Annotated in this window: 65 protein-coding genes, 1 tRNA gene and 2 pseudogenes (2 of these 68 only partly in view); 25 read left to right on the top strand and 43 right to left on the bottom strand. The window is 53.3% G+C overall.

Going from position 1 to position 52266, the window contains the following annotated elements; genetic code table 11:
• A pseudogene (gene cobB, locus E3E29_RS03065) lies at positions 1–104 on the top strand (NAD-dependent protein deacetylase) (its annotated part extends 639 nt beyond the left edge of the window); the annotation flags it as partial.
• 967 nt (positions 105–1071) lie between these two features.
• Here cobB and E3E29_RS03060 read toward each other — a convergent pair.
• Together E3E29_RS03060 and E3E29_RS03055 are read right to left on the bottom strand one after the other, a co-directional pair.
• Positions 1072–1179, bottom strand: a tRNA-Met gene (locus tag E3E29_RS03060).
• A 91-nt stretch (positions 1180–1270) separates the two neighbouring features.
• The gene (locus E3E29_RS03055) at positions 1271–2014 is read right to left on the bottom strand and encodes a cytochrome c biogenesis CcdA family protein (RefSeq protein WP_167909433.1); all 744 of its coding nucleotides are present in this window, start codon (positions 2012–2014) and stop codon (positions 1271–1273) included.
• 121 nt (positions 2015–2135) lie between these two features.
• Here E3E29_RS03055 and E3E29_RS03050 point away from each other — a divergent pair, with 121 nt between their 5' ends.
• The 4 genes from E3E29_RS03050 to E3E29_RS03035 all read left to right on the top strand — a co-directional run bounded on the left by E3E29_RS03050 (position 2136) and on the right by E3E29_RS03035 (position 5029).
• A complete protein-coding gene (locus E3E29_RS03050; protein WP_167909432.1) occupies positions 2136–2798 on the top strand; it encodes an MBL fold metallo-hydrolase in 663 nt (220 codons plus the stop codon).
• A 73-nt stretch (positions 2799–2871) separates the two neighbouring features.
• On the top strand, positions 2872–3579 hold the full coding sequence (locus E3E29_RS03045; protein ID WP_167909431.1) for a DUF257 family protein: 708 nt from the start codon (positions 2872–2874) through the stop codon (positions 3577–3579).
• Positions 3580–3635: 56 nt separating this feature from the next.
• The gene (locus tag E3E29_RS03040; protein ID WP_167909430.1) at positions 3636–4265 is read left to right on the top strand and encodes a DUF257 family protein; all 630 of its coding nucleotides are present in this window, start codon (positions 3636–3638) and stop codon (positions 4263–4265) included.
• A gap of 5 nt (positions 4266–4270) precedes the next feature.
• Positions 4271–5029, top strand: coding sequence for a DUF835 domain-containing protein (locus E3E29_RS03035; RefSeq protein WP_240922767.1), 759 nt, complete (start codon positions 4271–4273; stop codon positions 5027–5029).
• A gap of 123 nt (positions 5030–5152) precedes the next feature.
• On the opposite strand, the gene E3E29_RS11965 is transcribed toward E3E29_RS03035, so the two are convergent.
• Positions 5153–5275, bottom strand: coding sequence for a hypothetical protein (locus tag E3E29_RS11965; protein WP_277346682.1), 123 nt, complete (start codon positions 5273–5275; stop codon positions 5153–5155).
• A gap of 15 nt (positions 5276–5290) precedes the next feature.
• Here E3E29_RS11965 and E3E29_RS03030 point away from each other — a divergent pair, with 15 nt between their 5' ends.
• Positions 5291–5524 carry a hypothetical protein gene (locus E3E29_RS03030; protein ID WP_167909428.1) on the top strand — a complete coding sequence of 78 codons (234 nt, stop codon included), beginning with the start codon at positions 5291–5293 and terminating at the stop codon, positions 5522–5524.
• A gap of 104 nt (positions 5525–5628) precedes the next feature.
• Here E3E29_RS03030 and E3E29_RS03025 read toward each other — a convergent pair whose 3' ends face one another.
• The 7 genes from E3E29_RS03025 to E3E29_RS02995 all read right to left on the bottom strand — a co-directional run bounded on the left by E3E29_RS03025 (position 5629) and on the right by E3E29_RS02995 (position 10190).
• Positions 5629–6075, bottom strand: coding sequence for a hypothetical protein (locus E3E29_RS03025; RefSeq protein ID WP_167909427.1), 447 nt, complete (start codon positions 6073–6075; stop codon positions 5629–5631).
• Positions 6075–8090: a ferrous iron transport protein B gene (gene feoB, locus E3E29_RS03020; protein ID WP_167909426.1), complete on the bottom strand. Its 2016-nt coding sequence runs from the start codon at positions 8088–8090 to the stop codon at positions 6075–6077. The genes E3E29_RS03025 and feoB (E3E29_RS03020) overlap by 1 nt, the downstream gene beginning before the upstream one ends.
• The gene (locus E3E29_RS03015; protein ID WP_167909425.1) at positions 8087–8314 is read right to left on the bottom strand and encodes a FeoA family protein; all 228 of its coding nucleotides are present in this window, start codon (positions 8312–8314) and stop codon (positions 8087–8089) included. Before E3E29_RS03015 ends, feoB (E3E29_RS03020) begins: the two co-directional genes overlap by 4 nt.
• Positions 8315–8527 (bottom strand): FeoA family protein, encoded by a 213-nt coding sequence (locus E3E29_RS03010; RefSeq protein WP_167909424.1) that lies wholly within the window; start codon positions 8525–8527, stop codon positions 8315–8317. It lies immediately after the preceding gene.
• Positions 8528–8858: 331 nt separating this feature from the next.
• Complete coding sequence (locus E3E29_RS03005) at positions 8859–9398, bottom strand: DUF2250 domain-containing protein (protein WP_167909423.1); 540 nt, start codon at positions 9396–9398, stop codon at positions 8859–8861.
• Positions 9346–9777, bottom strand: a complete 432-nt coding sequence (locus E3E29_RS03000; RefSeq protein ID WP_167909422.1) for an isoprenylcysteine carboxylmethyltransferase family protein — start codon at positions 9775–9777, stop codon at positions 9346–9348. The genes E3E29_RS03005 and E3E29_RS03000 overlap by 53 nt, the downstream gene beginning before the upstream one ends.
• Positions 9778–9779: 2 nt before the next feature.
• Positions 9780–10190, bottom strand: a complete 411-nt coding sequence (locus E3E29_RS02995) for a NifB/NifX family molybdenum-iron cluster-binding protein (protein ID WP_167909843.1) — start codon at positions 10188–10190, stop codon at positions 9780–9782.
• A 249-nt stretch (positions 10191–10439) separates the two neighbouring features.
• Between E3E29_RS02995 and E3E29_RS02990 the strand changes: the two are divergent.
• Positions 10440–11267, top strand: a pseudogene (locus tag E3E29_RS02990) (Mrp/NBP35 family ATP-binding protein); the annotation flags it as partial.
• 58 nt (positions 11268–11325) lie between these two features.
• The gene (locus tag E3E29_RS02985) at positions 11326–11772 is read left to right on the top strand and encodes a CGGC domain-containing protein (RefSeq protein WP_167909420.1); all 447 of its coding nucleotides are present in this window, start codon (positions 11326–11328) and stop codon (positions 11770–11772) included.
• Between the two features lie 10 nt (positions 11773–11782).
• Here the strand turns inward: E3E29_RS02985 and hisC are convergent, their stop codons facing one another.
• From hisC to E3E29_RS02965, 4 genes are read right to left on the bottom strand one after another with little or no spacing between them, the layout of a single operon-like run.
• On the bottom strand, positions 11783–12811 hold the full coding sequence (gene hisC, locus E3E29_RS02980) for a histidinol-phosphate transaminase (protein ID WP_167909419.1): 1029 nt from the start codon (positions 12809–12811) through the stop codon (positions 11783–11785).
• Positions 12801–13388, bottom strand: coding sequence for a regulator of amino acid metabolism, contains ACT domain protein (locus E3E29_RS02975; RefSeq protein ID WP_167909418.1), 588 nt, complete (start codon positions 13386–13388; stop codon positions 12801–12803). Before E3E29_RS02975 ends, hisC begins: the two co-directional genes overlap by 11 nt.
• 2 nt (positions 13389–13390) lie before the next feature.
• Positions 13391–14098, bottom strand: coding sequence for a hypothetical protein (locus E3E29_RS02970; RefSeq protein WP_167909417.1), 708 nt, complete (start codon positions 14096–14098; stop codon positions 13391–13393).
• A gap of 4 nt (positions 14099–14102) precedes the next feature.
• Positions 14103–14852, bottom strand: coding sequence for an ATPase domain-containing protein (locus tag E3E29_RS02965; protein WP_167909416.1), 750 nt, complete (start codon positions 14850–14852; stop codon positions 14103–14105).
• Positions 14853–15006: 154 nt separating this feature from the next.
• Here E3E29_RS02965 and E3E29_RS02960 point away from each other — a divergent pair, with 154 nt between their 5' ends.
• Positions 15007–15576 (top strand): FeoA domain-containing protein, encoded by a 570-nt coding sequence (locus E3E29_RS02960; RefSeq protein WP_167909415.1) that lies wholly within the window; start codon positions 15007–15009, stop codon positions 15574–15576.
• On the top strand, positions 15548–17440 hold the full coding sequence (gene feoB, locus E3E29_RS02955) for a ferrous iron transport protein B (RefSeq protein WP_167909414.1): 1893 nt from the start codon (positions 15548–15550) through the stop codon (positions 17438–17440). Before E3E29_RS02960 ends, feoB (E3E29_RS02955) begins: the two co-directional genes overlap by 29 nt.
• Positions 17441–17445: 5 nt before the next feature.
• On the opposite strand, the gene E3E29_RS02950 is transcribed toward feoB (E3E29_RS02955), so the two are convergent.
• The 7 genes from E3E29_RS02950 to modA form a co-directional block, all read right to left on the bottom strand.
• Positions 17446–17976, bottom strand: coding sequence for a class I SAM-dependent methyltransferase (locus E3E29_RS02950; protein ID WP_167909413.1), 531 nt, complete (start codon positions 17974–17976; stop codon positions 17446–17448).
• Positions 17969–18196, bottom strand: coding sequence for an AbrB/MazE/SpoVT family DNA-binding domain-containing protein (locus E3E29_RS02945; RefSeq protein ID WP_167909412.1), 228 nt, complete (start codon positions 18194–18196; stop codon positions 17969–17971). Before E3E29_RS02945 ends, E3E29_RS02950 begins: the two co-directional genes overlap by 8 nt.
• A 43-nt stretch (positions 18197–18239) precedes the next feature.
• Complete coding sequence (locus tag E3E29_RS02940; protein WP_167909411.1) at positions 18240–18830, bottom strand: class I SAM-dependent methyltransferase; 591 nt, start codon at positions 18828–18830, stop codon at positions 18240–18242.
• Between the two features lie 99 nt (positions 18831–18929).
• Entirely contained in the window at positions 18930–19760 is an 831-nt protein-coding gene (locus E3E29_RS02935; RefSeq protein ID WP_167909410.1) for a nicotinate-nucleotide pyrophosphorylase, read from the bottom strand.
• Positions 19757–20812 carry an ATP-binding cassette domain-containing protein gene (locus tag E3E29_RS02930; protein WP_167909409.1) on the bottom strand — a complete coding sequence of 352 codons (1056 nt, stop codon included), beginning with the start codon at positions 20810–20812 and terminating at the stop codon, positions 19757–19759. The genes E3E29_RS02935 and E3E29_RS02930 overlap by 4 nt, the downstream gene beginning before the upstream one ends.
• Positions 20793–21590 carry an ABC transporter permease gene (locus tag E3E29_RS02925; protein WP_167909408.1) on the bottom strand — a complete coding sequence of 266 codons (798 nt, stop codon included), beginning with the start codon at positions 21588–21590 and terminating at the stop codon, positions 20793–20795. Before E3E29_RS02925 ends, E3E29_RS02930 begins: the two co-directional genes overlap by 20 nt.
• Positions 21578–22402 (bottom strand): molybdate ABC transporter substrate-binding protein, encoded by an 825-nt coding sequence (gene modA, locus E3E29_RS02920; RefSeq protein ID WP_167909407.1) that lies wholly within the window; start codon positions 22400–22402, stop codon positions 21578–21580. Before modA ends, E3E29_RS02925 begins: the two co-directional genes overlap by 13 nt.
• A 196-nt stretch (positions 22403–22598) precedes the next feature.
• Between modA and E3E29_RS02915 the strand changes: the two genes are divergently transcribed.
• Together E3E29_RS02915 and E3E29_RS02910 are read left to right on the top strand one after the other, a co-directional pair.
• Entirely contained in the window at positions 22599–23216 is a 618-nt protein-coding gene (locus E3E29_RS02915; protein WP_167909842.1) for a NifB/NifX family molybdenum-iron cluster-binding protein, read from the top strand.
• Positions 23217–23251: 35 nt separating this feature from the next.
• A complete protein-coding gene (locus tag E3E29_RS02910; RefSeq protein ID WP_167909406.1) occupies positions 23252–23497 on the top strand; it encodes a hypothetical protein in 246 nt (81 codons plus the stop codon).
• Here E3E29_RS02910 and E3E29_RS02905 read toward each other — a convergent pair.
• The 3 genes from E3E29_RS02905 to sufC are packed head-to-tail and all read right to left on the bottom strand — an operon-like array spanning position 23492 to position 25880.
• Positions 23492–23782 (bottom strand): hypothetical protein, encoded by a 291-nt coding sequence (locus E3E29_RS02905; protein WP_240922734.1) that lies wholly within the window; start codon positions 23780–23782, stop codon positions 23492–23494. The genes E3E29_RS02910 and E3E29_RS02905 overlap by 6 nt on opposite strands.
• Before the next feature lie 20 nt (positions 23783–23802).
• Positions 23803–25143, bottom strand: a complete 1341-nt coding sequence (sufB, locus tag E3E29_RS02900) for a Fe-S cluster assembly protein SufB (RefSeq protein ID WP_167909405.1) — start codon at positions 25141–25143, stop codon at positions 23803–23805.
• The gene (sufC, locus tag E3E29_RS02895) at positions 25140–25880 is read right to left on the bottom strand and encodes a Fe-S cluster assembly ATPase SufC (protein WP_167909404.1); all 741 of its coding nucleotides are present in this window, start codon (positions 25878–25880) and stop codon (positions 25140–25142) included. The genes sufB and sufC overlap by 4 nt, the downstream gene beginning before the upstream one ends.
• Before the next feature lie 124 nt (positions 25881–26004).
• On the opposite strand from sufC, the gene E3E29_RS02890 reads away from it, so the two are divergent.
• Both E3E29_RS02890 and E3E29_RS02885 read left to right on the top strand, forming a co-directional pair.
• On the top strand, positions 26005–26502 hold the full coding sequence (locus E3E29_RS02890; protein ID WP_167909403.1) for a NifB/NifX family molybdenum-iron cluster-binding protein: 498 nt from the start codon (positions 26005–26007) through the stop codon (positions 26500–26502).
• A complete protein-coding gene (locus tag E3E29_RS02885; RefSeq protein WP_167909402.1) occupies positions 26502–27317 on the top strand; it encodes an MBL fold metallo-hydrolase in 816 nt (271 codons plus the stop codon). The genes E3E29_RS02890 and E3E29_RS02885 overlap by 1 nt, the downstream gene beginning before the upstream one ends.
• A gap of 4 nt (positions 27318–27321) precedes the next feature.
• On the opposite strand, the gene E3E29_RS02880 is transcribed toward E3E29_RS02885, so the two are convergent.
• From E3E29_RS02880 to E3E29_RS02860, 5 genes are read right to left on the bottom strand one after another with little or no spacing between them, the layout of a single operon-like run.
• Positions 27322–27933, bottom strand: a complete 612-nt coding sequence (locus E3E29_RS02880) for a hypothetical protein (protein ID WP_167909401.1) — start codon at positions 27931–27933, stop codon at positions 27322–27324.
• A gap of 31 nt (positions 27934–27964) precedes the next feature.
• Positions 27965–28888, bottom strand: a complete 924-nt coding sequence (locus E3E29_RS02875) for a hypothetical protein (protein WP_167909841.1) — start codon at positions 28886–28888, stop codon at positions 27965–27967.
• Positions 28889–28934: 46 nt separating this feature from the next.
• Complete coding sequence (locus E3E29_RS02870; RefSeq protein WP_167909400.1) at positions 28935–30080, bottom strand: ATP-NAD kinase family protein; 1146 nt, start codon at positions 30078–30080, stop codon at positions 28935–28937.
• A 46-nt stretch (positions 30081–30126) separates the two neighbouring features.
• Positions 30127–31572 (bottom strand): potassium channel family protein, encoded by a 1446-nt coding sequence (locus tag E3E29_RS02865; RefSeq protein WP_342764673.1) that lies wholly within the window; start codon positions 31570–31572, stop codon positions 30127–30129.
• A complete protein-coding gene (locus E3E29_RS02860) occupies positions 31562–32107 on the bottom strand; it encodes a GNAT family N-acetyltransferase (RefSeq protein WP_167909398.1) in 546 nt (181 codons plus the stop codon). Before E3E29_RS02860 ends, E3E29_RS02865 begins: the two co-directional genes overlap by 11 nt.
• Before the next feature lie 45 nt (positions 32108–32152).
• Here E3E29_RS02860 and E3E29_RS02855 point away from each other — a divergent pair, with 45 nt between their 5' ends.
• Complete coding sequence (locus E3E29_RS02855) at positions 32153–33130, top strand: transcriptional regulator (RefSeq protein WP_167909397.1); 978 nt, start codon at positions 32153–32155, stop codon at positions 33128–33130.
• On the opposite strand, the gene E3E29_RS02850 is transcribed toward E3E29_RS02855, so the two are convergent.
• The 4 genes from E3E29_RS02850 to E3E29_RS02835 form a co-directional block, all read right to left on the bottom strand.
• Positions 33119–34363 (bottom strand): HD domain-containing protein, encoded by a 1245-nt coding sequence (locus E3E29_RS02850; protein WP_167909840.1) that lies wholly within the window; start codon positions 34361–34363, stop codon positions 33119–33121. The genes E3E29_RS02855 and E3E29_RS02850 overlap by 12 nt on opposite strands.
• Positions 34364–34488: 125 nt before the next feature.
• A complete protein-coding gene (locus E3E29_RS02845) occupies positions 34489–35250 on the bottom strand; it encodes a hypothetical protein (protein WP_167909396.1) in 762 nt (253 codons plus the stop codon).
• 78 nt (positions 35251–35328) lie between these two features.
• Entirely contained in the window at positions 35329–35769 is a 441-nt protein-coding gene (locus tag E3E29_RS02840) for a hypothetical protein (RefSeq protein ID WP_167909395.1), read from the bottom strand.
• 22 nt (positions 35770–35791) lie between these two features.
• The gene (locus E3E29_RS02835) at positions 35792–36196 is read right to left on the bottom strand and encodes a hypothetical protein (RefSeq protein ID WP_167909394.1); all 405 of its coding nucleotides are present in this window, start codon (positions 36194–36196) and stop codon (positions 35792–35794) included.
• A 144-nt stretch (positions 36197–36340) separates the two neighbouring features.
• Between E3E29_RS02835 and E3E29_RS02830 the strand changes: the two genes are divergently transcribed.
• Complete coding sequence (locus E3E29_RS02830) at positions 36341–37609, top strand: phosphoglycerate kinase (RefSeq protein WP_167909839.1); 1269 nt, start codon at positions 36341–36343, stop codon at positions 37607–37609.
• A 22-nt stretch (positions 37610–37631) separates the two neighbouring features.
• Here the strand turns inward: E3E29_RS02830 and E3E29_RS02825 are convergent, their stop codons facing one another.
• Together E3E29_RS02825 and E3E29_RS02820 are read right to left on the bottom strand one after the other, a co-directional pair.
• A complete protein-coding gene (locus E3E29_RS02825; protein WP_167909393.1) occupies positions 37632–38054 on the bottom strand; it encodes a ferredoxin family protein in 423 nt (140 codons plus the stop codon).
• On the bottom strand, positions 38051–38521 hold the full coding sequence (locus E3E29_RS02820) for a PadR family transcriptional regulator (RefSeq protein ID WP_167909838.1): 471 nt from the start codon (positions 38519–38521) through the stop codon (positions 38051–38053). The genes E3E29_RS02825 and E3E29_RS02820 overlap by 4 nt, the downstream gene beginning before the upstream one ends.
• A 95-nt stretch (positions 38522–38616) precedes the next feature.
• Here E3E29_RS02820 and E3E29_RS02815 point away from each other — a divergent pair, with 95 nt between their 5' ends.
• From E3E29_RS02815 to E3E29_RS02805, 3 genes are all read left to right on the top strand, one after another.
• Positions 38617–39045 carry an ATPase gene (locus E3E29_RS02815; RefSeq protein ID WP_167909837.1) on the top strand — a complete coding sequence of 143 codons (429 nt, stop codon included), beginning with the start codon at positions 38617–38619 and terminating at the stop codon, positions 39043–39045.
• Positions 39014–39760, top strand: coding sequence for an endonuclease III (gene nth / locus E3E29_RS02810; protein ID WP_167909392.1), 747 nt, complete (start codon positions 39014–39016; stop codon positions 39758–39760). Before E3E29_RS02815 ends, nth begins: the two co-directional genes overlap by 32 nt.
• 730 nt (positions 39761–40490) lie before the next feature.
• Entirely contained in the window at positions 40491–40658 is a 168-nt protein-coding gene (locus E3E29_RS02805; RefSeq protein WP_167909391.1) for a hypothetical protein, read from the top strand.
• Between the two features lie 129 nt (positions 40659–40787).
• Here E3E29_RS02805 and E3E29_RS02800 read toward each other — a convergent pair whose 3' ends face one another.
• The 5 genes from E3E29_RS02800 to panB all read right to left on the bottom strand — a co-directional run bounded on the left by E3E29_RS02800 (position 40788) and on the right by panB (position 44087).
• Positions 40788–41432, bottom strand: coding sequence for a DUF434 domain-containing protein (locus tag E3E29_RS02800; protein ID WP_167909390.1), 645 nt, complete (start codon positions 41430–41432; stop codon positions 40788–40790).
• A 51-nt stretch (positions 41433–41483) separates the two neighbouring features.
• Positions 41484–41741 carry a KEOPS complex subunit Pcc1 gene (locus tag E3E29_RS02795; protein WP_167909389.1) on the bottom strand — a complete coding sequence of 86 codons (258 nt, stop codon included), beginning with the start codon at positions 41739–41741 and terminating at the stop codon, positions 41484–41486.
• A 119-nt stretch (positions 41742–41860) separates the two neighbouring features.
• Positions 41861–42496 carry a ribosomal biogenesis protein gene (locus E3E29_RS02790; protein WP_167909388.1) on the bottom strand — a complete coding sequence of 212 codons (636 nt, stop codon included), beginning with the start codon at positions 42494–42496 and terminating at the stop codon, positions 41861–41863.
• A 71-nt stretch (positions 42497–42567) separates the two neighbouring features.
• On the bottom strand, positions 42568–43233 hold the full coding sequence (locus E3E29_RS02785; RefSeq protein ID WP_167909387.1) for a glycosyltransferase family 2 protein: 666 nt from the start codon (positions 43231–43233) through the stop codon (positions 42568–42570).
• Complete coding sequence (panB, locus tag E3E29_RS02780) at positions 43233–44087, bottom strand: 3-methyl-2-oxobutanoate hydroxymethyltransferase (RefSeq protein WP_167909836.1); 855 nt, start codon at positions 44085–44087, stop codon at positions 43233–43235. The genes E3E29_RS02785 and panB overlap by 1 nt, the downstream gene beginning before the upstream one ends.
• 215 nt (positions 44088–44302) lie before the next feature.
• On the opposite strand from panB, the gene E3E29_RS02775 reads away from it, so the two are divergent.
• From E3E29_RS02775 to E3E29_RS02765, 3 genes are read left to right on the top strand one after another with little or no spacing between them, the layout of a single operon-like run.
• Positions 44303–44731, top strand: a complete 429-nt coding sequence (locus E3E29_RS02775) for an archease (RefSeq protein WP_167909835.1) — start codon at positions 44303–44305, stop codon at positions 44729–44731.
• Between the two features lie 9 nt (positions 44732–44740).
• Positions 44741–45679, top strand: coding sequence for a tRNA (cytosine(49)-C(5))-methyltransferase (locus E3E29_RS02770; RefSeq protein ID WP_167909386.1), 939 nt, complete (start codon positions 44741–44743; stop codon positions 45677–45679).
• Positions 45672–46130, top strand: a complete 459-nt coding sequence (locus E3E29_RS02765) for a hypothetical protein (protein ID WP_167909385.1) — start codon at positions 45672–45674, stop codon at positions 46128–46130. Before E3E29_RS02770 ends, E3E29_RS02765 begins: the two co-directional genes overlap by 8 nt.
• Here E3E29_RS02765 and E3E29_RS02760 read toward each other — a convergent pair.
• The gene (locus E3E29_RS02760) at positions 46105–47529 is read right to left on the bottom strand and encodes a polysaccharide biosynthesis C-terminal domain-containing protein (protein WP_167909384.1); all 1425 of its coding nucleotides are present in this window, start codon (positions 47527–47529) and stop codon (positions 46105–46107) included. The genes E3E29_RS02765 and E3E29_RS02760 overlap by 26 nt on opposite strands.
• Positions 47530–47593: 64 nt before the next feature.
• Here E3E29_RS02760 and E3E29_RS02755 point away from each other — a divergent pair, with 64 nt between their 5' ends.
• Positions 47594–49033, top strand: a complete 1440-nt coding sequence (locus tag E3E29_RS02755) for an RtcB family protein (RefSeq protein ID WP_167909383.1) — start codon at positions 47594–47596, stop codon at positions 49031–49033.
• A 96-nt stretch (positions 49034–49129) separates the two neighbouring features.
• Here the strand turns inward: E3E29_RS02755 and metG are convergent, their stop codons facing one another.
• Both metG and E3E29_RS11755 read right to left on the bottom strand, forming a co-directional pair.
• A complete protein-coding gene (gene metG / locus E3E29_RS02750; RefSeq protein ID WP_167909834.1) occupies positions 49130–51358 on the bottom strand; it encodes a methionine--tRNA ligase in 2229 nt (742 codons plus the stop codon).
• A 242-nt stretch (positions 51359–51600) separates the two neighbouring features.
• Complete coding sequence (locus tag E3E29_RS11755; protein WP_240922733.1) at positions 51601–51738, bottom strand: hypothetical protein; 138 nt, start codon at positions 51736–51738, stop codon at positions 51601–51603.
• Between the two features lie 75 nt (positions 51739–51813).
• Between E3E29_RS11755 and E3E29_RS02740 the strand changes: the two genes are divergently transcribed.
• On the top strand, positions 51814–52005 hold the full coding sequence (locus E3E29_RS02740) for a hypothetical protein (RefSeq protein ID WP_167909382.1): 192 nt from the start codon (positions 51814–51816) through the stop codon (positions 52003–52005).
• A protein-coding gene (locus E3E29_RS02735) for a type II toxin-antitoxin system VapC family toxin (RefSeq protein WP_342764650.1) crosses the window boundary here: on the top strand, positions 51995–52266 show its 5' portion. Its footprint extends 175 nt past the window's final position; the window shows 272 of its 447 coding nt (coding positions 1–272); it begins with the start codon at positions 51995–51997; its stop codon lies beyond the right edge, outside the window. Before E3E29_RS02740 ends, E3E29_RS02735 begins: the two co-directional genes overlap by 11 nt.

The following is a 52266-nucleotide window of genomic DNA, read 5'->3' as shown; positions in this document are numbered from 1 at the left end:
TCGAAGTAAACGTTGAGAGGAGCGGCATCACTCCAATAGCCGATGTCTTCCTCCGCGGAAAGGCTGGAGAGATTATGGAGAGGCTTCTCAGCGAAGTCAAAAGAACTAGGGATGAGCCTCTCTCGCTTTTGACTTTTTACCTGATTTTGCGAGGATTGCAGTTTAGAAAGGTTATTCTTTTGGGATTGAAACAGAATGGGTAGTCTAAAATGTTTCAGACGCTAGTGCTGAAGCTTTTTTTTCAAAAGCTTCATCAAAGAAACTTTGCCCAGCAAGCAAACTTTGCAGAGCAAAGTTTGATTAAAATATCTTATATTAGAGGAAGGGTTTAACTTTAAAATCAGCCTTTCAAGAGGTTTGCTTTTTGTTCTGGCGTCCGAAGGCGCTTTGTATGGAGCAAACACTTTAAACTGGCTAATAATGAGTAAACCCGTCCAAAAACTCACATTTTCAGAAAAACACACTATTTTCCGCCATCCGTTAAGGACGCTTGAACGATAGTGAAAGCGGCGCTGAAGCTTTTGGAAAAAGCTTCACCAAAAGTTTGAATGTCTTCGGGAATTAGCTGAGAATGGAGGATTCTCCTAATAAAGGGGCAAGAGAATGCGGGTTTTCTTCTTTTTAACGCCCTCTGGGCGTTATACTATGAGTAAACCCCCTGAAAATTGCTGATTAAAAATGTGAGAATCCACCAAAATGAGGTGAGTATGTACGACATTAACCTTTAAACAGGCGAGTTAAAACAGTCAGAAACATTCCGCCAGCGCTGAAACTTTGCTTGCAAAGTTTCATCAAAGCTTGTGGTTCTTGTCAAAAGTGCCGTTTTCAGGAGATTTTCTCTGGAAACTTGTCTTCTCATCGTTAATTCCAAATTTTTGAAGAGTTGATATCTGTGAGTTTGCTTTTAATCGACGCCCGAAGGGCGTCAAGGAGAGAAACTACTCTTCATGAGCAATTTTTGAGAGAATTCCTAGTTTTTTGGCCCAGGTATGTAAAATCCCTGGTAAAACTGCAATTTAAGAGGAACCACGAACTTTGATCAAACTTTTGCCAGGCAAAAGTTTGTTGTAATGGTGCCGGGGCGGGGCTTTGAACCCCGGACCTCTCGGTTTCTCAGGCTCCCCCAAAGGGAAGCGGCCCTATGAGCCGAGCGCTCTGACCAGGCTAAGCTACCCCGGCACGACCCGAGCGCTCGACCTATACCTCCAGGAGGGCATTTTTAAATCTTTCGATTCTTTGGACTGCGGTTCCAGATGCCCTTAGAGGGCACTCATGTCAAACACATCAGCCATGCTCCCATTCCTATTAGGAGTACCCCTGCCACAACCGAGAGTTCTGGAGAGTGACGCACCATAGCCTGCGAGAACTCCTTGCTCTCCCTCAAGCCCCCCATGGTTAGGAGGATAACGGTAAGAGGGAGGACGAATATCAGGTTGTAGAGGGTCAGCATGAGAAACACCATCGGTGTTGAGCCCCTCGAAATCACCGCCGCGTACACCAGATACGGGCCAGCAGAACACGGCAGGAGGGTTGTCGAGACAGTGAGACCAAGGATGAGACCCCCAACTACAGTGGCCTCTTCGGAGAACGCCCTTTTTCGCACCAATCCTTTTCCCACCACCCTCGAACGCTCCATGATCCCTGTGACGATGGTGTACGCCCCAAAGACCAAGGCAAAGTACGCAGCCCAATGGAGGGGTATCCTGCCCGCGATGAGGCTCAAACCCAGCCCCAGGGTGTAGTATGAGGCATAGACCGCGACTATGAACGACGAGCCGACGATGTAGAGCTGCCTCCGGCTGAGCCCCTTAACGGAGAGCGCTATGAGAAAGAGGGTGTACACAACAAAGGTGCAGGGGTTTATGGAATCCCCAAGCGCGAGGGCCAGGAACTGCGGGATAAACCAGCTCATCCCAAGCAGATACAGAGCTGTGGAGCTTATTCCAAAGGATAGTACCAAGATAAGGAGGAGGTATTTGACCTCGGCTTTGCTGATTATTTCCCTGAGCCTCATGTTCACAGTTTCTCAGGAGAGGATTTAGCCGTTTCTAAAACCAGGGGTTTAGAACCAGGGGTTGAAAGGGTGCCGTTCGTAGGGTTTTAAAGGAGAAAGGTATAGGATACTGGGGGAGAGCATGAGGCTGGTAATCCTAAACGACAACGTTCCGGCCAAGGGATTGTTAAACGACTGGGGCTGGAGCGTCCTGGTTGAAGGCAAAGACCGCTTTACCTTCGATGCTGACACGAACCCGCTGGTTCTGGCGCACAACTCAAAGGCCCTTGGAGTCCCCCTCAAGGATCTCAACTTCGCCTTCCTGAGCCACTGGCACTACGACCACTACGGTGGTCTTCCGTATATAGCCGAGCTGAACCCGGGGCTGAGGCTCTACGCGCCACCAGGAAACCGGGCTATGGCCCTCAGGTGGGGCTTCGATGTGGTTGAGGTCGTTAAGGCGGGAGAAATCGCCAAAGGAGTCTGGACTTCTGGACCAGTAGACAACTTCGAACAGGCCCTTGGAATCGAGACCCCTTCCGGTCTGGTCGTCATCGTCGGCTGCTCTCATCCCGGAGTTGACAGGCTTACGAGAGCCATCCTGGATGTTTCAGGCTACGAGAAGGCTCATCTCGTAATCGGGGGTTTCCACGGGCCGTCGAGGAGAACCCTTGACAGATTAGCGGAGATGACGGAGTTCATAGCCCCGGCCCACTGCTCCGGCGATGAGGCGAAGGCCTACGTAAGGAAAATCTATCCTGGGAAGTTCGTGGGAGTGAGAACGGGAAGCGTGCTGGAGGTCTGAGGCAGGTTTTGTTTTCTGAATCGTTTGGAGGATATACCACAAAACTTTTTAGGTTGTGGGAGATATCTGCAACATGGAGATGGCAATGACAGAAAAAATGGAAAAATTTGAGGCATCGCTGTTTGATTACGCGGAAACCCTCAAGAGGGGAGAGGATGTTCTCATAGAATACACCTCGAACGAACCGATTCACCTGTTCTTCCAGATTCTGATGAAGTACCTGAAGGAGAAGGGGCGTTCTTTTGTGATAGTAGATGCACTGGATCAGCTCCATGTCTTCAAAACCCACCTAGCTCTTGTGGGAATCGACACGGGCATGATAGACAACGCCCGGGTGATAAAGCTCGGCGGGGCATTAGAAACAGGAGATGTGCTCGGCAGAGTTGACCTTGAGGATGATATCCCTGTCTGGAAAAGCCATTACGATGAGTTTTTGAAGGAGGTACAGGAAGGATACCACGTCAGGCTGACAGTTGGACTTGGAAAGGTATTGGTTATGTATGAGAAAACACCTGAGGAGCTGGAGAAATTCTTTGGACTTGTGATTCGCCCCTATCTGGGGGATAAAAAAAGATCCTCTGTATATTTCATAAACACTGATCTCATAAATGAGAAAACGCTCAAAGAGCTCAGAGAGCAGGTAAGCAGGGTCTTTGATGTTGAGCTTGCGGAGGGTGAGATAACCCTCAAAATCCTCAAGTCCATTGACTTCTCTGAATATGGGAGGGAACTGAAAATCAGAGCTCAGGAGCTCCAGGAATATCTAGCAGGCCAGCCGTAAATTATTAATATCCAGAGGGGATAACATATCCTAGAAGGGGGTGTTTGGTATGGGGGATGTTGATAGGATCTGGGGGGGGTTTGAAGCTTGGGGAGACTGTGTTAATTGAGCATGATTCGCTGACCTCCCCAGCTAGAGGGGTTTATCATGCGGTGAAATGGGCTGGGAAGAGAGGTTATAAAGTTGTGGTGGATGATGTCTTGGATACTCTGTATCTTTACGTGACTCATTTAAAGCTGGCGGGTTTTGATGTGAGTGTTTTTAACAATTTATCGGTTATCAAAGAGGGTGGCCTTCAGGACGTTGGAGAGGTTGTGCAACGCCTCCGGTTTAAGGAGTATGCGATAAGGAAGGCGGAATACGAGCGCGTTTTTGAGCCCATCCTCTCGGGGGGGGGGCGAGTACTCAACCTCGTCCTGGGCATTGAGAAACTGTTCTTGATCTCAGACCTGAGGGAGAATATAAACACTGTAAACGCGATTCTGGGTTACACAGGGGACGAGCGCAGGATTGCACTTTACTTCATCAACAAGGATCTGCTGGAAGTCAGTGGGGCTCACCTTCTGCCGTTACTTGAAGAAATTGCGACCACCGTGGTCAGAGTGAACAAGGAAGGAAAAAGCGTCAGATTCTCAGTTGTGAAGTCCGTAAACCCTGAGATTGAGGGAATAGATATAAACGTGTGAGAAACATGCTTCATCTGCTTGGCAATATCGGGGAGGTGCTGCTGGCCCTTGCCCTTTTTGCAACCTCCTATGTTTTTTATTTCTCTATGGAAAACGAGCGCATTAAAGAGAGATACCTGGTTTTGATGGCATTATTCTTCATTCTTCTGGATATCGGGAGCGACATCCTTAGAAACATCGGCTTTTCCAGTCCTGTTCTGGACGTGGCTGGCTCCTCCGGAGAGGTTGTGGGCTCTATCTTAATATTCCTGATGCTCTTCATGGTAAGGAGGGGGAGGGTGAGGATTAAGCTGGATTTCTCAAAACCTCCTGCGGGGGAAGCCGAGCTTGACATCGCCCCGGGCCTGTTTTTACTGGAAACCGGAAGAGAGGAGCTCATCTGCAAGCTTTCCAAGGGAAGAAAGAGTTTAATCATCAGCCGGAAGAGAGAGGATTACTGGTGTTCTCTTGGATGTGATGCCCTGGTTCTGTGGCTGAGCAAGGTTGATGAGGATAACACCATTCATCCCAGAAGGCTTGAGTACTTGAACCATGTGATTGTGCAGTTCATGCACGAGAAAGGGGAGAAGCTCGTTTTTCTGGATGGTGTTGAGTACCTGATCATTGAGAACGGTTTTGATAGCGTCTTCAAATTTCTGACATCGCTGAAGGATTACTCCCTCATGAACAATACCATGGTTATAGTGGAGGTCGACGAAAAGGTTCTGGGAGAGAAGGAGGAGGCACTCTTAAAAAGGGAGTTCAAAGACATGGCGATTTCATAGCCTTCATGGACTTCTTAACCTTCAGCTCAAGTCCCCGAGTGCCTTCACAATCTTGGGGGCCGGCTGGGGTATTCTGGGGTCGTCAGGGCTATCTCCATAACTTCTCCGCGACTCCCCTACCGCCTATCTGAACCTGAATGTCTTCTCCGCGTCGTGTCCCTTCACAATGACCTCCTTCCCCCCTGTTATTCCGAGTCCTCTCAGTTCCTCCAGCACGTCCTCGTTCAGCTCCAGCCTCTCTATCACGACACTTCCCCTTCCATGTCGAGCAGTCTCCCCCCACCCGCAGTGATCCTCTCGGCTATGCCCCTCGGTACCAGGAACCTCCCGACCCTCAACTTCCACGATAAACGGTCCAGAGTGTTCGTGGAGTGCCCTCGTGCCAACGACCTCCAGTGTTGTCCCGACTTCGATGGAGTATCCCTTCAGCTCGCCCAGTACTTCGTCTCCCCCGTCTATCCTGACGACCCTGATTTTTCCCTAGGCCTCCGTTAAAGGTACGAGTTTCTCTTCACCCATCTTCAACACCTCCATGAGGTTAAGAAAACGCGTTGAAAAAAGAAAAGGGCGGTGATGCCCCATGGTTTTAAATTTCAATTTCATGCCTTCACCTTAACTGGATTCTTCGAAACGTCCTTGACCGGTAGGTAGGCTATTATCGAAAGCACTCCAAGGACGAGGTAAGTAGTCACGTCGTCCAGCGGAGTCCATTTAGCAAAGTCCTCGTTGTGAAGCAGGTACGCTTCTATCGCATCAGCCCCCATGACGAGCACCGCAAGGGCCCCAAGGCCAATGCTCAGTACTGCGCCGACGTAGAGGTGGGAGACACTCCTCAGGTCGCCCTCTATGGCTCTCTTGAGGCCTGTTAGGTATACTGCACTTATTGTGAAGAGGGCAAAGGCCGCGAAGAGGTCTCCAGTTGGAACTCCGAGGACTTTTATCTCCTTTCCGAAGTAAGCGAGCACCTCGATTGCTCCCCCGATGAGGTAGAGGAGGCCGAAGATTCCGGTCAGCCATTTCACCTGCCCGAGGTTTATTCTTCTCATCAGAGTACACCTCCCACCGCCACTATGATGAGGGCCACTATGTAGGCAAGAGCCAGCTCATAGGCCACCGCGAAGAGTGCCCACTTCCAGCCCGCTTCCTGCTTTATGACGGCTATCGTGGCAAGACACGGCACGTATATCAGCGAGAATGCCATGAATGCATAGGCCGTCACTGAGTTAAACGCTCCGCTCGCCGCTATTGCGTGCGAAACCGCTTGCTCATTGTCTCCAACACCGTAGAGCACGCCAAGTGTTCCGACCACGATCTCCTTGGCTATGAAGCCAAAGAACAGCGCCACCGCTGCCTTCCAGTCCCAGCCCATTGGGCTGAAGAGTGGCTGTAGGGCGTGCCCGAGTGCAGCCACCCAAGACTTTGCGAGCAGTTCTCCGTTCTCAAGGGCCTCCGAGCCAAGGTATCCACTAGGTCCCGTCACTGAGAGCAACCAGACCACGACGACGCCGGCGAAAATAACGGTTCCAGCCTTCCTGAGGAACTTCTCCGTTCTCGTCCAGGTATTTCCAAGAATAGCCCCCCAATTGGGCCTGTTGTAGGGTGGGAGCTCCATTACGAAGTAGGAAGGTTCGCCCTTGAATATGAGCTTCCTGAAGAGCCAGGCCAGGATGAGTGCGAGCGCTATGCCGAGCAGGTACATGCTGGTGATTACGGCTCCTTCCTTCCCGGCGAAGAAGGCCCCGGCGAAGACGGCGTATATCGGCAGTCTCGCGGGGCAGGACATCAGAGGGTTCACGAGTATCGTTAGAATTCTGTCCTTCTCGTCCTCAAGGGTTCTCGTTGCCATTATTGCCGGGACGTTGCATCCAAAGCCCATTATCATAGGAATCACGGACTTCCCGTGGAGGCCAACGTGGTGCATGACCCTGTCCATGACAAAGGCGGCCCTCGCCATGTAGCCGCTGTCCTCCAGCCATGAGAAGGCCAGGAACAGGAACGCTATCGGCGGTAGGAACACCAGAACGCTCCCGAGGCCGCCTATGATGCCGTCCCTGAGGAGTGAAGCCAAAGCGTCGTTCGCAACGTGTGCCCCGACCTCATTCCCGAGCCAGCCAAAGAACCAGTCTATTATATCGCTGAAGGGCGCCGAAACATCGAAGGTGAACTTAAAGACGGCCCACATGAGGCTGATAAATATCGGGATTCCGAGGTACTTGTGGGTGAAGACCTCGTCCAGCATGTCGCTGAAGGTTATCCTCTCCTCCGTCTTCACGATTGCTTTTTTGGCTATCCCCCCTATCAAACTGTAGCGCTCGTCGGCCAGCGCGAGCTCAACGTCCCCATATTTCTTGTGGAGTTCCCCGGAAACCTCTATAAGCTCCCTCAGGATGTCGTCCCTTAACCTGCTCTTCTCGACTATTCCCTTGGCCTCGTCGTCGCCTTCAAGAAGTTTTATGGCGAGCCACCTCGGGTTGTATCTCCTCACCAGCTCGTCGTCCCGCTCGATAACCCTCGTGAGGCGCTCGATATGGGCTTCAAAGTTCGGGTACTCGACCGGGCGCGACTTTCTCTTGAGGGCTTCGACTATTTTTGCCTTAAGCTCCTCGATTCCCTTTCCTTCGGAGGCAACCATTGGGACGACTGGAACTCCAAGGGCCCCTTTAAGCCTCTTGGGGTCTATTTTGTAACCCTTCTCCTCGGCGAGATCCATCTTGTTCAGCGCAACGACGACGTTTGCCCCTATCTCAAGGAGCTGGAGTGTGAGGTAGAGGTTGCGCTCGAGATTGGATGCATCAACGATGTCAACGACCACTCTGGGCTTCTCCTTTACTATGAAGTCCCTCGCTATCTTTTCGTCTATTGAATACGCGGTCAGTCCGTAGACGCCAGGCAGATCGACGACCCTAAACTTTGTCCCTTTGTATTCAAACTCCCCCTCCTTCTTCTCAACGGTAACTCCCGGCCAGTTGCCGACGTGCTGTCTGAGGCCGGTTAGGGCGTTGAAAAGGGTGGTCTTACCCGCGTTTGGGTTCCCTATCAGGGCGATAACTACTTCACTCATCCTTCCACCTCCACCTGGATCTTCATCGCCAGCCCCCTTCCGAGGGCAAGCTGCGTCCCCCTGACTGCTACCATCATAGGGCCGGCCATCTGGTTCCTGACCACGACCACCTCACTGCCGGGAGAGAGCCCGAGTTCAGTCAGCCTTAAAAGCACTCCCCTTCCCCCGGCGATTCCCCTGATGACGGCCCTTCTGCCCTCTTCCACGAAGGCCAGAGGCATCATTCACTCCACCTCTATGTAGTCCGCCTCTTCCTTCCTGAGTGAGAGCTTGTAGCCGCGAACCTCGACCTCTATCGGATCGCCGAGCGGTGCCCTCTTCACGACCTTCACGGTCGCGCCTGGGGTTACGCCCATAGTCAGAAGACGGGCCTTTGGGCCGCCGGTAATACCAACGACCTTCACGGTTCTTCCGGGTTCCACTCCGCTGAGCCTCATACCATCACCTCCATGCACAGTTCTGTGTATTGCCCTTAGGTTTCCCTAACAACTTCAGAGTAGGCTAACCTAACATCCCCTTAAATAACTTTCCGTTTGTAAACAAATACTCTGATGTTTAGAAATCACACAATTAGATTAGGCTAACCTAACTTAAATGTTCCGAAATGGATATCATGGGGCAATTGAAACCAACAAGGTGCGGGTCTGAAAAGGAACTAAATGAGTTTAAAATCACAAACAACGCCACAGATCTGTCCCGTTTTCCTATTTCCGTGCATATGCACGAATTAGAGCTTAAAAAGGTTGCGGATCAGCTTCTACTTAATCATTAGATTGCCAGGAAACTCATCAACAACTTAAAAAACGTTGTCTTCTTTCCCGAAGGGGTTGCGAAATAATAAACGGTGAGTTCTTCCATAATTCGGTCGCAATCTCCTCCATTCAACTTTCTGCAGGCCTCTTCAAAGTTGGAGCTCTCCCCGAGTAGTATAATGGTATCCCATCCGCGGGGTATAAGGTTGTTAAAGTATTCCTTCAACCACTTCTCGTCAATCTTCCTCACGAAGAGCTCGCCCTCCCTTGATAGGCGGTAGTATGTGTGGTGCTTGTGGACCTCGAAGGCCTTCTTGAACCTCGCCTTGCTCCTCTTTATCGCACTACCAGAGTCTCTCTCCACCAGTCCGACTTCCATCAGGTCCCTTACGGCGTCTTCGATGAGGGAGAGGGGTAGTTCACTCATCTTCGCCATCATCTTGGCGTAGTCTACTCCAGCCTTCTTGAGGTGGGCCAAGACGTAGAGATGAACCGGAAGGAGTTCAAGGCCTCGGTAGGAACCTGGGCGTTCTCTCCGCGTATTCTCTCCACTCATCGCCAAACCTCTCCTCAAGGGCTTTCTCCTCCTCTCTTATAAACCCAAGCACGCCTATCCAGTAAACGGTGGGGAGGAACAGCATGAACCCGCCGAAGAGCAGGGAGAAGCCAGGAAGGACAAGGAAGCCCCAGATGGAGTATATTGGGTGCCTCACCTTTGAGTAGCACCCTTTCGTGAGCAGCTTCCCCTCTGAATAGGCCCTAGAAACCTGAATGTAGCAGATAAACCAGAGAACGAGGCCAAGGAAAACCATTGCAAGACTGGGGGCTGAAAACGCGAAAAGGCTAACCTCAAGTTTCTTGTTAAGGTAAAACGCTAGGATTGCATAGATGAAAGAAAAGAGGACAACCTTCGGAAAGATGCCCCAGAACTTCATATTCACTCCTCTATCGGCGGTTTTTCGGCCTTCTTTGCCTGCACCTGCTCCCAGAGGTCGTCGAAGTTCTCAATAAACCTTTGGAGAGCGAGATTCAGGTCCCTCGTCCTCGTGAAGAAGGCCACCTTGTTGGTCTTGTCGCGGATTCTCAGGAAGTTCGGCCCCATTCTAAACGCTGCCAGCACGTCGAGGTCGAGGAGCTGGCTGACAACTGCCTTGAACTTCCTGGGGTCGCCGTGCCCTCCGTCCTCTTCCTCCTCGAAGTCCTTGGCCTTGTTGTGCCTTTTTTCGAGGAGCTTATAGCTTCCGCCCTCACAGATTTCGTAGATCGCAAAGAACTCTGAATCGCCGTAGTGAGCATCTATAAGGTGTTCGTCATCCTCCATTCCAAATCCAACCTTAAGGCACCTCATTGGTATCACCGCGGTTAGGTGCCCCTAACGAGTTATAAGGTTTCCCGTTGAGGGGGCAGATCCTCCGGAGAACTATTATAAGCATATGCACGAAGACCTTAAACCGCCCAATGGACAATTTTGAGTAGAACTAAAGGTTAAAACACCGAAATGTTTTTCGTTCGTTGAAATCCATAGTATTGCGGTGATGAAAAGATGGAAGAAGAGAAAAAGAGGACTTTAAGCGCAGTTCAGACCATAAGAGATAAGATCATGAAGAAAGAATCCAAGTGGAGGTACAAGATAGCAGTCCTCAGCGGTAAAGGCGGCGTTGGAAAGTCCACGATGGCGGTGAACCTGGCGGTGGCACTGGCCAAGAGGGGCTACCGTGTTGGGCTCATGGACGCAGACGTACACGGGCCCGACGTCGCGAAGATGCTTGGAATTGAGAAGGTTGATGTCCTCGCCGAGAGAACCGAGGACGGCCACTTTGAGATGCTACCGCCTGAGGCGGACTTCGGCGGGAAGGTCTCCCCCATAAAAGTGATGACCCTGGGCTTCATAGTGGGGGAAGACCAGCCGGTAATATGGCGCGGGCCGCTCGTCACAAAGGCGATCTGGCAACTCCTCGGGGACACAAAATGGGGCGATCTCGACTTCTTCATCGTCGATTTTCCACCCGGAACCGGCGACGAGATACTGACGGTCGTGCAGAGCATCAGCCTCGATGCCGCCCTTATAGTCACGACTCCCCAGGAGGTAGCCCTCCTAGATACCGGAAAGGCCGTTAACTTCATGAAGAAGATGGAAGTTCCCTACGTTGCCGTCATTGAGAACATGAGCTACCTCATCTGTCCTCATTGTGGCAACAAGATAGACCTCTTCGGGGAAGGCGGCGGAAAGAAGCTTGCGGAGAAGGAGGGAGTTGACTTTCTGGGCAAAATCCCGGTTGATCTCAAGGCCAGGGAAGCGAGCGACGCAGGGATTCCAATAGTCCTGTACGAGGACAGCCTCGCGGCAAAGGCGATAGAAGAGATAGCAGAAAAGCTCGTCCGGATTTTGGGGGAGAGAAAAGCCAGCGCGGATAATGGGGATTAAACCGGCGAAACGTTTAAGGGAACCTCCCCTTAAGATTTTTGTCTAAACCTTTCGGGAGATGCCGAAAATGGTGAAGATAGGCATCATAATTTGCGACCGGTACCGGACGTGTGCCGGAGGCAAGTGCTTTAGAGCCCTGAGGGAGCGCGAAGGGGCGTTCAGCATCTACAAGAGCCAGGATGTTGAGGTCGTTGGCTATACAACGTGTGGTGGCTGTCCTGGCGGCAACATCGAGTACGCACCGGCGGAGATGAAGAAGAACGGAGCCGAGGTCATCCACCTGGCGACGGGCTTTCTCGTCGGCTATCCTCCCTGTCCGTGGATTGACTACTTCAAGCGCTTTATTGAAGAGAAGTACGGCCTCGAGGTCGTCCTCGGAACCCACCCGATCCCGCAGAAATACTACTTAACCCACAAAGCCCTCGGAACGTGGGACTCGCCCGAATGGGAGGAGAGGCTAAAGTACGTCATCTGCGACGAGGAGACGCGGAAGAAGTACGACTGATTTCCTGGGTCTAATCCCCTACCCCTAACTTTTCCTCTTTCTCTATGAACTCCTTCAGGTTTTCTATCAGTGCGTCGTTCTCCTCCTTTTTGCCAACTGTGACCCTGATGTGGCCTTCAAGCCTCCCTGAGAGCTTCAACACCGCTATCCCCCTCTCAAGCAGGAAGTCGTGGGCGTCGAGCCTCATCAGCAGGAAGTTAGCCCTGCTTGGATAGGCGTACTCTTTGAACTCGCGGTAGAGCCTCTCCCTTTCGTCAATGATGTAGCGGATGACGTGATTGACGTAGTCAGTGTGTCCCAGCATGAACTCCGCGGCCCTGAGGGACAATGAACTAACGCTGAACGGGGGAAGGACGCGTCTAAGGTAATCCATCGTCTCCTCGCTCGCAACGGCGTACCCTATCCTCGCCCCGGCCAGACCGAAGGCCTTCGAGAAAGTCCTGAGGACGATTAGGTTGTCGTAGTCCTTAACGAGGTCGGTGTTGCTCTCACCGGCGAACTCGGCGTAGGCTTCGTCGAGGACAACAGGGACACCAGTTTCCAGAACCTCTATTATCCTCTTCCTCGGCTGAACGTTGCCGGTGGGGTTGTTGGGCGAGCAGATGAAGATCACCCTCGCGTTTTCGGAGAAGGCCTCAATATCACCGAGCCGGAAGTCCTCTTCGAGGGGAACATCAACCGTTTCAATCCCCTCGAGTGTGGCGAAGAACCCGTACATCCCGAATGTGGGCGAGCTTATGAGGATGTGATCCCCGTCGAAGACCTTCAGGATGAGGCCGATTAGCTCATCGCTCCCGTTGGCGACCATGACGTTTTCGGGTTCGAGACCGTGGAATTCCGCTATCTTTTCCTCAAGCTCCTTTGGATATGCAGGTGGATAGCGGTTGAGCGGGATTTTCGAGAGCTCTCCCATAAGCTCCTTTTTCAGCCCCGGCGGGAGATCAAAGGGGTTCTCGTTCCGATCGAGCCTTACCCTCGCTGGAACTTTGGGGGAAAAGGAGGGTTTGGGGAGATACCTCACGTTTTTCCTAATCCTCATAGACATCGCCCCGTTCAAGCCTCCTCGGGCAGTACTCCACCTCGCAGAAGGTGCAAACGAGCCTGAGTTTATCCTTCTCCGGGGTTCTCAGGAGGAGCTTTTTGGCACCCGGGACGTCCTTTATCCGGGCTATGGTCTCACTCCGGAGGGGACGGTCGACGACCACCGAGAGCCGCGGCGTTTCCCCGTAGAGGTTCCTGAGATGGGCAGAGATGAGCCTTCCCTTTTCCTTGGAAAGGATTTCGAGGATTCTGGCGGTTGCTTCTTTGTGGGCGTTCTCGTCAAGCTCGACTTCGAGAACCTCCCAGTTCATCATCGGTGCTATCTCCTCGATCCTGAGCTCTGGTTCAAGTTTTTCAAAAAACAGCCTGAGGGCGTTGTGCCTCTCTACCATTTCGACTGTGTGGTAGATTATCTTCCGGTTGACCCCTATAACCCGGGCCAGTTCGCTTATCGGCACCTCAACATTGCCGCAGTACGTCTTCCCGTGCCTGACCCTGATGCCGTAGCGCACTAGGGCCTCGGCCACCTTCTTCCTTGCAGGATAGTGCTTAAAGTACTCCTCCACCAGAAGCATTTTTACATCCCCTTCTTCTCCCTTATTATCCTGGCCGTCCTCTCCGCGACTTCCTTCTTCGTGCTCTGGAAGGCCTCGCGCGGGAACTTGAATGGAACCTCAACCTCCGGCGCTTTCCCCTTGAACTTTTTGGTGAGAATGTGGACATCGTCGCCCCTCTTGATGAACTCCAGGACGTTGTCGGCTTCATCTTCAAGTATCGCGTTTATTCCCTCAAACATCTTGGAATTGACCGCAACGAAGGATACAACCCCTTTCGCTTTCAGTTCGGAGAGCGTTCTCATTAGGGTTTTTCCGAGTTCTTCTTTGTCCTCCGCCCCGACGAGGAGCAGTGTGAAAGACGGTATGATGATTATGGTCTTTTCACCGCCCATTTTCAGGCCCTTTTCAAGCTGGTTCTTATCAGAAAAATTGCCCATGTAATAGTTCCTCTCGATCTCCCTTAGCTCCTCGCAGGATGGCTGGTAGTCGAGGAAGGTTATCTTTCCCCGGTCATCGTTCCTCAACCCGAATATCCTTAAATTTCTCAAGATGCCGCAGATAGGGGAGCTTGTGGCAAAATAGAGAACCCTCCAGTCGGGGTACTTCTTCAGGAATTCAACGATGAACTTCTGGGCGAAGAGGGGCTTTGCCGCCGCCATTGGGCCGGAAAGAATGGAAAAGGCCGGAAGTTCAAACTCAAAGCTGTTGAAGTGAAAACGCATAGCCACCACCTCACAGTCTCTTTATAGCGGGTATGAGGTTCTTCTTGCCCCTTTCCGCTTCCCTTCTGATCTCCTCCAGGATTTCCCGCGAGAGAGGAACCTCCACCTCCTCCTTGCTGAAGGGGGCTCCTTTAATCCTTTCGATCCTCAGGAACAACCTCATCGGCTTTTCACTTCTGCTGAACATTAGGTTGTCGGCGGCCTTTTCGAGCTCCTCGACCATGTCCTTGAAGACATCTGTGTTCACCGCGAAGAAGTAGGTCTTCTTCTTGTCAACCGCGAGGGTTCCCTTGATCTTCTCGTGGATGGCCCTCCCGTAGGTCGGGGAGAAGAAGAGCAGGTTGAGGGCTGCGCCAACCACCATCGTTCCAAGCTCGCTTGGGGTGTTGCTGAGGTAGATGTTGGCCAGCGAGAGCGCTTCATCCCAGACGTCCGGCTTTACAAAGTTTGCCCGTATGTGGTCGTCTTTCACTATCTCGATTCCCTCTATCGTTGGATCCAGCTCTATCGTGAAGACCTTCCCGTAGTAGTCGTCTAAATCTGTTCCAAGGAGTCCCATCGTGTTTGTGAGGTACTCAAGGGTGGTGCTCGTGAGAATGAACGCGACCCTGCCGCCCCTCCTAAGCCACTCCGAGGCGAAGATATAACCAATGAGAGGCTTCCCAGAGCCTCCTGGCCCGCTCACCAGCGTTGATGTGTTCGTCGGAAAGCCCTTGGGGAGTATCCTCTTAAGCCACTCAGCATCAAGCTTCACTATCATCCCCTCACCCCCGTTAGGTTAGTCTAACCTAATTCCCGTTCCTGGGTAGTTTAATACCAACCTTAAACTTTACGGAACAGTTTTGGGTAAAAAGTTAAAGAAAGTGGGCAAAGGTTAATAAGGGGAAAATTAGGATAACCTAACAGGTGGTGGCATGCCAGAGTGGAAACGGCTTCTCATCGAGGACATCCTCAGGCTGGCCAAGGAAAAGGGAGAACCTCCCAAGGTCAGGGATGTCATGGAGGACAGCAAGGTCGGTGAGGAAGACGTTAAGAGTGCAGTTAAGGAGATGGAGGAGCTCGGCCTTGCGAACTTCAGGGACGGGCAGATACTTCTGACAGATAAAGGTGAAAAGACCGCAGAGGTCATATACAACTACCACAAAACCGTCGAGAGGCTCTTTGGGCACGGGACGGCGCACGTCTTTGAGCACATGGGGGACAGGGTGAGCTACCTTCAGAGAGCCGAGAGCGCGAGGCCCCTTGAGGAGCTCCCGGAGGGAGAGGAGCACGTCCTCGTCAGCATGAACGTGGAGAACCCAAAGGTCATAGCTAGACTACTCGGCGTTGGACTCAGCCCTGGGAGCGTTTTCAGAATAATCCGGAAGAGGAAGGACGCTATAATCTTGGAAGTGAACGGTAGACTTGTCATAATAGACGGAGAGCTCTCAAAAAGGCTCTTTGGGGTGAGGAGAGATGAAGGTACTGCTAGTAGGCCAGCCTAACGTGGGAAAGTCGAGCCTGCTCAACGCTCTCACCGGTGCTAAGGTGATAGTCTCAAACTATCCTGGGACGACGGTTGAGGTCAGCTCCGGTAAAGCGGTGATAAACGGCGAGAAGTACGTCTTCCTCGACACGCCTGGCGCTTACAGCCTTTCGCCCTCGAGCGAGGAGGAGAAGGTAACCGACAGAATGGTTCTCGAGGGTGATTACGACTTCGTCATCCAGGTGGTTGATGCAACCTCCCTTGAGAGAAGCCTCATAATGACGCTCCAGCTGGCCGAGCTGGGCGTTCCAATGATTCTGACCCTCAACTTCTGGGAGGAGGCCGAGGCTAGGGGGATCATCATAAACAGTCGCCGTCTCGAGGAAAAGCTTGGCGTTCCAGTCGTCAGAATAAACCCCGTCAAGGGGAAGCTCGACGAGCTCGTGAACCGCCTTGGAGAGGCCAGAAAAGGAAAAGTAAAGGTCACCTACGATGACCACATCGAGGAGGTCATTGGAGAAGTTGAAGCGAGGCTCGGCGATACTGGAAGGCTCTTGAAGCGCGGAGTGGCTGCAAAGCTGGTCGAGAACGACCCCGTTGCCAGGGAGCTCTTTGGGTTTAAGGGCCTCGACGAAATCAGGGAGAGGCACAGGAAGGAGCACCCGAAGGTAGAGACCGACATAATGGTCACCCGCGCGGGTTATGCAAGTTTGATAGCGAGAGGGGTCCAGAGGATAGTCTCCCACGGCTGGCGCCTGAACTGGCTGGACAACCTTATAATAAACAACCCCGTTGGGAGTATAATCTTCACCCTCGCAGTCTTTACTGGCATCTTCGCGGCCCTCCTTTATCTCGGAGGCTGGTTTCAGGACATCCTTGGGGGATGGTTTGATTCAATACTCAACTCGCTCACACCCTGGCTTCAAAGCCAGAACTACCTCGTGAGGCTCCTCGTTGAGAACAGCTTCACGGGGCTCGCCGCGGGGATAAGCGTTGCAGTGCCGTACATATTCATCTTCTACTTCATCCTCGCGTTCCTTGAAGACAGTGGAATATTGTCGAGGTTTATAGTCGTCCTCAACAAGCTCATGGACAAGCTCGGCCTTCCAGGAAAGTCGGTTATACCCATAATGCTCGGATTCGGTTGCACCGTTCCGGCGATACGCGCCACGAGGGTTCTGCCTGAGTTCAGGGATAGGCTCAAGGTTGCAATCATCTACATGACCGTTCCCTGCTCGTCCCGTTCCGGGATTATCTTCGGCGTCGTCGGTCACTACGCAGGGGCGGCCTACGCGATAGGCATCTACGTAGCGTCGTTCATCGTCTTCGTCATAACGGCCAAGCTCCTCAACGTCGTCATACCCCCTGAGAGAATTCCGATGGTGGAAGAGCTACCGCCGTATAGGAGACCTCTACTCAAGAACATCACCTTGAAGGCGTGGATAAGGATGCAGGACTTCGTTTACATAGTCATTCCCCTGCTGATAGCGGGAGGAATGGCCTACGGTGGGCTTCTCTACCTGAACCTCGTCCAGCCCTTAATCGGGCCCTTCAGGCCGCTGACAGAGGGATGGCTCCACATCCCGGCGGAAACGATAGTGCCCCTGATATACGGCTTCCTCCAGAAGGATTTGGTTCCTGCAATGCTCGCCAACGTCCTCGGAACGACGAACTTCTCAGCGGTCATGAGCAACATCCAGCTGTTCACATTTGGCTTGGCATCGACCTTCCAAGTGCCGTGCATAATAGCCTTCTCGATGCTCGCCAGAGAGTTCGGCCTCAAGAGGGCGCTGATAATCGAGGTAACTGCCTTTGCCTACGGGATGATATGGGCTGGGATCATCGGAAGGATAGTTGCTCTGGCCTTGGGAACACCTTTCTGATTTTTTCACAGCTTTCTAAATCTTAAAATATTCCCTTTCTTTTCGAGGAACTCAAAGCCTAATTTTTTTATGAGGGTTTTTATCTTTGAACTGCGAGTCTCATAGGCTAAGATCCCACCGGGCTTCAGAACACGGTGAATCTCGCGAATTATAGACTCAAGACCACCGGCAGCATGCTTCAATCCGAATACAAAAGCTAGGTCGATGCTCTCATCTGGTAGGCCTGTTTTAGCTGCGTTTGCCAATATCGGGATCACGTTCTTAGCACCCGCTCTTTGTGCTTTCTCTCGTACCTTCTCAATAGCCCTGGGATGTATATCAATCGCGTAAACAACGCCGTTTTCTCCAACGAGTTCCGCGGCGGGAATTGTGAAGACACCGGGCCCACAACCCACTTCGAGAACTTTCATACCTTTTTCAAGTCCTGCGTCCTTGAGCATTCGATAAGGGTTCCTCAGTCTTCTCATCAAAGGGTTGTCATGGATGAGTTCTATCATCTTAAATGCCCAATTTGGTTCGGGCTTTGCCTCATTCATCCTTATCTCCTCCGAGTTCATTGAGTATGCTTAGGGCGAGCTTTTTCATAGATTCTGCCTTCACAAGCGCAAGACCCTTTGCTTCGTCCCCAACAACGAGGAGCAAATCGCCCGTTTTTATGTTGAAAACCTCTCTAGCTTCCTTTGGGATGACTACCTGGCCCCTCTGCCCGACCTTGACGGTTCCAAATATGTATTTACCCTTCTGAATCTCAATCATATTAACCCCCCTGATATTTGCCCATCAGTTTATCCGATTCCGTTCAATGCAGTTTTTTGAATACGACTGCATAATGATATTTTCCAACCTCAGCAACTCTCTCCTTTTCAAACCCGTATCTGCTGATAATCCCCTCAACTTCCTCAGGTGTCATTCTAATGGACTTTGGTGGGCCCGGTGGGTCATCAACTTTTTTAAAATCGACTACAGCAAGAATGCCGCTGGGTGCCAGCACTCTAAATACCTCTTTTAATGTGCTCTCAGCCTTTTTGGCTGCAACAAGCCCGTGCAGGATGTTTGCCATCATACACACATCGATACTTCCGTCCTCTATGGGCAGCCTTTTAGTTATATCCCCGGCGAATGCTTCAATATTTTTAATACCCTTCTTCCTGGCCTCTTTTTTGAGGGTATTTATTGCTTCCTCGGAAACATCCACGGCGTATACCTTACCGCTGTCTCCAACAATCTGTGCGGCGGGAATAGAAAAGCTTCCCTCCCCACATCCGGCATCCAGCAGGGTGTCACCTTTTTTGAGCCCAATCTCTCTAAGAGCTTTTTCAGGATCAAGGAGTGTTTTAGTAAAACGCCTAAAATGGTCAAACCCAAAAGTCTTTTCAGAACTCCTCTTCATCCGGTTCACCTCTGGCATGTTTGTTCATACAAATCATATTTTTCTGAAAATTCTGATTATATAAACTTTTTGGTGAGAAAGATGCAGCGGGTCAGCAGCTTAAGGGTCAGAATTAAAAGAGGAACAAACCGAGTCTGCCTTTTCTATCCTTGTCGTTAAATCCAGTGGCCTCGAATAGTAGGGCGCGCTTGTGATGATAACGTCCGCAAGGCGGGCGTATTCCGCTACGTTTTCTTCGTTTATGTCTCCTGCAACGGCTATCTCAAGCTTTGGGTTCAGCTTTCTAAGCCTTGGGACGAGAGCCTCAAGCTCATCGAGCGTGAAGTGGTCGAGAAGGAGAAGGTCTGCAACCGCGGAGTACTTCACGGCCTCCTCCGCGGTTCTCGGCTCGATTTCAATCTTCTTCATGGATTTGAGTTTTCCAAGCGGGCTAACAACTTGAAGATGGTTCTGGGTTATGAGTACCGAGTCGCTGAGCGAGTTCCTGTGGACTTCCCCGCCGCCAATCCTAACGGCCTTAATCTCGAAGTACCGCATCCCAGGGTGGGCTTTCCGCGTCGTGGCTATGATAACGTCCGGGTTCACTTTTCTGGCTTTCTCAACGAGCTTCCTCGTTTCTGTTGCTATTGCGCAGGTTATTGAAAGAAAGGTCTGGGAAACCCGCCAGACCTTGAAGAGTGTCTTCAAGTCACCTTCCGCTTGAAGGAGCGTTGAGCCCGTATCAAATTCGCTTCCACTTGGTAGGAATCGAACGTTCAGGCCGAGGGAAGAGAGAAAGGAGGAGAGCTCCTCCGTGCAGGTGGCTATTCCTTTCTCCCTGGAGATTACCTCCATGGTTCCTTTTCCCTCAATTCCCAGGAGTTCACATGTCTCATCAAAGTAAGGGCAGTCCTCATCAAGGTAGAGTTCAAACAGCCTCGCTGGGTTCATTTTATCACCCTCAGGGCACCCGCTTTGAACATGGCGTAGAACCCCTCACCAGGCTTTATATTGAGGAGCTCGGCCGCGTTCGGCGTTATGACTGCGCGGAGGGATATTTCATCGGAGGAGAGGTCAAGCCAGATGAGGTGACCGCGCCGTTCCATTGATCTAACGAGAACAGGAACGATGTTCCGGGCGGAGCACTCAGCGGGCTCCCTTGCCAGTATTATATCTTCCGGCCTGAGGGAAAGCGTTACTTCCCCCTCTGCATCGTCAATGGTGCGGAGGATGACGTTTCCAACCCTGATTGAAGTAAGTCCGTCCTCCCTTCTAATGGCCTCCCCCCGGAGTAGGTTGGTTCTGACAAAGTCTGCTATGAACTCGCCAGCGGGCCTTGAGAAGACCTCTTCTGGTGTTCCGAACTGGACGATCCTTCCGTCCTTCATGACCGCCACGTGCTTCGCCAGGGCAAAGACGTCCTCGAAGTCATGGGTGACATGGAGAACCGTCGTTCCATACTCTGCTATGACGGCCTTCACAAGGGAGCGGAGCTTCTCACGCGTTTTGGCATCAAGGGCCGAGAACGGCTCGTCCATGAGGAGAACCCTGGGCCTGACGACGAGAGCCCTCGCGAGGGCAGTTCTCTGTTGCTCCCCGCCGCTAAGCGTCCCCGGCTTCCTGTGGAGCAGGTGGTCTATATGGAGCTCCTCAGCTATGTGCCTTACCTCCCTCTCGATTTCCGCGCTGGAGAGTCCCCTCTTCCTGAGGCCAAATGCTATGTTTTCAAACACCGTCATGTGTGGGAATAGGACGTAGTCTTGGTAGACGATGCTCATCCCCCTCTTCTCCGGCGGCTCCCCTGTTATGTCCCTGCCCTTAAGTATAACTCGCCCCTTTGGGAGCGGGTAAAAGCCAGCTATTGCCTCGAGCAGGACGGATTTTCCTGCCCCCGTCGGCCCTATGATGGTCAGGTAGTCGTTATCAGCGACTGAGAGCGAAACGTCCCTGAGGTGAAACTCCCCGAGGTCGATGCTGAGGTTCTCAACCTCTAACAGCGCCATTCTCACCACCCTCCAGCCGCTCGGTGAGGAGTATCGCGATGAATGACACGACGACAAGGACGATTCCGCTTGTTATTGCCATGCCGAGGTTGCCGTAGGAGATGTTCAGGTAGAGCGTGACCGGCAGTATCTCCGTGTTCATGTAGCTCCCGCCCGCGAGGATCAGAACGGCCCCAAAGGCACCCATGGAGCGCGCGAAGGATATAACAGTCGAGGCGAGGAGGCCGTTCTTTGCCATCGGGAGTGTAACTTTCCTGAAGGTCTCAAACTCGGAGTAACCGAGGCTCCTCGCAACGAGCTCGTAGCGCGGGCTTATCCCTTCAAACGCTGTGTAGATGACCCTAACTGCATAGGGCAGGGCCGTGAAGAACTGGGCAACAACTATGCCGAGCTTCGTGAAGACGACCCTCACTCCGACATCGCTTAGGGCCTCTCCAATGGGAGTTCTACCAAAGAGGAGGAGCAGGGCGAGACCGAGGACGAGCTCCGGGAATGCCATCGGAAGGTCAAGGATTGATTTGACGGCGCTCTTTCCTAGAAAGTCGAAACGTGAGAGGGCGTACCCTATCGGTATCCCGATGAGAATAACGAGAGCGGTTGAGAGGGAAGCGGTGATCAGGGACAGTTTGAGCGAGTAGAGCATTTCCTCTGATTTTATGGCCTCAACAACATCCCCGGGTTTTGGTAGGAAGAAGAGCGTCGCTATCGCCAAGAAGAGAAAAAATGTAAAAAAGAATGCCACCGAAATCGTTAGATTTCTAAAGTTCAGCCCTTCCATGGCTTGAACCCCCACTTTTCCCATACCTCCGTGTGGTTTGCTATGAACTCGCTGAAGGCTTTGGCGACCTCAATGTGACCGTCCTTCCTTGCACAGGTGGTTACGGCAGTTGGAATGGTCTTGATGATGTTCTGATCCGGGGGTATCTCAACGACCTCGATCTTGCCTCTAGCCTGCGCCCAAGTCGTCATGTCCTCCCAGATTATAGCCGCGTCGGCCTGGCCCGTAGCTATATAGAGGAGCAACTGGTTTACCGTTGGCGTGAACGTCACAACGTTTGGCTTCACTTTCTCCCACAGGCCGTTCTTTTCGAGGATTTTCTGGGATACTCTTCCTATTGCCGGCCCCTTTGGGTCTCCGAGAACTACCCTGACGCCGGGCTTAGCAAGGTCTTTGAGGGAGTGGATGCCCTTTGGGTTGCCCTTTGGAACGGCTATGACCGGAATGTGGTAGGTGACGTTCTGCACTGTGTCGTTAAGGATGTAGCCCCTCTCAGCGGCCTGCTGGGTGTAGTACCACGCCCCAGGAACGAAGACGTCACATCCACAGGTCGTCTGGAGGATGCCAAAGATTTCACTGCTTCCCCCGTAGTGCACTTCGACTTTAGCGCCAGTCTCGTTCTCAAACATCCCTATCAGCTCGTTCATCGGCTTCATTAGACCTGCCCCAGAACAGACAACGACCGTTTGGCCCGTGAACTGTTTTTCTCCGACTGAATTCTTGGTTGTGTGGTTCCCCGAGCTGATACAGCCTGCAACAAGGAGAGTACCGACTAAAATCCCCACGAGCAACAAGGTTTTAGCATTCCGCATCGAACCACCGAGGATATAGTTTGAAATCAAAATTTAAACATTTTGTGTAAATAAAACAATTAACAGTAAATTAAATTATTTAACCCAAACACTCACATCCCAGCGACCCCCCCTCTTCAGTGGGTTAGGCTCACCGAAAACTTTAAATGGTGTGCATATGCACAAAATAATGAAGAAGAAAATGGAGGTGGTTGGTATGAGGATCGCCGTTCCAACCAATGGAAGAGGCAGGGAGGACACGGTCGCCCCGGTCTTCGCGAGGGCACCGGCATTTTACATAGCGGACGTTGACGAGAACGGAAACGTCGTCAGCGAGAAGGTTATCCAGAACAGTGGAGCAATGGCCGGTGGAGGAGCAGGCCCAATGGCCGTGCAGGCCCTCATCAACGAGGGCGTTGAGGCGATAGTCGCCCCGCAGGTCGGCCCGAACGCCCTCGGCGCTATACAAGCAGCTGGCATAAGGCTCTACCAGGTTGCCCCTGGAACTCCCGTCGAGGAGGCGATAAAGAGCGTTGTGAGCGGTGGAGCGGCTCAGTTCACGGCACCCGTCCCAGGAGCCCCGGTCACCCCGACAACGCCGGCTGCACCAGCAACGCCAGTGACTCCTGTGTACGGCCCAGCCTACCCTGCTTATCCGGCCTACGGCTACGGTTTCGGCCCCGGATACGGATGGGGAAGAGGCTGGGGTCGCGGATGGGGAAGAGGACGCGGCTTCGGCAGAGGAAGAGGCTGGGGAGCAAGGCTCGGTTACTGCCCATGGACAGGCCAGCCCAGCAGGAGAACCTGGCTTTCAAGGTTCTTTGGCTGGTGGTGAACTCTTTCCCATTTTAGCTCTTTGAGGTGCTAAAAATGCCGCGCGGTTTCGGAAGGGGCATGGGTAGGGGTGGACGGTCTGGTGCGTATCCTCCCTATTACGGCAGTTTCTTCAGCCGCTTTGGTCTCTACGGGATAATAGACCTAATCTTCCTGCTCCTGATGTTATACTTACTCTTCAAGTTATTCCTAGTGGCTGCCACTTACGTTATAGCCCTCGTGGTGCTCTACATCCTCTGGAGCTTCATAAGTCCAAGAAGGCGTTATTTCGGGCCACTATGAGCCTGACCACGCCGCTGTAGTGCCTTTCTTCTTTTTCCACATCGAAGTGCCCCCCAAGAGCTTGTGGGTTTCTCTCAGAGGATCGTCGTCGAGGCCGTCAACGGCGTAGAGCTCAACGTTCCTGGGGTAGTACCTGAGCGTCTTTCCCGTGCCAACTCCGATTTCAAGCGTTCTCCCCCTGGCAATGGAAGCAGCCCTCTCCCTCAACGGGTTGAAGAACCTGTCTAAGGGTCTTTCCAGAAGCTCGTAAAAGCCCGCTATCCTGTCGTACTTCTCGCGGTACATAAAAGACACCGGAAGGGGGCTCACATGCCCCCGCTTACGGCAAGCTCGATTATCTTCCTTATCTCGACGAGGAACTCCATCGGAATGTCCTTGAGCATCGGGTCGAGGAAGCCCTTGACTATGAGCTGTGTAGCTTTTTCCTCGTCCAGGCCGCGGCTCATGAGGTAGAACAGCTCCTCCTCCCGTATCTTGCCGATCGCTGCCTCGTGGCTCAGTTCAGCATCATCTACCCTGCTCACAAGTCCCGGATAGGTCTCCATAACCGCTTTATCGCTCATGAGGAGCGCGTCACAGCTTATGTGGCCCTTAGTCTTAGGAGCATCAGCCTCGATGATTCCCCTCGTTATGACCTTGCTCTCGTCCATTATGACGCTCTTGCTGGCGTTGATTCCGCTCGCTCCCGGCCCCTGGAGGAACATCCTGCCGCCGAGGTCAACGTAGAAGTCCTTCTGGCCGAGGATTATACCGTTCAGCTCGACGTGGCCGTTCTCATCGACCCAGTAGTGGGGGTCGCCTATGTTGCTCTTTCCTGAGCCGAGGGTCACCGTCGTGTTGATGAAGCGCGCGTTCTTTCCAACCTTGGCCCTAGTCATGGGCCTCGTGTGGACGTACTCCGGCCAGTTCTGGAGGACTGTGAGCTGCCCCTTGGCTCCCTCGTGGAAGTATGCTTCCGTCATGTCGAGGTGGAGGGAGTGCTTGAGGAGTATCGGGGCCGTACAGCCTTCGATGAGGTGGAACTCGGTGTTCTTATCGGCTATGATGATTATGTGCGGCGCCTGCGCCAGCGCACTCTCCTGGATCAGGAAGAACAGGTGAAGCGGGAATGGGACCTTGAGGCCTTCTTTCACGTAGAGGAAGATTCCACCGTTCCAAACCGCTGTGTGATATGCCGCGAGCTTGCTCTCGTCCCCGCGGAAGAGCTTGAGGAAGTGCTGCTTCACCATGTCCGGGTACTTTCTAACGGCCTCTTCTGTCGGGAGAACTATGAGGCCCTTCTTAGCCCACTCCTGAAGGAACTGGTTGTATATGACGCCCGTGTCGGTCTGAACCGCCAGGCCGGCTATGTACTTCTGCTCCACCTCGCTTATGCCGAGCCTGTCGAGGAGGGCCTTCATCTCAGGGGGCAAATCGTCGAGGCTTTCTATATGGTCGGGTATTCCTGCTATCTCGGGCTTGGCTATGAAGTGGAGGAGCTGCTCCTCGCTTATGATCGGGTCCTTGTGGGGTGCCCTCTCAAAGGCTTCCAGAGCTTTGTACCTTATCCTCGTCATCCATTCCGGCTCTTTGTTCCTCTTTGCCAGCTCCTCGATCTGGTTCTCGATGATGGCCTTGGCATCGGCCATTGTTATTGTTTCGGTCATGCTCCCACCTCCTCGAATATCTTCGCGAACCCTTCACGGTCGATCTGGTCAACTAGCTCGCCAGAGCCAGTCTTAACGATCCTGCCGTCCTTCATGACGTGGACAGTGAGCTTCTCCCTGTCTAAGTGACCGAGTATCCTGCCGTAGTGGGTGATGAGGAGTATTGCCGTCCCGCGCTGGTGGAGCTCCTCTATCTTCCTGCTGATTATGCTGAGGGAGTCAACATCAACGCCGCTGTCCGGTTCGTCGAGGATTAGGAGCTTAGGCTCGATGAGGAGCGCCTGGAGGAGTTCAAGCCTCTTCCTCTCACCGCCGGAGAAGCCGACGTTTACGTAGCGGTGCAGGTCTTCCTCTTTGAACCAGAGCTCCTTGGCCTTCCCAACGACGAGGTCGTAGGCTTCAGCGGGTTCTATTCCCTTCAGCTCCACGAGCACCTGCTGGAGGAACTCGATTGTTTTCACTCCTTCGACTTCGGGCGGAACCTGAAACGCGAGTAGGATTCCCTTCTTTGCCCTCTCGTCCGGGCCGAGTTCGGTAATGTCTTCACCCTCAAAGAATATCTTTCCATCGGTGACCCCGTACTTGGGGTGACCCGCTATCGTGAGACTCAGGGTTGACTTTCCGGAGCCGTTGGGCCCCATGACCACGTGGAACTCCCCACTGCCCACTTCGAGGCCAATTCCCTTGAGAATCTCCTTGTCCTCAACTGAAACGTGAAGGTTATCAACTTTGAGCATTGGCTCACCTCCGTGGGTAACGTTGGTGGGACGTTTTTTAAGCATTTTGGAACATATTTGTGTAATGAGCATATGCACAAGGCTTTTAACTTAGGCCCCCCTAACTCACACGGAGGTGATTTAAGTGAGAGTACTTGCTCCAACCAATAGAGGGGGACTTGACGATGTTATTGCGGGTGCCTTTGCGAGGGCCCCAACCTTCACGATAGTGGAGGTAGACCCAAACGGGAAGATAACTGACGTTCAGGTGGTCCAGAACTCCGCGGGCCAGGCTGCCAGGGGTGCCGGCATTCAGGCGGCTCAGTTTATAATAAACACAGGCGTGGACACCGTGGTAGCACTCCAGTTCGGCCCAAACTCATTGGGTGGTCTCCAGGCAGCTGGAATACGGACCTTCACCGTTCCCGGGTCAATGACGGTTAAGGAGGCTATAAACGCCCTCCTGCGCGGTGAGCTCCCACCTGCCGCCGGAGCCGGCGGCGGTATGGGTCCCGGCATGGGGCCAGGTATGGGAGGAGGATACGGCAGAGGCATGGGAAGAGGAATGGGCCGTGGCAGAGGCGGTGGAATGGGAAGAGGCCGCGGAATGGGAAGCGGCAGAGGCGGATGGGGCGGTTACTGATGACCGCCATTACCATTCTTTTTGAAAACCATGCCGGCTGGAGGAAGGGTCTAATTGGTTATCACGGCTTCTCCGCCCTTATTGAGCACAATGGCTACAGGGTTCTCGTCGATACGGGCACGGACGGGAAGGTCCTCCTCAACAACATGCAAGAACTCGGAGTTAACCCCGACTCAATCGACGCACTGTTCCTCACACACGGCCACTACGATCACACGGGAGGAATGGCAGAGCTTCTCAAAGCACGGAGCGAACCGCTCGACGTCTATGCCCATCCTGAAATCTTCGCGAGGAGGATAGCCCTCACTCCAAAGAGGAGGGAGATAGGAATCCCATTTACGAGAGAAGAACTTGAAAGCCTCGGGGCGGTCTTCCACTTGAGCGAGAGGCCCCAAGAGTTCCTTCCAGGTTTCATTTCCTCCGGAGAGGTAGAGAGAAAAACCTGGGACAGGGCCGTTGGATACCTCGTTAAAAACGGAAGGGAGGTTAGGGACCCCGTTAAGGATGACATTGCTCTCATCCTCGATCTTGGGGAGGAGATAGCAGTAATCACAGGCTGCGGCCACAGCGGAATCCTCAACATCGCTGGACATGCAGTGAGGTTAACTGGAAAGCCGATAAGGGCGCTGATCGGGGGCTTCCACCTCAGGGGTGCCAACGAGGGCCTCCTCAGAGACGCCGTTGAAGGACTGAAAAAACTGAACGTGAAAGCCCTCTACGCAGGTCACTGCACGGGAATCGATGAGTACGCATACCTAAAAGCAAATCTGGAAAATGTTGAGCCCCTGTTCGTGGGAAGGGTGATAAAGGTTTAAAACCTCAGACTCCCCCGCCTTTGCCTCCCCCAGTGACGATTATTACTGTGAACTCTGTCTTCAGCTTATCCGTGAGAACGGAACCTGGCTGGAGGGGCCACACGATGGTGAAGCTTTTCTTCCAGGGCCTCCCCCTTTCGTCTGCATGGTACACGTCTACCCTCGCGGCAGGAACCACGATCAGTGGCCGCACTATCGCCACGTAGTCCATGGTTTTTGGCATGAGGGTTTCGGTGTCCGTTCCCTTGTCCCTGACCATGTAAACTTCCATCGGGCCCAACCTGGGCAAGCCGAGCTTCTCCAGCTCGGTCGTGTTTATGTGATACTGGGATAGAGAACGAGCGGAGAGGACGCAGGAGGAAGTGTAGCACGTTGTTCCTCCAGTGGGGGAGTGAATGTTGAAGTAGATACCCGCTACTTTGTAGGCCGAGAACGACGTCACGAAAACGGCTATTAATAGGTAGGCCGCAAGCTTTTTCAGCCGAAAGTTCCTCTTCTTGATGTACGCGTGGTATCTTCCGTACCACATGATGAGGGCGAAGGGTATTGAAAAGTAATAGAGGACAAGCAGGCCGCCGAATATCACGGGAGTTGTCGCGTGGCTGTAGTAAACCATATTATCCCCCGTTGGGATTTAATCCAAGCACTTAAAAGATTTTCTTAGATTTTCCCTCTGGCAGTTTTCCGAACTCCACGTTGATTGTCTCCGGCGTGCGGTAGATGAAGGCTCCCTCCTCTTTCAGGATGTGCCTGCGCATGTCACCGGGCGGGACGCCATTGGCATCGTAGACCACCGCCTGGGTATCCGGGTCGTGATAGAGGACGAGCGTTGGCCCTGCAAGGTTCATTACCGAGTCAACCGCGTAGGCCGTCCCCAGAATCGCCGCACGGGCTCTCATCGGTCGGGTTATTATCGGTATCGCCGCGCTTCCGGAGGAACCGTAGGCAAGGACTGCTGCATCGTCCACCACAACGACGGTCTTCCTTCTCTTCTCAATCGCCGCCGCAACGACGAGAAAAGCGTTTCCCGCTGTTGTCAGGCTGTGCGTGTTCCCGAGGTTCACAAGGGCGTTACCCTTTATTTCTGGGGGTTCTCCGCTGTGGAGCGCGGCATCAAGCGGTGTGTAGCTCTCGGCTATAACCTCAGCGTACTTTGCCTTGGATTTCAGCGCATCATCCATGCTCTTCACCTTACCCTCGAGAATATCCGCGTAGAGTCTGTCCGTGAGTGTTGTGTCGAGGCCGTAGGCGGTTTCCACTATCGTTGCTGCGCTGTAAGAGTCAAAGGCCCCTTTCACCGCCATCTTTATTGGGTCGAGGCCCATGGGCTTTCCGTCCTCAACGTCGAGAACCGTATCAAAGCCATTCCGAGGGTAGTTCCCCCCACTGTCGAAGACAACGAGGGAGTAACCCTTCTCCTTGTATTGCTCCATGAGGGGTAGTATAACCCTTTCAGTCCAGCCGTCCATTCCGAAGACCTTGAGGGTTCTCCCGTGGTAGGCCGGGTCGTAGAAAACGTCCTCTCCTTCTTCACCTTCAAGTATCTTGACGGCCATTCCGCTGTACCGCATTGAGCTCACCAACCTTCTTAGGGGGAAGGGGTATAAATGGATTCCGCTAGAGCACCTTAACCATCTTCTCCATCCAGGGGCTAACGCGGACGCGGATGTACCCCCTGAGCTTCTCATCCACCTCCCTGTCTCCAGTGTAAACCCTTATGGTACCCTTCTCGACCTTGGATGGGGCCGCCACGACGATGATGTTCTCCTTTGGAATCCTACGCAGAACCTCCGCGGAGAACTGCTGGTTTCCCCTGCCGAAGAGGAAGTTGAGACCCCCTATCACGGTGACCACTATCTTCGGGTTCCTGCCAACGAGGCGGAGGAGATCCTTTTCCGCCGCGTCCCTCACAAGGAGCCTTGCTTCACCGTCTTTGACCTCGACGACATCCACACCCAGAAGGGTCCCGTTTATACCGAGGCGGTCCTTTATCCTCTTTACCGTCGAGCCTGCACCCAGGAAGTATATTCCGTCCTCTTCAAGTATCTCCTCCGTAACGGCGTCCGCTATGGCCTCAAGGATCTCGCCCTCGTCCACCCTCTGAGCCTCTTTGGCGCCCTGAATGAGAAGTTCCACCACAGGGGTGAGGGCCTTGCCGTAGTGCTTTGGCCTTACCTCGTCCCTCCTGAAGGCTTCCTCGTCGAGGTCCATCACGTCCCTTTCCTCAATCTTTGCCCTCCCACGGGCGAACTCAACGAGGAGCAAGGCGGCGCTCTCAGGGGACGCGGCAAACACTCCGGAGAACATTTTAACGCCAGTGGGGACTCCGAGGATCGGGATTCTCTTATCAACGACCGAATAAACGTCCCTGGCCGTTCCGTCTCCCCCCGCGAAGACCAGAATGTCAACCTCTCCCGTTATCTTGCTTGCGAGCTCCTTCGTGTCCTCCGAGGTTGTGTCAGGTATCTTAACCCCCGCTACCTCTCTGTAACTGATTTCTCTGTGTTTGATGACCTCAAAGGGGAAACCAAACTCCTGGAGATAGTCCTCCCCCAGTGGGCCCGGACCGGTGAGGAACTCCATGCCCTTCGATTCGTCGAAGTGACTCAGCTCGTTCAGGAACAGGCGGGCCACATCCGGGGCAACGGGCCTTGCGCCCCTCTTTATGGCCTTCTCAACGACTCCGTCCGTTCCTTTGAGGGCCACCTTGCCCCCCATTCCAGCTATTGGGTTGACTATAAAGCCTACTCTTACCTTTCCCATTTTTATCCCCGAAGAATGTTTGGAGGAGATGGCTTAAACCTTCCCCTCATCTCATGTACTTCCTGGCGAAAACCGTGAGGAACACCGCCCACATGAACGTTCCAAAGAGGGCCTCAAGAGAGGCTATGCTCCTTCCTACACCAGTGGGATGGTAGTCCCCGTAACCGAGGGTAGTCGCGGTGACGATGCTGAAGTACTCGTAGTCCATGAAGCTCATGTTCCCTGATAGTCCAACGATGCTTCCTGTGGCCCAGAACAGGAGAGGGAAGATAATGTTCACCGCCGCCAGCCATAGTATGATTGGCCTTTTCCAATCCGTGCCGTACCTGCACGTCACATCCGCAAAGAGCCACTCGAAGGCAACTTCCAAGTGATCAAAGAGCCTTTTCATCCCCTTTCTCCGCGAATGGGGCCGGGCCCGTCTCCTCGCCAGCATCTCAAGGTAGTAGTACTCGTCCGCCCTCTCAAAGTCCCCGCTCTTTTCCCAGCTCGTCCTAGCCAGGCGGTAAAACAGCTCCTCCGCGTTTGGATTGTTGAACCTGCAGTTTTCGACGACCATGAAGCCACCAACTGCTACCTCCAGCGGAAGGCTGGGGAGAACCGTCATCGCCCACGTTGAGTCGACGGTTATGTGAGAGCCCCTCAGAACCAGGTTCCCCTGGGTAACAACGTGGATAAACTCCGGGGAGCGGAGGTGGCTCTTCACTATCTCAACGTGGCCAAACACGTCCAGGTCCTCAAGGACCAGCCTGCCGGAGAAACCGCCCACTGTGAGCCTGACGTGCCGTTTGAAGCGCGGGGAAACATTAAAGGAAACCCCCCTAATCACGAGCTCCCTGCCCTTAACGGCCCTACGCCCCTCCTTGGAGACGTTTACCCCGTGCTCTTCGAGAATTCTCCTCAGGAGAGGATAGCGAGTGTTGAGCCCTATCCTCCTCACGTCCCGGAGGTTTGATATGAGTATAAGCCCAGTGACACTCCTCTCGCCGTAGGAGCTTTCCTCGCCCTCTTCCGTCCCCTTGAACTGGGTTGAGTTCACCATTAGGTATTTCACACTGGAGTCCCTAATTGATATGTGCCCCGAAAAATCCACACGCAGAACGTTCAAGCCAAAGACGTTTGAGTCCTTGACCAGAAGCACCTCCAGCGTTGTCCCGTAGACGATGAGTCTCTCAACGGTGGAACCAATGAGTATAAGTCCCTTAACTTCAGAACCGTCTAAAACAAGACTCTTTAAAGTCGAATCCTTAAAGACCAGCATTTTCTTGCTTTTATATCCTCTGATTACAGCATCGTAGAGGTAGACACCCTCGAAGTAGCTCTGCCCCACCTTCAATCTCCTCTGGAAGTTTTTCTCCTTAACTTCCCGAAGCTTATCACTAAGGAGCTCCTCCCCTTCTTCAAACGGGATGTGGAGGGGGCAGTATTTCGAGCCTTCAATGGGTTTAAGCCGGCATTTTCGGCCGTTTTTGTAGACGTACTCACACAACACCCTCACCGTCCCTGAAGCGCTCGTAGATCAGGACGTCAACGAACCCTTCTCCGGGAACGTAGTGGTGCCTCCTCAGCCTTCCAGCCCTGAGGAAGCCGTTGCTCTCAAGGATCGCTATGGAGGGCCTGTTGGTCTCGTAGACACTGGCGTAAACCTTGCGCAGGTTGAGCCACTCGAAGGCATAGCTCAGGGCCAGGGCAACGGCCTCCGTTCCATAACCCTTCCTCCAGTGTTCAGGGCCCAAGAAATAGCCTATCTCTGCATTCCTGCTCTGAGAGTCGATGTTGTGCAGTCCAACGAGACCGACCAGACGGCGCTGTTCCCGCGTGACTATTGCGAACACCTTCTCGCGTGCCTTGTTTCTGCGAATGGTCTCGTACCATTCGAGTTCGTCCTCGTAGAAGAAAACCTCGTGGGGCTTGAGCAGGTACCTTCTAACCTTCCTGTCGTTGTACCACTTCCATAGCGTCGGAATGTCGTCCCTCATGAGAACAGACAGGGCAACTTTGGTACCTTCCAACACGACGGGCCTCATTCCATGCACCTTAAGTTTAAAAGTTCCTTTTCATATTTAACCTTGATGGAGAGGGAAAGACTGGTCAGGGCCGTATCCAATATATTCCAGAAGGTGGGATTTAGAGTTGCCCTCGTAGAGCTGAGGGGCGGTTGCTTCGATATCGTGGCCAGCGGACGCTTTCTTCTCCTCTTCGTCAAGGTGTCCCTAAACATCGACACCGTAAACGAGGAGCAGGCGAACGACCTGAAGCGCCTCTCCCGCGTCTTCAACGCCTCACCCCTTATCGTGGGCCTCAGGACGAAAAACGGGGAGCTTGAGGATGGGGTTGTTTACGAGCGCTTTGGAATCTACGCCCTCAATCCAGCGACCCTCTACAGCATTCTCCAGGAAGGAGAGCTCCCCGCGATATTCGCCGAGAGGGGGGGCTTCTACGTTAGGGTTGATGGCGAGCTTCTAAGAGAGCTCCGCGAGAGGAACGGCTACTCCATCGGCGAGCTTGCGGCCATACTAGGGGTCTCTAGGAAGAGCATCCTAAACTACGAGCGCGGAGAACAGGCGGTCTCAATAGACGTCGCCATCAGAATGGAGGAGCTGTTCAACGAACCCCTTGCCCGCCCGATAGACGTCCTCCAGGCTAATGTGGAGGCGGAACTGAGCTCAAAACCGGAGACGCCACTGGAAAAGGAGGTCTTCGAGAAACTTGAGCGACTTGGAATGGGCGTCGTCAAGGTCAAGAAGGCCCCATTCAACGCGCTTTCAAAGGAGAATGAGTTCACAATCCTAACGGGAATAGACGAGAAGAAGACGCGCTCAACGGTTAAGAGGGCCGAGATGGTGGCAGAGGTCGGGAGGATAATAAACACAGATGGCCTCTTCGTGCTCGAAAGGACCAAGACGGAGGTAATCTCGGAAGTCCCACTCATCCCAAAGGAAAGCCTCAGGGAAATCCGAGACGCGGACGAGCTCGTTGAGATGATTGAGGAACTGAAAAAGAGAGTTAAAGAGAGAAAGTCGAATCTAGGCCTTTTTTCATCCGAATAAAACCTTCCTCCACGCTTTTCTAACATCCTCGACGTACTGCGCCGGAGAGGCTATGAGGACGGCCCACCTCGGCGTCTGCCTCCTCTTGAGGGCGTTGGCAAGCGGTGTTACCCTCGTCAGCGGCTGCACCTCGCCGTTTTCCAGGAGAACGCCTATATCCGTCGACTTCAATCTGGGTTCGCTCAGCATCAGGTCCGCTATGCTGAACTCAAGGATTACTTCCCCTTCCTTTGCTCCAACGGCATCGGCCAGCGCCCTCTCAATCTCCTGCCTCCTTTTGACGTTCCGATATGCTGTCAGAAGCTCCCTCTTCTCCTCCTGGGAGAGCTCATCGGCCCCGGCAAGAACCGCCGCCTTGTACAGGTCGCGGTACTTTATTCTCCTTACCATCTCCGCCGGATAGCCCTCAAGGTCCTCCAGCTCGACGAGAACCCTGCAGTCTATCATCTTCCAGAAGTCCCACAGGTGGTCCTGCTCAAGGGCCGATTCAAGGGCCCTGGTGAGCATTCCCTCCGCTATCTTAACCGTGTGGTGGAAGTAAACGCGGGAGTACATGAGGGAGCGCGCCACCATCATACCCTCAACAGCCTCTATCCCCTTTTCCTCCACCATGAGCTCCCCGTCGTGTATCGTGAGCACCTTGAGGAGCCTCTCAAGGTCGATTATGCCGTGGGCGACCCCGGTGTAGTGCGCGTCCCTTATGAGGTAATCAATTTGGTCAACGTCCACATCGCCGTGGAGGGCCTGTCCGACGTATTTCTTCCTGTGCCTCCCGAAGACTAGCTCCGCAACCTCCTCCGGCGATACGCCGTATTCGTTCAGGATGTCGGGTATCCTGCCACCGCCGTTGCCGTCGGTTATGTCTATCCGCCCCAGGATTATGTCCCGCCCAAGGCGCATATGATCGTGTTCCTTTGTGTAGTTCTTGTAGATACTCTCGAAGGTGTGGCTGAACGGCCCGTGGCCGATATCGTGGAGCAGGGCCGCTATCTCAAGAACCATGGCGTCCTCTTCCTCAAGCTCAAGCTCCCCTGAGAGTCTCCTCGCAACGTTCCACGCGCCGAGCGAGTGCTCAAAGCGGGTGTGGTTGGCGCCGGGGTAGACAAGATAAGCCAGGCCCAGCTGTCTTATGTTTCTCAGCCTCTGAAACTCCGGTGTTTTAACGAGGTTAAGAATAACACCGTCGATTTTCATACTGCCGTGTATCCCATCGTGGATTATCTTTCCGGACATCTCTCTCACCGGCGAGTTTTTTACGGCCATGTATAAATTCTTTTCCGTTGAAGCTCTCTCAAAACTTACAGTAGCCTCAATAATAGTGTGCAAAACAGAAAAACACAAAAATAGGTCAAAAGATGTTACTTGTATTTTCCTTCGAGCTGGAGCTGCTTTATCTTCGCAGTCAGCCCTTTGACCGGCGCCGTGTCCTCGCTGAGTATCTTGCCAGTGCGCGTGTCTATTCTTGCGTAGTAGAGTCTGTCGCTTCCTGAGACCTTTATGTGGACGTATCCCTCCTCCTTATAGTGCGTCAGCCTCTCCGTCCGCGGTGACTCTTCCCCGTACTCCTCCCCTAAGTGGCGGTGGTACACCTCCTCTAGGGCCCTCTCAGTCATCCTCACGTCCTTGTCGATGACTTCACCCGTTGCCCTGTCCAGAACCAGCCTGCCCACGCGGGCTACCCCGCTGAACTCGACGGTCCAGTTATTGCGCAGCTCCACCGACTCGACGCGCGCCTCGGGATCTATCTCCTTTGCCTTCTCCTCGGCCAGTCTCTCCGCCAAGGAGCGCCTCAGGGCCCTGTCCACTTCCTCCAGGAGTTTTCCATCCTTGCTCAGGCGCACTTTAACGCTGTGGGTCTCGTCCTCAGCTTCGACTGCGTATTCATCCTCGTTTCCCATCACGGAAGTTATCTTGAACCCGGGGTACTTCTCAAGGACGAGCTCTCCAGCCCTCTTTTCCGAGATTTCCACGTAGTAATCCAGGATGTCGCCAGTGGCCCCGTCGATCTTCACGGTGGCCCTTCCGTCTTTCCCCTGGAGCTCAATCTTCAGGTACTTGTGCTCCACTACACGGTACGAGTGCATTGAGAGCTCCGAAACCGGGAAGTTGGCCTCTATCATGGTCTTGGCCTTTAAGGACGCTGCCTCAGGAGATGGGAGCTTTTTTACCTCATTCGCCTTTCCATTCCTCAGGTCAACCTAAACGACGACCATCGCACCGGAGGCGAGTATGTCGACAACGGCCACCTTCTTGCCCTTCTCCAGGTTCAGAACTTCCCCTCCCTGATAAAGCTCGCTGAGGAGCTCTTCCAGAGCCTTATCACTCATGAGGGTCTCGACCCGTATGAGCCTGCCGGTGTAGGGGTTAAAGACCACCTCAAAGGAGAACCTCTCCGTGTTCCCGTGAATTTTCAGCTTCTTCCCCTTCTCAAGCTCTATACCCTTTGGTTTCTCGCCGGTCTCTTCCTCCAATACTTCGCGCGTCTTCGTTATGAAGTACTCCTCCGGGAGGGGTTCTATCCTGAAGTCTACTTTCCCTTCAACCAGGTCTACTGATGCCTCTGCGCTGTTCTCGCCCACCTGGAGCTCAAGCTCTGCTCTGAACGGCACGTAGACCTTCTGCCGCTCTTGGATGCTCACTTTGTTTTCGTGGACCCCGATTTCACTGGCCGCGGCGGCTTTGAGGACGAGAACGGCTTCTCCGGGGGTGAGCGGTGTTTCTATCTTCCTCTCCGTGGCTTTTATCCTCGCTGGACCATTTAGGAGGGCCTTTTTTTATAGGAACGGCGAACTTCTCGTCGCTCGACGCCCTCAGAACTACCTCATCCTTTGAGAACACCAGCGCCCTGTCCTTCTCCTCCCCCGCGCTCCATGAGATTATGTAGGCGGTTCTCAGGTCAACGGTGAGGGACTTGAGCTCTATCTCACCGGGTTCGATGGGGTAGCTTGACGCCGCGAAGGCAGCCACCTTCTCGTACTCGCGGAAGCTCATTCTCTTCAGGAGCTCCGTTATCCTCTCTATGAGTGCGCGTCTTTGGGGGTGAGGGATACCAGTTCCACAGCCCATGTCATCGTTATCACCACGTAGTAATAACTCAGGTGCCATATTATAAATTCCTTTCCATCTACCTGGTTATCACCGGCGGTGTTTAGAATACTTTTTAACACCTGTGGGTTTACTATGCAGCGAGAGGTTATGGCCGGTGGTAGCATGTTCAGGCTCACGGATTTCACCTATGAAGGCAAAACCGTGTTTCTGAGGGCAGACCTCAACTCCCCCGTCGAGAACGGAAGGATAACGAGCGACGCACGCTTTCGAGCGGTTCTCCCAACTATTCGGCACCTCCTTGAGGATGGGGCGAAGGTCGTGGTGGCGACCCACCAGAGCAGGCCCTACAAGGGCGACTACATAACTACGGAGGAGCACGCGGAAATCCTAAGCAGGCTCCTCAACCAGGAGGTCGAATACGTTGAGGATATCTTTGGAAAAAACGCCCGCGAGAGAATAGGCGCCCTGAAACCTGGAGAAGTCATAATGCTCGAAAACCTCCGCTTCTCTGCCGAAGAAGTCTTCTATAAACCCATTGAGGAGTGCGAGAAGACCTTCTTCGTGCGGAAGCTCACCCCGCTCATCGATTACGTTGTGAACGACGCCTTTGCGGCAGCCCACAGGAGCCAGCCTTCTCTGGTGGGCTTTGCCCGACTGAAGCCGATGATAATGGGGGAGTTACTGGAGGCCGAGGTCGATGCACTGAGCAGAGCCTACGAAAGCGACGATAGGCCGAGAGTCTACATCCTGGGCGGTGCAAAGGTCGATGATTCACTCCGCGTTGCAGAGAACGTCCTGAGGAATGGAAAAGCCGACCTCATACTCACTGGTGGCCTCGTTGGACAGATCTTCACGCTGGCCAAGGGCTTTGACCTTGGAGATGCCAACGTAGGGTTCCTTCACAGGAAGGGTCTCCTTGAACTTGTGGACTGGGCTGAACGGATACTGGACGAGTTCTACCCCTACGTCAGAACTCCGGTCGATTTTGCCGTAGATTACCATGAAGAACGCCTTGAGGTTGACCTTCTGGGTGGAGATAAGAGGCTCTTTGACGAGTATCCAATCCTCGACATAGGTTCTCGCACAGTGGAGAAGTACCGTGAAATCCTTGATAGTGCAAAGATAATCGTCGCAAACGGCCCGATGGGCGTCTTCGAGAGGGAGGGGTTCGCCCACGGAACCGTTGGAGTTTTCAGGGCCATTGGCGAAAGCCCGGCATTCTCCATTGTCGGCGGGGGTCACTCCATAGCGAGCGTCTACAGGTACAACATCACCGGGATAAGCCACGTCTCAACGGGCGGCGGGGCAATGCTGAGCTTTTTCGCGGGGGAGGAACTTCCTGTTCTCAAGGCTCTGGAGATAAGCTATGAAAGGTTCAGGGAAGGAACAGATAAACCCAAAACGGAACTTTCACTTCTTTTTCACCAGTAGTCGTGAGAACTGAAGGAAGGCCTCATACCACCCCGTACCTCTCGGGCCAGTTGTTGCGCTTGAACTTCTCGCCGTGCTCCTTTCTGAAGACGAACTTTAGGCCGTACCTCTTCTTGAACGGCAACCGGAGGGCGTTGTACAGCAGAACAAGGGCTGGACGTTTGATCTCTTCTTCAGCGGGCCTCAGCGCCCCTGTTGGACACGCCTGGACGCAGAGGTAGCATTTCTTACACGCCTCGGGGTTCGCCATGAAGGGCCTCAGGCGAACTTTGTGCCTTACGCCGAAGAGACTCACCTCCATCGGGACGACTTCCCATATCGAGTCTGCATAGGGGCAGACGAAGATGCACTCCTCCCCTCCACCGCAGATGGGGTAGTAAATCTTCAGTGGAGCGTTTTTCTCCATTTCCTTATAGTAGGCAGTCCAGTGAAGGGCCTCGCTCATGCTCTCTCCTCCGGCATCTCTCCGAGGAGAATCAGTCTCACCCTCTTGGTGAACTCAGCAAACTCCCTCGCGAGAGCTCTCTTCTGTTCCTCGCTCAGCTCGTTAACGGAGTTGAAGGCCTCCTTGAGCACTTCCGCCAGCTCCCTGCCGCCGAGGCGGGCGAACTCTCTGAATCGCTCTGCAGTCTCAAGGACCTCCTTTACCTCGTAATCATGCTCCCGTAGATACTCCTTCCCTTTCTCTGTTATCTGGTAGAGCTTTTTCTCCCGCCTGCCCCCACCGGCGACCTCGATCAGGCCGGCCCTCTTCAGAGAGGCAAGTATCGGATATATCGTCCCAGGGCTTGGGTGGGGTATACCGTATCTTTTCTCAAGTTCCACCATTATGCCGTAACCGTGCAGTGGGCCCTCCTCAAGGAGCTTGAGAACGAGGATTTTGAGGTGTCCTTTAAACTTCGGCTTCTCCATTTTCTTCACCGATATATCGATTGATATGTCTACTTTATAAAATTTTCCTCGGAACGCTTATTACTCTCGATTCTTACTTCAGTTAGGTGGTGTTCATGAAGATTACACTCAAACCCCTCTTCGATGTTGAGCTCCCGGCCGGCTTTGAAGAAATCATCCGTTCTAAATTGATAGGCAGGGAGGTAAAAACAGGCGAGACCGTCGAGATAGACCTCCTCGGGAAGCCCCTAGCCTTTAAGGCCATCCTTACAGACCCGAGTCCAATGAAGGTCTCCCAAAACACCAGAATAGAGATAACAAGGAGTGAAGTGAAGGAGATAACCCTTGAATTCAGTGGAGAGGTTCGGGAGGTGCTCTCCTTCTCGAAGGGCCTCGTCGTTGTCCTCGAAAACGAGGTTCGAATATACAACTGGAACGGGCAAAAGCTTTATAGCAGGGAGTTCGAGGAACTGAAAGAAGTTAGGGTGGCAGAAGGAAAGGTGGTGGTAGTTTATGGGGACAAGGTCACTGTCATTGAGCCTTGAGGGCTTCACCTTCGAGGAGAGCTGGGAGGAGAAGAAAAAGAGGGCCGAGAAGATAGTTGAAATCCTGATGAAGACCCATCCAAGGGAGAAGCTCCTCATCGGCGACCCCTATCGAACGCTCGTTCACTGCATAATCTCCCAGAGGATGCGCGATGAGGTTACCTACCGCGTCTGGGAGGAGCTGTTTAAGAAGTACAGGGACATCGAGACGATAGCCAATACGCCCGTCGAGGAGATGAAGGAGTTCCTGAGGAAGCAGGGGGTCGGCCTCTGGAAGACCAAGGGTGAGTGGATAGTCAAGGCCTCTCAGATAATCCTTGAGAAGTACGGCGGAAAAGTTCCTGATGACATCCACGAGCTTATGAAGCTCCCTGGAATAGGGAGGAAGTGCGCCAACATAGTCCTGGCCTACGGCTTTGGAAGACAGGCGATTCCCGTTGATACCCACGTTAACAGAATAAGCAAAAGACTCGGCTTGGCCCCACCGCGCGTTGCCCCTGAAAAGGTCGAGGAGTATCTCACGGAGTTGATTCCAAAGGAGAAGTGGATCTATGTCAACCACGCGATGGTCGACCACGGGAGGAGCATCTGCAGGCCAATAAACCCCAAGTGCGAAGAATGCCCGCTTAGAGAGCTCTGCCCCTACGCTAAGGGGATTGTAAGAGATGAAGACATAAAAGGGAGCGGAAAGAAAAAGAAAGCTTCTCAGCCTTGAGTCTCTTCCATTTTGATGTCCGTTATCTTTGTGTGGAGGTAAAGGGAGCCCCTTGGCGACGAGCGTGTAGCCGTTGGCCGGAAGCGCACCCATAAAGCTCCCGCTCCAAGTGATGTTGTAGAGTTTGAAGTCCATTCCAGCCAGATTGACAGTGCCGTCGGCAGAGACCGTGTAGCCGTTCCCGTTCGAGGAGAGGTCGCCGACGTTCACGACATCCCCGTAGATTCCCCCTGCAAAGCCGTTGAAGATGTCCCACAGCTGGTCGAAGGGGTTCTGGGTTATCACCGCCCCGCAGTTCATGTCGCCGTTCATATTCCCACTTCCGTTGTAGATGTAGGCGCAGTTTGGCCCATGAACGGTAAAGCTATCGCTTCCAGAACCGCTCTCTACCAGTTCGAAGGCGGAGGGAACCCAGAGAACCCAGCCAGTGTACTCCTCTATGTTGTTCGTGTAGACTTTGAAGGTGTAAGTAGAGCTGTCGTCCATCCTGACCACTGCGTAGGTAATGTAGCTCCCGTTAGTTTTGTTGTATAGCCGTGCTCCATCGTGTAGTGGACTTCTCCTGGTTGTCTTGTAGGTGATGGCGTAAGATACCCCCGTTATGCTGTAGCTCCAGCCTTCAATCGCTATCATCCCCAAGGCGTCCCATGTTCTCTTCCAGTTCTCGGTTTCGGCCTGTGTTTGGGTGGTCGTTGTCTCCTGAGTGGTTGTATAAGAGACCGTCGAGGAGGTGGTTGACGGGCTCTCCGTCGTGGTTGTGTGGAAGGTTGTGCTTCCAGGGGAGCTTGCGGTTGAAGAACCACCGGAACCGCCCATACAGCCGCTTGTGATGACTAACCCCGAAATCAGAAAGACAAGAATAAGCAGTGAAACTTTTCTCATGTTTATCCTTCCATGACCCCAGAAGAATTAAAGGGGCTTTTCATCTGTTATACTACGTTCTTCATCTTATTAAAGATTTCCCAAAACTTCAAAAGAAGTTGTAGTCTTTCGAAAGCCGTCTAACCGATGAGAAGCCGGTGAACTTCTATTCTTTCCTGAGGATTTCATCAAGGGAGGCGGGCGGGTAATTTCTTCCAGCATACGCCGCCAGGTCAAAAACTCTCTCAACGGCCCCGATTATAGCAGTATCCGCGGTTGCAACGTTCTCAAAAGACTTGAGCTCAAAATCAGGGCTTTTAACGAGCCGGACTTCACCGGTGGCTCCAAATTTTTTGATGGCACTCTCGGTAAGTTTCTTTATTTCTCCGCTCTTCGGGACGTTCTTGCCGTAGAAGAAGACTGCCTTCCCAACCCCCAGCTCAGAGAGGGACTTAACCACTTTTTCAATCACCATAGGGGTTCTCTCGTTGAGTCGGTACCTCCCCTGGTACTTTAAGTCCCTCACCAGACCGTCCTCGCAAAGTATTGCCTCACCGTCCATTAGGGATTCTAGGGTTATGAGGACGTTGAAGCCGTCTATGGCAAGGCTTTTCCCGGTGAGCTCCTCCGGCTTCAGGAGCTTTTCCCTTACCTCTGCAATCCAAGCGTCGGAGAAGACGCACCTCGCCAGGAGATAGCGGTGGGGGGCTGGCAGGCGGTAGTGGTTGGCCACGAAGTCAAGGGCTACCTTCTTACGGTAGCCCCTGTTCATGAGGTACTTCAAATCCTCGCGGGCCCTCATGAGGTTCATGGAGAAGAATCGCCGGAAGGACTTAAAAAGGCGTCGTCCCCTTCGCAGGGGTCAAACCTCTAACGAGTCGATGGCCACGCGTATCCACCGGAGGTACGAGTTGATGGTCCCCCTGAGTGCCGAGCTGTCCCTCGCGAGGAAGCGGATGATCACTTTTCTCCCGTTGAGAAGGAACTCTATCCTGCTTCTCCGGTATGGTACTGTCCTGTGCTCGTGGAGGACGCTCTCGTAGACAACCCGCGCCGTCTCCTCGTCCGGGAAGGAGAGCTCGATGAATCCCTCTATGGGCCATTCGTCCGTCACTTCCATCATCCCCATCCCGTACTTCATGAGTAGGTTAACAGAGCCGCATCAAGACCCCGCTGGTGAACCGCCGGATGGCTATACCTGCAGAACATTGCACTTGGGGCAAAACTACTAAGACTGTATTATTCCTCCCGATTTTCACCGCGGAGTGAGAGGGCCTCCTTATAGTCCCATCTTCTCCCGTCCTCCATTATCCAGATCTTAACACTCACGAGAGGCCCCACGGGGCTCTCCTTCGTGACGTCGAGGCGGTAAAAGTTAACGGCCATTCCACGCGGATGTCGCTCAACCACGCCCAGAACGTCGGTGTTGTATTTATCAGCTATCCCAAGGAGGGAGCGCTCCCTTCTGCGGACGAACGTTCCACCCGTAAGCTCCGCGAACGCCTGGGCGAAAGCCGCGTGATCGGGGCCAGTTCTCTTCGCAGTGGTTATCACCAGGGGCATCTCTTCGCGGAGCGGTCTCACATCCCTAAAGCCCATCTCGCGCTGGAGTTTTATTCCGTGGAGATAAAGGTAGCCCATGTAGCCCCAGTCCTCCGGGTCGACCCGGATGAACGTCATCTTGAGTGGGTTGCCTTTCCAGACGTTTATTATCAAAAGCCTCTCGTAGTTCCTATCATACGCCTCCATCAGGAGGTCTTTGAGAGTCTTCTTTCCCCTGGTTATGTAGAGAGAATTGGGGAAGACCTTCTCAAGGTCGTGACCGAAGCTCCTCGTCCTCCTCGTCGGTCGGTGTGATGTGGTTATGAGCATCATGGCATTCTCTAGCTCTGAGAGGCAGTTAAAAAGCTTTTCTTTTGGTTCTCCTTTGGATTTCCCGAGACACGTTAATATTTAACCAGGGCCTTTAGAAACCGTATCACGTCCTCAAACCTGAAGTGGCCGGTCTCAACGCCGTATACCTTACTAACAGGGACCTCTGATATCCGAGCTCCCATTTTAGCGGCCTTCAGGAGGGTCTCGGTCTCAACTTCATAGCGATCGCTCTCTATCTCCGGCAGGAATTCCCACCTATACGCTCTAAACCCGCTCTGAGTGTCGTAAACGTAGGTGCCGAGCTTCCACCTTATGAGCCTCGTCGTTATTAGATTACTCAGCCTCCTCTGGAGCGGCCTCTTCCCCTGCACCTCAACCTTCCTCGCCCCGATGACAAGGTCAGCCTTTCCCTCGACTATGGGCCTCACGAGCTTCTCAATCTCCTCCGGAAGGTGCTGGCCGTCGGCGTCCATGAAGACCACGACGTCCCCGGTGGCGTGCTTGACCCCTTCCCTCATTGCACAGCCCTTGCCGCAGTTCTTCTCCAACCTAAAAGCCTCAACCCTTGGGTCTTTCTCGGAAAAGGAGAAGGCCGAGGAGTAAGTCCCGTCGGACGAACCGTCATCAACAACGGTAACCTTGTCAACGAAGGCTGGAATCCTCTGGAGAACTTTCGGGAGTCTCTTTTCCTCGTTGTATGCGGGGATTACTACGCTTATTCTCATGCTGCCGAGCATCACTCGTCCTCCAGCCTTTCAAGGGCCTTTCTCTTCTTTCTCTCGAAGTCGTCCTTGTCGAGGAACTCCCAGTAGTGCTCTTTGGCCGGGAACTTTTCCCCCTTGACTTCCTCGCGGTAGTTCTCAAGGGCGAGCTCAATGACGCTCCCCAAACCGGCGTACTTCTTGACGAAGGGTGGAACGTTCTCGTAGATGCCCAGGAGGTCGTGCCAGACGAGAACCTGGCCGTCGACCCACGGACCGGAGCCTATGCCAATTGTGGGGATTGAAACTTTCTCCGTGACGAGCTTCGCAACATCCGCCAGAGTAAACTCAAGGACGACGGCGAAGGCACCGGCCTTTTCAAGGGCCTTTGCATCGCGCAGGATTTCCTCGATTTCTTCCTCGGTTTCACCCATCAACCTGTAGCCGCCGAGGCGGAGGTAGCGCTGGGGGGTTAGTCCAGTGTGTCCCATTACTGGTATACCCATCCTCACGAGCTTTTTAACGAGCTCCTTGTGGTCGTAGCCGCCCTCTATCTTTACTGCGTCCGCTCCCGCCTGGATAAGCCTAACCGCGTTCTTTACACCCTGCTCGACGCTGACCTCATAGCTACCGAAGGGCATATCAGCCAGAACAAGCGCCCTCTTTACCGCCTTCGCAACGGCCCTCGTGTGAAATACCATCTGCTCCATAGAGACGTTGAGGGTGTTGGGCTCGCCGTAGACGACCATCCCCAATGAGTCCCCAATGAATATAATGTCCATTCCAGCCTTGTCAGCAAGAAGCGCAGAGGGATAATCGTAAGCGGTTACCATCGCTATCTTTTCCTTCCCTTTCATCTCGATAATCCTTTTCGGCGTTATCTCCCTCAATGTCACCACCCCTTCCATTTCGACGGCGGTCTAATTAACGGTTTCGATTGGTGGGGTTTATAAAAACTCCCACCCAATTCTCTTCAGGTGAAAGCGTGAAAGAGGAATGGGAGGTCCTCAAGCCCCTGGATGTTCCGAGGGAAGATAGCGGAAAGCTCGTGCGGGAAATGCGAGATGACCGGGAGAGAAGATTAATGGGTGGGGGAGGTGTAAGTATGCGAAAATGGGAGCACTACGAGCACACGGCGGATATAGGCGTCAGGGGATTCGGCTCAACGCTGGAGGAGGCCTTTGAGGCCGTTGCCCTCGGTCTCTTCGACGTCATGGTGGACGTTGGAAAGGTGGAGCCGAGGGAGTGCAGGGGAGTTGAGGCCGAGGAGGAAGACCTTGAGGCGCTCCTCTACAGCTTCCTTGAGGAGCTTTTGGTTCTCCACGACATGGAGGGGCTGGTTTTCGGGGACGTTAAGGTCAGCATCGAGAAAACCAAAGATGGCTACAAACTCAAGGCTAAGGCCTGTGGTGAGCCGCTCAATCTGGAGAAGCACAATCCCAAAGAGGAAGTTAAAGCCATAACCTACCATGAGATGGAGATTAAAAGGCTTCCTGACGGGAGATGGATGGCACAGTTCGTTCCTGACCTGTGAGGTGTTGAAATGAGCGCGAGGGACGTTGTTAAAGAGGCGAATCCAGCTTTCTATGAAAGGTATTCCCAGCTTGAGGACACTGACGAGTTCTGGGAGTTCATAGTCAAGCCCCTCAGGCAGAGCATAAGGGTGAACACACTCAAAGCGCCGCTCGAAGTGGTCGTTGGGAGGCTTAATGAGGAGTTCGAGCTTGAGCGGATTCCTTGGGTTAGGGAGAGCTTCTTCATAAACGTGGACAACCTTGCGAGGGTTCCGGAGCACGGGCTGGGTGTCGTCTTCGGCCAGGAGGCCAGCTCGATGATACCACCAGTAGTGCTTGACCCGAAGCCGGGGGAGCTGGTTCTCGACATGGCTGCAGCTCCCGGCTCAAAGACCGGACAGATAGCGCAATACATGGAGAATGAGGGGTGTGTAATAGCCAACGATCCCCAAATAAGCAGGGCCAACGTCCTCATGGCGAACCTCAACAGGATGGGGGTTCTAATAGCTAGGGTAATGATGAGAGATGGTGCCAGCTTCGCCCGCTTTGAGAATACATTCGATAGGGTTCTTCTGGATGCTCCGTGCTCCTCTGTGGGAATGATACGAAAGAAATGGAAGTTCCTGAGTGAGTGGAGGATGAAGGCCGTCATCAGGTACATGAACATTCAGAAGAGGCTCATCCTGGCGGGCTACAGAGCCCTGAAGCCCGGAGGAGTAATGGTGTACTCTACCTGCACGATAGACCCGCTTGAAAACGAGGAGGTCGTTGATTACCTCCTCCGGAAGACGAACGCGAGGCTTGAGAGGATAGACCTCCCCATCAAGACCAGTGAGCCCGTCCTCGAATGGGAAGGGAAGGAGTACTCGGAGGAGCTGAAGAAGGCCCTCAGAATCCACCCGAACGACAACGATACCGAGGCGTTCTTCATTGCCAAAATCGTCAAGCCAGGTGAGGTAGATGAGTGAGGCGAGGAAGAAGTCCGCAAATCCCCGGGAAGAAATAGGGAAAACACCTGACACCAAACTCGTCAAAAGGTTGCTCATTGAGAACTACGGTTATGCTCCCGACCTGATGTATCAAATAAAGGGCAACCACCAGAAGGTCTACGTCAGAAAACCATGCTACCTTAAAATAAAAAGCGACGGCTGGCTCTACTTCGGAAGGGTTGAGAGTGACGGCATAAGGCTGAGCATCGAGGGGAGCTTTCTGGTGGGGCCAAGGGCGACGAAGAGCGTGGTTGAGCTGGACGACGAAAGGGCTAGGAGGTACTTAGCTGGAGAGAGCGTAGAAATTGATGACAAAGAACTCCACGGCTGGGTGATAGTGAAGTGGCGCACCTACTTCCTCGGCTCGGCGAAGGCGAAGGAAGGAAGGCTGATAAACTACGTGCCTAAGGAGAGGAGGCTGAGAGCCTGAAACCCTCCACGTTTATCACTTTGAACCTGTAGAGAAGGTACATCGTGACGAAATACAGGTTGTCGGCCCAGAAGGGGGAGACGAACTTTTCTAAGAAAAGGGTTGCCACGGCTGTCAGAGCCCATGCGGCTGTACCGATTAAAAGTCCCCCCGCGAGCTCTAATGGGGGGGTTACAAGGGGTATCACGTCCCTGAGGTAGTAAACGTTCATCGCCAAAAAGATGACCTGGCTTATCACTGTCCCATAGACTGCCCCCATAATGCCAAAAACCGGGATGAAAGCGAGGTTGAGGGTAAAGTTCGCCACGTTGCCAACTATAAGGGTATTGACGGCTTTCTTCTCCCTTTCAATCGCCATCAGCACATTCTGGTACACAAAGGCTGGGAAGTAAAAGAGAACTATCAGGGACATCGGCCCTACGAGGCCCATAGCCGGTCTATATTTATCGCCGAATAACAGGGGGATGTAGTAGGGCAGGCTCGTCAGTGAATAGAAGACTATGCCTATGGCCATCAGGAGAAGGTTCTTTGTAGACTCGAGGATCGGCCCCTTGAGCACTTCGAGCTTCCCCCGACTGTGGGCCTCGCTTATCCTCGGGAAGAGAACCGAGGTGAATGACTGGGGGATGAAGTAGATGGTCTTAAAGACCGTTGCCCCAATGTTATAGAAGCCGGTCAAAACGGGCCCGAGGAGCTTTGATACCATCATTATGTCAACGTTCCAGAAGAAGATCCCGCTCAGGGTCTGTATCGAGAAGGACAGGCTCTTCCTGAGAACCCCAAGGAGGGAAACACTATCCCCCTTTGGCAACCGTGCAACGACCCTCCTGTACTCAACGTAAAGGAGGAGAAGCACGGCCGAATCTGCTATTATGTAGGAGATTATTATCCAGATAAGACCCCTGTGGGCGGTGAAGAAGGTTATAAGGAGAAGAAGCAGCCTCTTTCCCGACTCGGCTAAGGCAACCGGAGCCGTTATGTTCTCCACGTAGAAAATGGAGTAGAGAGAATCAAGGAGGAAGCAAAGTAAGGGATCGAAGGCTAAAAGTAAGGTTAGCCAGACGACCTCATCCGGATAGTTGAGGGCTTTGAGGAGAGAGTAGAGGAGAACCTCAGAGAAGGCAAACAGAAGAAAGCGAGCCTTTGTAACGGCCTTAAGCATCGGGAGGAAGACCCGCCTGTCCCTGCTCGCTTCCCTGGTCAGATACGTGTCCAGGCCGAAGTTCACAAAGGCAGTTGTTATGGAGGAGAAGGCGATAACCGTTGAATAAACCCCAAAGTCGTGGACGCTGATGATCCTGATTATGTAGATCGTGAAGATGACCATTACGGTGCTCCTGATCATGCTTCCGGCCATCAAATGACCGATGTTCCTGAGTAGGGTTTTTCCGCCAAACATTTTCCTTGACAGTAAAAGCGTTGGGTTTAAAATCATTGAGGAGCATCAAGTTAGGGGTGAGAGGATGGTACCGCTGAAGAGGATGGACAAGATCCGCTGGGAAATTCCAAAGTTCGACAGGAGGATGCGCGTTCCAGGGAGGGTCTACGCCGACGACGCTCTAATCGAGAAGATGAAGAACGACAGGACGCTTGAACAGGCAGCGAACGTCGCCATGCTCCCTGGCATCTACAAGTACTCCATCGTAATGCCGGACGGACATCAGGGCTACGGCTTTCCAATCGGTGGAGTGGCCGCCTTTGACGCAAAAGAGGGTGTAATAAGTCCTGGAGGGATCGGCTACGACATTAACTGCGGCGTCAGACTCATCAGAACCAATCTGACCAAGGATGAAGTTAGGCCAAAGATCAAAGAGCTCGTTGATACCCTCTTCAAGAACGTTCCCTCTGGACTAGGAAGCAAGGGGCGGGTAAGGCTCCACTGGACACAGATCGATGATGTTCTCGCCGACGGTGCCAAGTGGGCAGTCGACAACGGCTACGGCTGGGAGAAGGATTTAGAGCACCACGAGGAGTACGGAAGGATGCAGGGAGCCAATCCAGATGCAGTCAGCCAGAAGGCAAAGCAGCGCGGTGCTCCCCAGTTGGGCTCTCTCGGCTCGGGGAACCACTTCCTTGAGGTTCAGTACGTTGACAAGATATACAACGAGGAGATAGCGAAGGCCTACGGCCTCTTCGAGGGACAGGTCGTCGTGATGGTTCACACAGGTTCGAGGGGGCTCGGCCACCAGGTCGCGAGCGACTACCTTAGGATTATGGAGAAGGCGAACAGGAAGTACGGAATTCCGTGGCCCGACAGGGAGCTTGTGAGCGTCCCGTTCCAGAGCGAAGAGGGACAGAGATACTTCAGCGCTATGAAGGCCGCCGCCAACTTTGCCTGGGCCAACAGGCAGATGATAACCCACTGGGTCAGGGAGAGCTTTGAAGAGGTCTTCAAGAGGAAAGCGGAAGATATGGAGATGGAGCTCGTTTACGACGTTGCCCACAACATCGGGAAGGTGGAGGAACACGAGGTAGACGGAAGGAAGGTGAAGGTAATAGTCCACAGAAAGGGTGCGACGAGGGCCTTCCCGGCCGGCCACCCGGACGTGCCGAGGGCTTATAGAGAGGTTGGCCAGCCCGTCCTCATCCCAGGTTCGATGGGTACCGCCAGCTACGTCCTCGCTGGAGCTGAGGGTTCAATGAAGGAAACCTTTGGAAGCTCCTGTCACGGCGCTGGAAGGTTATTGAGCAGGAAGGCAGCAACCAGACAGTACCGTGGCGACAGGCTCAGGAACGAGCTGGCGCAGAGGGGAATCTACGTGAGGGCCGCCTCCCTCCGTGTTGTTGCCGAGGAGGCTCCCGGTGCCTACAAGAGCGTGGATAACGTCGTCAACACCGTCCACGAGGCAGGAATAGCGAACCTCGTGGCGAGGATGAGACCGATGGGAGTCGCCAAGGGCTGACGCCCTTTTTGAGCTTTTTTGATTTTTCTCTGGATAAACGAGCAGAGGATTGATAAAAGGGAAAGAATAGAGCCAATGGGGACAGTTCTGAGTCCCTCACCTTATCCTTGAGCCGAGCTTTATCTCTTTGTCCGGCATGAGCAGGGCGACGTTCTCGCCGTCGTCCGCTGCCAGGAGCATTCCCTGGCTCTCAACTCCCCTAAGCTTCTTGGGCTCCAGGTTCGCTATGATGACAACGTAGTGGTTGAGCAGCTCTTCGGGCTTGTAGTACTTCTTGAGCCCGGCAACGAGCTGCCTGACCTCGTCGCCAAGGTCAACCTTTACCACGTAGAGCCTGTCCGCGTTGGGGTGGTCTTTAACCTCGATTATCTTTCCGACCCTTAAATCGAGCTTGGCGAACTCATCAAAGCTAACATAACCCATCTTTTTACCCCCCTTGACTTTTTCCTTCTTCTGAGGAGCTTTAGCTTTTTCAGCCTTCTCGGCCTTTGAAGGGGCCTCGCCATATATGCTCTTGAGGAGCGCGAGGGCCTCTTCCTCCCTCTTCTCCCCGAAGTGCTCAAGAATCACCTTAAAGACGTCGTCCCTCTCGTAGTACTTGTCGAGGAGGATTCTCGCGCTGTCGGGGTTGCCCCTGCCAATGTAGTTCACGATGAAGTAGATTATCTCCTCGTCGGTGACCTTCCTGAACATAGGGCTGGCCTTTCTCACGCGGTGTCCTGCTGGAAGCTCCTCAAAGCTCCACCTCTTGAGCTCCTCAAGGTTGAGGAGGTGCCATATCTTCTCGCTGGCATCGGGAAGGAACGGCTCGAGGAGTATTCCGAGGGCCTTGACGATCTGGAGCGAGACGTTTACCGTTGTTGCCGTCCTCTCGCGGTCGGTCTTTGCAGTCTTCCAGGGCTTCTGGTGGTCGAAGTAGCGGTTTCCGAAGATGGCCAGCTCCATGACGCGCTTGAGCGCATCTTTGAAGTGGTAGCGGGCTATAAGCTCCCCGGTCTCTTCGAAGGCCCTCTCTATCTCCTCGAAGGCCTGTTTATCCAGCTCGTTCAGTTCGCCCCTCTCCGGAACTTTACCATCAAAGTAGCGGTTCACGAAGGTGAGGGCGCGGTGCACGAAGTTTCCGAGGTTGTTAACAAGCTCCTCGTTTATCTTACTCTTGAAGTCGGCGAAGTTGAAGTCCGAATCGCGAGTCTCGGGCATTATGGCGGTGAGGTAATACCTGAGGTAGTCGGCCGGGAACGCATCTAGGAACTCGTGAACCCATATCGCCCAGTTCCTGCTCGTTGAGAACTTCTTGCCCTCGAGGTTGAGGTATTCGTTCGCGGGGATGTCATAGGGCAAGTTCCACTCGGCCTCGACTTCCCCATCCCTATACTTGCCGTAGGCCATCAGGAAGGCCGGCCAGAATATCGCGTGGAAGGGAACGTTGTCCTTTCCAATGAAGTGGATGACCTTGGTCTGGCCGTCGAGGTTGAGCCAGAACTCCTTCCACTCGTTCTCCCTGCCTTCCCTCTTCAGGTACTCGATGGTGATGCTTATGTAGCCGATGGGAGCCTCGAACCAGACGTAGAGGACTTTTCCCTTCACGTCCTCGTCGTCGAGGGGGACCGGAATACCCCAGTCGAGGTCGCGCGTCATTGCCCTCTCTTCCAGTCCCTCGTTTATCCAGCCGAGGACGGTGTTGCGCACGTTCGGCTTCCAGTGCTCCTGGCTCTCAACCCACTTCTTGAGCCTCTCCTGGAAGTCCCCCATCTTCAGGTAGTAGTGGGCGGAGTCCTTGAAGGTTATGGGGTTTCCGCAGATGCTGCAGCGCGGGTTAATGAGTATCTCTGGTGTAAGCGGGTGCCCGCAGACCTCACACTGGTCTCCCCTCTGGTTCTCGGCGCCACAGTAGGGGCAGGTGCCGATAACGTATCTGTCCGGAAGGAACATCTTGTCGTGCTCACAGTAGGCCTGCTTGCTGACTTTCTTAACGAGATGGCCGTTCTCAAGGGCCTTGAGGAAGAACTCCTGGCTTATGCGGTAGTGAACTGGAAGCTCAGTCCTCCCAAAGTAGTCGAAGCTTATCTTAGCCCTCTCAAAGGTGGTCTTTATGTGCTCGTGAAACTCGTCGACGATCTCCCTAGGGCTTCTGCCTTCTTTGAGTGCTCGGAAGGTTATCGGCGTCCCATGTTCGTCCGTTCCGCAGACGAAGAGCACTTCCTCCCCCTTGAGCCGTAGGTAACGCACGAAGATGTCTGCTGGCAGATAAGCTCCCGCCAGATGCCCCGCGTGAATCGGCCCGTTAGCGTAAGGTAAAGCTGATGTGACCATATACCTGACCATTTTAATCACCGTCCGGCAATGGCTCTGCCCCCTTATAAGGACTTCGCGTTAAAAGAATTACGGTGGGTTATTAAGTTGGGAGAAAAATATGTGGGGTTAGATATAAAAGCTCACCTCCCCAGCGAGGGCTCCTTCGCCTTCACGACTATCGCCGTCTCCGGCAGCTCGACCTTGTCGCGCGTTATTATCAGCGCCCCGTCGTAGGTTGTCATGCTCATCTTCACCTTCTTGAAGCTTCCCGTTTAGCCGACTATTACTAGTGGTTTCTCCTTGAGCTCGAGGAACTTCTTGAAGGTTTCCGGCTCGACGAAGACCAAAACACCACCAGCTATAACGCGGTTGGCATCGACGGCCATGCCACAGCCCATGAGGATCACCATAAAAGTTTAAGATGTTGGGGACTGATTTGGTTTTCGGTGGGAAAGTTTATTTGTTCTCATTTGAATTTACAATGGGTGAAGCAAGTGGAAAAAACAGGGTATGTAGCCCTCAACAGGGAGTGGCGGGCCAAGATGGACGAACTCCGAGCAAAGGCGAGGGCAAACCTTGACGATGTCCTCAACCGTGCTTTTGGGTCAATAAAGTCCAAGAAGTCCTGGCGTGAGCTGGAGGCTGAGCTCTATGAGGAGTTTTCTAGTGGACAGTAATGTTTTTGTAGAGGCTCTTAAAGGCGATACTAACGCAGAAAACCTCCTCTCAAAGCTGTTTCACTCAAACTGGAGGGTTTTCATAAACGATGTTGTTTTCAGTGAGGTTTTTTACCATTATCTCCGCATCAAGGTTGGTACTTACTGGAAGGCCAAGAAGAAACCTGAACTCGTTAGATCTGCCGTGCAGGAGTTCGAGGACGTTGTCCTGCCCCTCCTTGCAATTCCTGACTTTCTTGAAGTTAACTATGATGTGGCCAC

The sequence above is a fragment of the Thermococcus sp. Bubb.Bath genome, assembly GCF_012027595.1.
Classification (GTDB): Archaea; Methanobacteriota_B; Thermococci; order Thermococcales; family Thermococcaceae; genus Thermococcus.
The sequence above is the reverse complement of the archived record's forward strand: the minus strand, read 5'-3'. Positions and strand labels throughout refer to the sequence as shown.

What these genes read in the sequence shown, in the direction of transcription:
- E3E29_RS02875 (WP_167909841.1), bottom strand. Translation starts at nt 28,888, where the DNA reads ATGCGGTACAGCGGAATGGCCGTCAAGATACTTGAAGGTGAAGAAGGA.
- E3E29_RS02940 (WP_167909411.1), bottom strand. Translation starts at nt 18,830, where the DNA reads ATGAAGAGGAGTTCTGAAAAGACTTTTGGGTTTGACCATTTTAGGCGT.
- E3E29_RS03035 (WP_240922767.1), top strand. Translation starts at nt 4,271, where the DNA reads ATGCTTCATCTGCTTGGCAATATCGGGGAGGTGCTGCTGGCCCTTGCC.
- E3E29_RS02845 (WP_167909396.1), bottom strand. Translation starts at nt 35,250, where the DNA reads ATGATAGAGGCCAACTTCCCGGTTTCGGAGCTCTCAATGCACTCGTAC.
- nth (WP_167909392.1), top strand. Translation starts at nt 39,014, where the DNA reads ATGGGGACAAGGTCACTGTCATTGAGCCTTGAGGGCTTCACCTTCGAG.
- E3E29_RS02860 (WP_167909398.1), bottom strand. Translation starts at nt 32,107, where the DNA reads ATGAGGCCCGTCGTGTTGGAAGGTACCAAAGTTGCCCTGTCTGTTCTC.
- E3E29_RS02985 (WP_167909420.1), top strand. Translation starts at nt 11,326, where the DNA reads ATGCCGAAAATGGTGAAGATAGGCATCATAATTTGCGACCGGTACCGG.
- E3E29_RS03005 (WP_167909423.1), bottom strand. Translation starts at nt 9,398, where the DNA reads ATGAGTGGAGAGAATACGCGGAGAGAACGCCCAGGTTCCTACCGAGGC.
- E3E29_RS03000 (WP_167909422.1), bottom strand. Translation starts at nt 9,777, where the DNA reads ATGAAGTTCTGGGGCATCTTTCCGAAGGTTGTCCTCTTTTCTTTCATC.
- E3E29_RS03050 (WP_167909432.1), top strand. Translation starts at nt 2,136, where the DNA reads ATGAGGCTGGTAATCCTAAACGACAACGTTCCGGCCAAGGGATTGTTA.
- E3E29_RS02885 (WP_167909402.1), top strand. Translation starts at nt 26,502, where the DNA reads ATGACCGCCATTACCATTCTTTTTGAAAACCATGCCGGCTGGAGGAAG.
- E3E29_RS02835 (WP_167909394.1), bottom strand. Translation starts at nt 36,196, where the DNA reads ATGGGCTGTGGAACTGGTATCCCTCACCCCCAAAGACGCGCACTCATA.
- E3E29_RS02950 (WP_167909413.1), bottom strand. Translation starts at nt 17,976, where the DNA reads ATGAATGAGGCAAAGCCCGAACCAAATTGGGCATTTAAGATGATAGAA.
- E3E29_RS03040 (WP_167909430.1), top strand. Translation starts at nt 3,636, where the DNA reads ATGTTGATAGGATCTGGGGGGGGTTTGAAGCTTGGGGAGACTGTGTTA.
- E3E29_RS02755 (WP_167909383.1), top strand. Translation starts at nt 47,594, where the DNA reads ATGGTACCGCTGAAGAGGATGGACAAGATCCGCTGGGAAATTCCAAAG.
- modA (WP_167909407.1), bottom strand. Translation starts at nt 22,402, where the DNA reads ATGCGGAATGCTAAAACCTTGTTGCTCGTGGGGATTTTAGTCGGTACT.
- E3E29_RS02905 (WP_240922734.1), bottom strand. Translation starts at nt 23,782, where the DNA reads ATGTACCGCGAGAAGTACGACAGGATAGCGGGCTTTTACGAGCTTCTG.
- E3E29_RS02775 (WP_167909835.1), top strand. Translation starts at nt 44,303, where the DNA reads ATGCGAAAATGGGAGCACTACGAGCACACGGCGGATATAGGCGTCAGG.
- E3E29_RS11755 (WP_240922733.1), bottom strand. Translation starts at nt 51,738, where the DNA reads ATGGTGATCCTCATGGGCTGTGGCATGGCCGTCGATGCCAACCGCGTT.
- E3E29_RS02870 (WP_167909400.1), bottom strand. Translation starts at nt 30,080, where the DNA reads ATGGGAAAGGTAAGAGTAGGCTTTATAGTCAACCCAATAGCTGGAATG.
- E3E29_RS02935 (WP_167909410.1), bottom strand. Translation starts at nt 19,760, where the DNA reads ATGAACCCAGCGAGGCTGTTTGAACTCTACCTTGATGAGGACTGCCCT.
- E3E29_RS02770 (WP_167909386.1), top strand. Translation starts at nt 44,741, where the DNA reads ATGAGCGCGAGGGACGTTGTTAAAGAGGCGAATCCAGCTTTCTATGAA.
- E3E29_RS02995 (WP_167909843.1), bottom strand. Translation starts at nt 10,190, where the DNA reads ATGAGGTGCCTTAAGGTTGGATTTGGAATGGAGGATGACGAACACCTT.
- E3E29_RS02830 (WP_167909839.1), top strand. Translation starts at nt 36,341, where the DNA reads ATGTTCAGGCTCACGGATTTCACCTATGAAGGCAAAACCGTGTTTCTG.
- E3E29_RS03010 (WP_167909424.1), bottom strand. Translation starts at nt 8,527, where the DNA reads ATGAGGCTCAGCGGAGTGGAACCCGGAAGAACCGTGAAGGTCGTTGGT.
- E3E29_RS02880 (WP_167909401.1), bottom strand. Translation starts at nt 27,933, where the DNA reads ATGGTTTACTACAGCCACGCGACAACTCCCGTGATATTCGGCGGCCTG.
- metG (WP_167909834.1), bottom strand. Translation starts at nt 51,358, where the DNA reads ATGGTCAGGTATATGGTCACATCAGCTTTACCTTACGCTAACGGGCCG.
- E3E29_RS02930 (WP_167909409.1), bottom strand. Translation starts at nt 20,812, where the DNA reads ATGGCGCTGTTAGAGGTTGAGAACCTCAGCATCGACCTCGGGGAGTTT.
- E3E29_RS02765 (WP_167909385.1), top strand. Translation starts at nt 45,672, where the DNA reads ATGAGTGAGGCGAGGAAGAAGTCCGCAAATCCCCGGGAAGAAATAGGG.
- feoB (WP_167909414.1), top strand. Translation starts at nt 15,548, where the DNA reads ATGAAGGTACTGCTAGTAGGCCAGCCTAACGTGGGAAAGTCGAGCCTG.
- E3E29_RS03045 (WP_167909431.1), top strand. Translation starts at nt 2,872, where the DNA reads ATGGAGATGGCAATGACAGAAAAAATGGAAAAATTTGAGGCATCGCTG.
- E3E29_RS03055 (WP_167909433.1), bottom strand. Translation starts at nt 2,014, where the DNA reads ATGAGGCTCAGGGAAATAATCAGCAAAGCCGAGGTCAAATACCTCCTC.
- E3E29_RS02850 (WP_167909840.1), bottom strand. Translation starts at nt 34,363, where the DNA reads ATGTCCGGAAAGATAATCCACGATGGGATACACGGCAGTATGAAAATC.
- E3E29_RS02960 (WP_167909415.1), top strand. Translation starts at nt 15,007, where the DNA reads ATGCCAGAGTGGAAACGGCTTCTCATCGAGGACATCCTCAGGCTGGCC.
- E3E29_RS02800 (WP_167909390.1), bottom strand. Translation starts at nt 41,432, where the DNA reads ATGAACCTCATGAGGGCCCGCGAGGATTTGAAGTACCTCATGAACAGG.
- E3E29_RS02855 (WP_167909397.1), top strand. Translation starts at nt 32,153, where the DNA reads ATGGAGAGGGAAAGACTGGTCAGGGCCGTATCCAATATATTCCAGAAG.
- feoB (WP_167909426.1), bottom strand. Translation starts at nt 8,090, where the DNA reads ATGAGTGAAGTAGTTATCGCCCTGATAGGGAACCCAAACGCGGGTAAG.
- E3E29_RS02945 (WP_167909412.1), bottom strand. Translation starts at nt 18,196, where the DNA reads ATGATTGAGATTCAGAAGGGTAAATACATATTTGGAACCGTCAAGGTC.
- E3E29_RS03025 (WP_167909427.1), bottom strand. Translation starts at nt 6,075, where the DNA reads ATGAGAAGAATAAACCTCGGGCAGGTGAAATGGCTGACCGGAATCTTC.
- E3E29_RS02915 (WP_167909842.1), top strand. Translation starts at nt 22,599, where the DNA reads ATGAGGATCGCCGTTCCAACCAATGGAAGAGGCAGGGAGGACACGGTC.
- E3E29_RS02790 (WP_167909388.1), bottom strand. Translation starts at nt 42,496, where the DNA reads ATGATGCTCATAACCACATCACACCGACCGACGAGGAGGACGAGGAGC.
- E3E29_RS02965 (WP_167909416.1), bottom strand. Translation starts at nt 14,852, where the DNA reads ATGATAGTGAAGCTTGATGCTGAGTGGCTTAAGAGGATACTCCCCAAG.
- E3E29_RS03015 (WP_167909425.1), bottom strand. Translation starts at nt 8,314, where the DNA reads ATGATGCCTCTGGCCTTCGTGGAAGAGGGCAGAAGGGCCGTCATCAGG.
- E3E29_RS02825 (WP_167909393.1), bottom strand. Translation starts at nt 38,054, where the DNA reads ATGAGCGAGGCCCTTCACTGGACTGCCTACTATAAGGAAATGGAGAAA.
- E3E29_RS03030 (WP_167909428.1), top strand. Translation starts at nt 5,291, where the DNA reads ATGTCGAGCAGTCTCCCCCCACCCGCAGTGATCCTCTCGGCTATGCCC.
- E3E29_RS02925 (WP_167909408.1), bottom strand. Translation starts at nt 21,590, where the DNA reads ATGGAAGGGCTGAACTTTAGAAATCTAACGATTTCGGTGGCATTCTTT.
- hisC (WP_167909419.1), bottom strand. Translation starts at nt 12,811, where the DNA reads ATGAGGATTAGGAAAAACGTGAGGTATCTCCCCAAACCCTCCTTTTCC.
- sufB (WP_167909405.1), bottom strand. Translation starts at nt 25,143, where the DNA reads ATGACCGAAACAATAACAATGGCCGATGCCAAGGCCATCATCGAGAAC.
- E3E29_RS02785 (WP_167909387.1), bottom strand. Translation starts at nt 43,233, where the DNA reads ATGCTCGGCAGCATGAGAATAAGCGTAGTAATCCCCGCATACAACGAG.
- E3E29_RS02820 (WP_167909838.1), bottom strand. Translation starts at nt 38,521, where the DNA reads ATGGAGAAGCCGAAGTTTAAAGGACACCTCAAAATCCTCGTTCTCAAG.
- E3E29_RS02760 (WP_167909384.1), bottom strand. Translation starts at nt 47,529, where the DNA reads ATGTTTGGCGGAAAAACCCTACTCAGGAACATCGGTCATTTGATGGCC.
- E3E29_RS02815 (WP_167909837.1), top strand. Translation starts at nt 38,617, where the DNA reads ATGAAGATTACACTCAAACCCCTCTTCGATGTTGAGCTCCCGGCCGGC.
- E3E29_RS02795 (WP_167909389.1), bottom strand. Translation starts at nt 41,741, where the DNA reads ATGGAAGTGACGGACGAATGGCCCATAGAGGGATTCATCGAGCTCTCC.
- E3E29_RS02975 (WP_167909418.1), bottom strand. Translation starts at nt 13,388, where the DNA reads ATGCTTCTGGTGGAGGAGTACTTTAAGCACTATCCTGCAAGGAAGAAG.
- sufC (WP_167909404.1), bottom strand. Translation starts at nt 25,880, where the DNA reads ATGCTCAAAGTTGATAACCTTCACGTTTCAGTTGAGGACAAGGAGATT.
- E3E29_RS02910 (WP_167909406.1), top strand. Translation starts at nt 23,252, where the DNA reads ATGCCGCGCGGTTTCGGAAGGGGCATGGGTAGGGGTGGACGGTCTGGT.